The sequence below is a fragment of the Rheinheimera sp. EpRS3 genome (genome assembly GCF_001513785.1).
GTDB lineage: Bacteria > Pseudomonadota > Gammaproteobacteria > Enterobacterales > Alteromonadaceae > Alishewanella.
This window is the reverse complement of the sequence record NZ_LNQS01000001.1, coordinates 1,323,432-1,379,971: the sequence shown is the minus strand read 5'-3', so window position 1 is coordinate 1,379,971 and position 56,540 is coordinate 1,323,432. Positions and strand designations below refer to the sequence as shown.

Below are 56,540 nucleotides of genomic sequence, written 5' to 3'. Positions count from 1 at the left end.
GATTTCGATGCTACGTTCCGGCTAAGCAAGGCTGAAGAAGTAACCAATGCCCGCTGGTGGCAAGGTGAACCGGTATGGGTTACGGCTGAATCTCAGGGCGTAAAAGCAGCCACGTATTTTTATCCCGGCTCAGAGGCAGCAATAAAAAATGTGCGCCCAAGCTACTGGCAACGCTACGATGGCAATGTCAGCCACAACGAAAGAGTAGACTCAGTACTGCAATGGCTGGATTTACCCGCAACAGAGCGGCCACGTTTTTTAACGCTGTATTTTAGTGCTGTAGATGATGCAGGCCATAACCATGGCCCCAATTCGCCCGAAGTAGCGGCCGCTATAGCCGACGTTGATCAGGCAATTGGCCGCCTGCTGGCCGGTTTAACCCAGCGCGGCTTGTACAATAAGCTGAATATTATGCTGGTATCCGATCACGGCATGGTAGAAACACCGCCGCAACAAATTATCGTGCTGGATAAGCTGTTTAACAGCAGCGACGCCGCCCTGACATTGTGGACAGCAGAAATTGTTTCTATCTTCCCCGGCGAAGGCAAACTAAACAATATTTATCAGCAGTTAAGCCGCAACTTACCGCCCCAGGCAAAAGTGTATAAAAAGGCGGATTTGCCCGCGCGCTGGCACTATCAGAACAGCAAACGTATAGCACCGCTGCTGGTGATCCCCGAGCCAGGCTGGCGGTTAATTCAGCAAAAAGCAGAGGCTAACTACCAGCAAATGGCCGCCGAAGGCAAAACCGGCGGCAGCCATGGTTACGACAACGCCAGCGAATATATGCAGGCTATTTTTATTGGCCACGGGCCGGCATTTAAGGCCGGTAAAACTATTCCGGCCTTTAACAATATTGAGCTGTATAACCTGATGTGCCGCATATTAGGCCTAACCCCCGCCGCTAACGATGGCAACCCGGCCTGGCCTGACTCTGTGCTGGGCAGTAATACTAAAACTAAATAAGCGCTTTAACTACTGGCCGCACGGCGGCCAGTAGTTAAACTTTATCCAGTTTAAAAAACACGCCATCCCACAGTATATAGCCGGTATCGTTATCTGCTTTAATCAGCACAGCACCAGGTGCTACCCAGTCTGACGGGCAGCCAACGGTTAGTACTTCTGTGCTTTGAGCAGTGATACCAAGCTGCTGAAACCGCGCTCGGTACACCGAATAGAACTCAGCTTCAGCTATCGCCGTAAGCGTGAATTGCGGCTTTTCGCAGACGTTATCGGTAAAGCTCACTTTGGTATCGGTATAGCTTGCCTTAGTGCCAAACCAGGCTCTGGCGTCGTCCATACCCATGGCACTGATGCCGGGAAATTTTGCATCGGTTACCTGCCACTGCCCCAGGTACCATTTGTCGTTCTCTGCGGAGCAAGACAACAAGAATAACGTTAATAATAAGCCGATATATCGCATTAGTAGCCCCTTAAAATAGCTGGCAAATAAAATCAATGTTAGATGCAACAGTAGCCAAGCCGCTAGCCTTAATCAACGCCAATAGCGGCCTAATTGTCTTTCAGGCAAGTCAGTGTGGCAACGGGACCTTGATCAGACGGAAAGAGGCTGGCTCAGCAAGGTCAGCGCCAGACGGAAAAAATCCGGCTACTTGCCCCTCACTTATCCATGCCTGTTGCTCAAACAGGGTAAGGTTTAACGGTGTACTAAGATTGGTCAGTATATTATCCACCGTGGCAGATAGTGCGGTATCAAATCGGATTGCGCTAACTTTACCATTGCCACTGGCAATACCCGCCTCAGCAATGATTAATATTTTTTCATTCGCAAACATCATACCGTCCGGGTTCTCCAGCGGGCTGTCAAGTGCTATTGCAGACACCTTACCAATACCATCGCTTCCTGGCTGCACGTGGTAAAGTTTACCGCTGCTAAACATACCCACAACCAGTGAACCGTCACTGCGCACGGCAATGCCGGCCGGTCCGATTTCACCAGCAGCAGGTTTAAGCTCGTCAGCGGCTGCCACCCGGGTGAAAACCGGCTTATCGGAGTCAATGCTAACATGCCAGATCACTCCCGAAGCAGAATCTGTAAGGTAAGCGCCGCCTTTATGATCAATGGCAAAGTCATTGCCAAACCCGTTATCCGGCATATCCACCACCCAACGCAATTTGCCACTGGCAACATCTATAAAACCAAGGCGATGAGCGCGCGGTGTCGACTGCTTCCCCTGCCGGGGGCCGGCAAAATCAGGAGACGCAACCCACAGGCTGTGATGGTGTTGATCATAGCGAATTGCTGTTACGGAGTTCAGTTCAGCGTTATCAGCAAAAAAAGTGGCAATATTGCCACCTTTATCTACCCGGAGGATTTTACCTTCAGTTACAGAGCCAACAAACACTGTGCCATCTTGTTGGTGTGCAATACCGTTAGGGTATTTGAAATGCGCCGGCAACAAAACTTCATCTAGCGGTGCGGCAAATACCTGCAGCAGTAGCATAGTCAGCAGCAGTGCAGGCAGATAACAAGCTCTGATACGGTGCATTCTAAAAATGCATAACATAGCAATCTCCTTTATTTGGTAGTTATCAAACTAGGGCTTTGTCGCTATGCTGTAAATACGACTGGCTTACATACAGAAATGCACCATGCGCAATAATCCCGGTACAATACAACCTGATCGTTTTGGTTTACTTGAGGCTTTTAGCGTAGCGGCACAACGACTGTCTTTTGTCGATGCTGCAAAAGCTTTAAATATCCCCCCCTCGACATTGGGTAGACGAATTAAAAAGCTTGAACAAGAGCTGGGGGTACAACTGTTTGTCCGCACAACCAGGGAGATTGCACTTACTGCGGCAGGGAAAACCTATAACGAACACACCAGCAAGCTGTTACTTGCCTTACACGAAGCCGATCTTGCAGTAGATTTACTTAACCAAAAACCGTCCGGAGTGCTGAAAATAAACGCACCGGTGTCGTTTGGCAGAATATGCATCGCACCGCTGTTAAATCAGTTTATGCGTCAATATCCGCAGCTAAAGATTGAGTTGTCATTAACAGATCAGTACGTTGATCTGGTACGCGAACAGATCGATATTGCCATAAGGATCGGTACCTTAGATGACTCCACACTAAGAGCCCGGTTATTATGCCAGAACAAAAGGCAACTCGTTGCCTCCCCTGCCTACCTAAAAACAGCCGGAACGCCTTTAATACCGGCAGATTTAATCAACCATCGTTGCCTGCATTTTTCACCACTACGCACAGGCCATCAGTGGATATTGCTACAAGGCGGGCAACGCACAACAGTAACGGTTACCCCGCACTTTAGCTGTGATGATGCCGGTATTTTACTGGACGCAGCAAAACACGGTATGGGCATCGCTTTACTGGCCGATTTTCTGACACAACCAGCCCTTAAAAATGGGGAGCTTGTGCCAGTGTTAGCGGATTGGGCACTTCCTGCCTCCGCTATTTATGCAATCTATGCCGATACCCAATTTCTTGCGCAAAAAAGCCGGTTATTTATCGACTTCTTAGTAGATAACATGTCTGCTTCGGTCTAAGGTCGTCAGGACACTGATTATTAACACTTTATGTACCGACACAGTGCCCGGCTACAAATGCCCGGATAATATTTGATAAGCTGTTTTTAAGCCAGCCAGGGCCGAAATCGGTCATATCGTTATGTTCCGAGTCGGCAACCTGCACAATACAGCCATTAAACTGCTTCAACTCTTCTGCTGTATACAACACACCGTCATCGGCAGGGAAATCACTGCCACGAATTGACAATACGGACAAATTCAAGGCTGTTAGCGCCACGCTGCCAGTTTTCACTGCGCTCGGTATAAAGATCGCCACGCACTGCCAACGGCGTGTCCCCCGGCAACTCATGTTGTACCGCCACCACCAAATAGCCAGCTGTATTTAAGGTATTACTGATAAACGTATAATTGTCATAAGCCACACCATAACCGGAGCTTAGCAGCGCCACCGGACAAGAGCTTTCGCTGCTGCAAACCGACGTATCCTGCGGGTAACTGATGTGAATGGGAATATCCCGCTGTGTCTGCGCATCGCTAAGCACCTGATACTCTCCCTTACCGGCTTGGGTCGCTGAAACCTGAAGTAGCAACATGACGGCAAGTACTACTGCATACCACAACTGTATCGGTTTAATCGTCACTGCTTTTTAACACCATAAATCCAATCCAGCCCCTGAATTGCAACAGTCGAAAATGCTGTGGCATGGCTGGCTCCCGGCACAACAGAAAAACGCAATTTAATATTACCGCTGTCAATTGCCTGAATTTTATCTCTTAACCGGCTAGCCCCGATAACCATATCCTCGCCTTCGCCGTAAGCAGGTGTTTCGTATTCTCCGACAGAGATATACACTCTGGTAGCAGCCTCGGGTTTAACTACAGGCGCTGCCAAAATCATATTGTTGTCAAACCACACTGACGGGCTGCCAAGTATGTAGTTTGAGAAAAGCTCAGGCTCAGTGAACAACATATAAGCGCCAAATAAGCCACCTAAGGAGTTGCCGACAAAAGTCCGGTTGGTATTGCTACCACGGTAGTTTTGCTCAATAAACGGGAAAACCGTATCACGTATAAAGGCCATATGCCCTTTAGCATTACCGGTTTCCTGCTGCCAGTCTTTTGCTTTTGACGGCGTGTAATCACGAATTCTGCTGCTGGCGCCTTTTGAACCTTGCTCATATGACACCGCCACGATAATTGCCTGCTGCATTACGCCACTGTTCATCGGAAAACGCACCGCGCCGCTTACCAATGGAAAGCTGTAATGCGCATCTGTCAGGTAAATAACCGGGTAAGCCCTGTCAGTTTGGCTAGCATAGGATGCAGGCAACTGAATAAACACCGGGTAAATGCGGTTGCTGGGTTGCTCCTTAAGCTCAATAACGACACTTCGCGGTATTTCGTAAGCAGCAGAGGCGTTTCCCTCAAAACAAAAGAGCAGTAAAACCGCCAGCATTAACAATTTCATTTGATTAACCTAATGTGCAACAACAATTTTTGACGCAGCCTTGCGCGGCAAAATACATATTACTGATGATACTTACGGATCACCGCTACCTTACCATTTTCTATTTCCAGTACTTCCATCATGATCTGGCTGTAAGAAATGGCTTGTTTATGCTGCGGGTGAATACCTTTGGCGCTGTTGCTATAGCGGATAGCAACAGCAGACTGGTTAAACGTAAACACATCCAGCAGTTCAGCTTTATGCTCGGTATGCGCACCTAAATAAAACGTCATGCCCTTTCGCATCGCCTGCTTGCCATCGGGCTCACGCGAATCGTCGGTTACATAAGGTAAGTGAGAATGGCCGATATCATCAGTCAGCAATGCCAGATAGTTTTCCAGATCCTGCTTTGTTGCATCAGGTGCTTGCGTCGCCACCATTGCAGCAAAATACTGCCTGGCAAAAGCATCTAAATCCAGTTTTGTCTCTGTTGCAGATACAGATAACGACATAAAAACTGACAGCGTAACAAATAACAGTTTTTTCATAGCACATCCCCTTTGTGATTATTCACAGCACGAACTTATGCCTGCGGTACTTTTTGTAATGTCATATGCAGCAACGGATAAGGTTTGCCCTGACCATCGGTCGGCGAGCGGCCTGTTACAGCAAAACCCATTCGCTGATAAAACCCCAACGCCTTAAGGTTCTGCTCGTTCACATCTACTTTTGTCGCCCCCTGCACGGTAATAGCATGGGCCGCCAGCAAGGCGCCTATACCCTGCCCGCGCATCTCTGGTGCGATAAACAGCATTTCAATATTGCCATCATGCACACCACAAAACCCGACTATCTCACCGGTACTGGTTTTAGCGCAGGTTAAGTTCACAGCATCAAAATACTGTTCAAGAATAAGGGGTTTAAGTTGCTGCAGATATTCTTCAGATAAAAAATCGTGCGTAGCCCTAACAGACGTTTCCCAAATTTCGATAAGCGTTTGATACTCTGCTTTTCTTACACTTTCAATATTCATCAATAAACCTGATTAAAAATTTACCATTCAAGGCCGGAACCCGCGCCCCGAGATCCCGCTATCTTGCTCCAGCAAGATAAGCATTTCTTTTGCTACCAGTGCAGCTGATGGCAGAAACATGGTCGAGACAATGCGCTGGTCAATAATCACATCATGCTTATCGGCAATATTGTCTTTGTTGATTATAACTGCGTCATTTTTGCGCAGCTGTGCTTCAACCAAAAATGGCAACAATGCCCCCTGCTTCGCCCAGCTCTTTTCTTTCTCTGTCGAGTCAGGGAAACCTGCCACTCGTTTGCCCTGCACCAAAAACTCGCCGTTACGCAGCTTTACATTGGCAAAAGCGCCGGCGCCGTGTCCACTGCTGCCTATTACTCCGCCGTTTTGGTAAATAGCGGCCATAATATCCAACAGCGGCTGACTGGCCGCCACATCGAATAAGGTGCCATAGCCACCACCGATATAAACAGCTGCGTAGTCTGCAGCCTTAACCTGCGCCGGAGCCAATGAACTATTAGCCTTATCTAAAAACCCTTCATATTTTATCGTGTAGCTGCTGATCCCCAGCGGGTCCATCATAAAGGGGACAGCACCGCCGGCAGGAGAAGCAAAGTCAACACTGTAGCCATGCGAAACAAAGATATGATACGGCGGTGCGTATTCCCACAGGTTATTTCTGGCATCGTGCTTATCGGGGTCGCCCATATCCTCAAGATTTGAAGCAATGATCAAAATTTTCTTAGCATCAGCCGCAGCGGCCTGAAAGCCAAACGCAATAAGTACGAGCCCCAGCAGCAGAATCAGATTTTTCATATTCATTCCTTTGTATTTACAAAGGCTGCAAAAGCAGCCTTTGGTTGTTTGAGCAACATAACGTATTAGCGAAGCTTATAACTTATCCAGCTCTATATCGCCGCTTACTGTGCTTAGCTCTACGCTACCGTCACCGCTGCCCAGCGTAAATTGCAGGCTGCGCGCTGGGCCGTATTTGGCTTTATTGGCTTTGTCGTTACTCAGTTTGTTGTCAATACTGCCACCGGCTGAGGCTTTAATATCAAAGCGGGCGTTTACATTGCTGTCCAGTTTAAGCTCGATATCACCGCTTACGCTGCTGCCGCTGACGCGGGGGCTGGCAGAGCCTTTTAGCTTGGCATCAATTTCACCGTTTACCGTGCTTAGTTTCAGCTGTTTAGTGCCATTTAGTTCCAGTTCGGCATCACCGTTTACGGTGCTGACACTAACTTCGTCTGCGTTGCTTTTCACTTCAATTTTGCCGTTAACCACATCATAACTCAGGCGGCCGCTGGAACCTTCGTCGTCTATTTTGCCGTTAACTGAACTTAGCTCTACCGTGCCGCTGGCGCCTTTTACTTTAATTTCGCCATTTACCGTGCTCAGTTTTACACTGCTGCGTAAGTCAGAGGCTTTAATATCGCCATTTACCGTACTGATCTGGCTGCTGCCGTGAATACCGGTTACGGTAACATTGCCGTTTACGCCTTTAAATTCAACACTGCTGCCTACCGGCACATCAAAGCTTAATTCAGCATTGTTGCTTTTGTCGCGCCAGTTGTAGTTTACCTGGCGTGGCATGGTCATTTCAAAGCGGGTAAAGCCGTCTTTGCTGTCTAACGTGTAACCAGTGGCTTTTTCATCCAGCTTACCGCTGGCTTTAAACTGATTATTACTTACAGCATTAATGGTTATTTCACCGCTCATCACCTCAATATAAATTTTCTCGTTGGCGCTTACTGCACGGCTTTCATTTACTGCTTCGCGCGCATCGGCTAATGCCAGTTGGCTAAAGCCTAACAACATTAAACTGCCAAGGCCAAAGGCCCATGTTTTTGCCACTGTATTCATGTGTTATCTCCTAACTTATTACTAAAGGTTGTTGCAGTGTCGCCTGTTGCAGGTAAGACAGCTGCTGTTGATACAAGCTTTGCAACTGCGCTAACAGCTGCGGTTCATCCGGATAAAATGCTAATGCTTGCCGAACCTGGGCTATTGCCTGGTCCCACACGCGTATTTGTTGCTGCCAATTATCAAAGCCCTCGGCCACTGCCACCATCTGGCTCAGCTGGGTAGCTTTTTGCTGCTCATACACCTGCAGCAACATCAGCTCTGCGGTCGGCATCGCCGCTGTGGTGCCGGTGATACCGGGCAACAGTGCCTGCTGCCAGCCAAATACACTCAGCAGCCCCAGCATGGCGGCGACGCCCCAATACCAGCGTGTGGGTTTGGTTTTGTCTGCCGGTGTCTCGACGGCGTCAAGGCGTGCCGTTGTGTCAAGCTGCGCGGCCAGGTCAAGTTGTGCGGTTATGTCTGGCCATAAATCACGTTGTGGTGCTATCTGCTCTGCCAGCTTGCTGATAGCGTTATCAAGTTGCTGATCATTCATCTGCTAACCACTCCTGTAACAGTTGTCTGGCTCTGAAATACTGTGCTTTAGAGGTACCTTCGGCGATACCCAGCAAAGTCGCAATTTCCTGGTGCTGATAGCCTTCCAGCGCAAATAATACAAATACAGCTCTGGCCTGCGCTGGCAGGCGTTGTATTGCCTGCTCCAGCGGCGCATCTTCACTGGCGCATTCTACGGCTTGCTCTGTTAGCTCTGGTTGTTCGTCACTGCTGTCGGTTAAGCGCAGGTACTTTTCCTGGCGCCAGATATCAATAGCCGTGCGGGTGGCAATACTGTGTAGCCAGGTGGCGAAGCTGCTGTCACCGCGAAACCCTGCCAGTTGCTGCCACACTTTAATAAAAATTTCCTGGCTGGCATCTTCAGCTTTTTGCTTATTGGCCAGTAAGCGCCAGCAAATCGCGTATACCCGGCCGACATACTGCTGATACAGGTAGTAAAAGGCTTGTTTGTCGCCCTTTTGCGCAGCTGTGACTGCCTGCGCAATCTCCATTGCCATAAACGCCCTTAAATACCAAAGTTATTGTGTTAATTGTCAGGTTAGTCGGCAGGGTAAAGCGAAAGGTTTAAACGCAGCAAAATTTTTTACAGATGTTTTTTTACAGATAGGGTTTTGCAGACAGGTTTTTACAGAAAAAATAAAGCGGGAGCCAAGGCCCCCGCCACTAAATAGTGTTTAATAATCCAGGAAGGAAGGTGTAACGCTGTGCATTGTGCCCGGTGCAGGTGTCAGTTGTGTTACAGCTTGGCGATAGTTTTATTAAACCTTTTTAAGCAGCGGCCATTAAAACAACGATAGCAGACATAAAAAAACCGGCCCATAAAGACCGGCGAATTTGAAGCACTAGGAGGAACAGGTTTGCCTTAGCAGGCAGTGCGTAGTGTGCCTGCCAAGTGTTACAGCCAGATGATCTTGCACCACTATATCGGTTATTATCGACATCTTTATTCTGGCGGTTTAATTCCATGGTATCCCCTGCTCCACAGCGTCTGGCAAAATGGATTGCCCAAAGCGGCTATTGCTCGCGCCGGGCGGCCGAGCGGTTAATTACCCAGGGCGTAGTTAGCATAAATGGCGCTGTAGCACGCCATACAGATGGCGTTAGCACATTGGATCAGGTGAGTGTTCACGGCCAACCGTTACCGGCCCAACCGGCCATGCAGTATTTTTTGTACCATAAACCGGTTGGGGTTGATTGCAACAACCGCCCGGATGACCCGACCAGCCTGTATCAGGTGCTCAGGCTATTACCACAACGTTTATTTGCAGTGGGCCGGCTGGATAAAGACTCCAGCGGTTTATTGCTGTTAACCAATGACGGCGCCCTTAGCCAATGCCTGATGCACCCAGCCTTTTACCATGAAAAAGGCTACCAGGTAGACACGGATAAAAACATCACCGCCGATTTTATTGCCAATATGGCTGCGGGGGTAAGCTGGCAACTGGGTGAAACACTCTATCAATCACGCCCGTGCCAGATAACACAAACCGGCAATCAGCAGTTTTATATTGTGTTAACCCAGGGCCTGCACCGGCAAATACGCTATATGTGTAAAACACTCGGTTATCGGGTTACCGCGCTAAAACGTGACCGGTTGCATAATTTACAGCTGGCAAAGCTGCCTGAAGGGCAAATGCGGCCATTAAGCCGTGCCGAGTTACACCAGCTACAGCTGCTTAGCACGCTGCCACAGCCATAAACATAACAGCAGAGTTACGCCGTACATAAGTAACGCCCCCAGCACCACGCCATGCCAGCTGTGCCATTGCCAAAAGGGCTGTAAATACAAGCCACCGGTGCTGGCACCAACATAATAAAACACTAAATACAGTGCATTAGCACTGGCTTTAGCCCTACTGGCGCATTGGTTTACCCAGCTACTGGCCAGCGAATGGCATAAGAAAAAGCCAAAGGCATTAATAAAAAACCCGGCTACAATAAAGCCTAAACTGCTGCTCAATGTCAGTAAGGTGCCCAGCATTAAAATAAGTACACCCAGTGCCATACCCAGCGGCACCGGCATTTTCAGTGCTACTTTTCCGGAAATGGCCGAGCCGATAGTGCCGGTAAAATAGGTGATAAACAGCAAGCCAATCCAGAAGCTGGATAAGCTGTAAGGTGCATCTGACAGCACAAAAGCAATATAGGTATATTGGTTAAGGAAAATAAAAAAGTTAAGCCCGCCAATAAGATAGGTTAACAACAGTAATGGCTGGCGCAAATGAAACAGGTTATCGGCCAAAGCCTGCTTTAACGCAAACGGCTTGGCAACAAAGCGCTTTGCTGGCGGTAAATGGCGCCAGATCAGATAACAGCTAACAACACCCAGTGCAGCTACCGGCCAAAACACCCACTGCCAGTGGCCAATATCGGCCAGCGCTCCGGCCATTAAACGGCCGCTTATGCCGCCTAGCGAGTTAGCGCTGATGTAAAAGCCCACAGCAGCCACCAGCGCCGGTTTGCTGTATTCTTCGCCCATGTAAGCAATGGCCACAGCGGGCAAGCCGCCGAGAAAAACACCTTGCACGGCGCGCCAGAACACCAGAGCAGCAAAGCTCTCTACCTGGGTTAACGCCAGCGTGCTTAGCGTCATACCAATAAGGGTAAGCAGCAGCAGTTTTTTACGGCCCCAGGCATCAGATAGCGCAGCATAAACCAGTAACGACAAACCAAGACACAAAGTGCCGCTGGTGTAAGCCCAGGTGGTTTCAAGTGGCGTTAAGGCAAATTCGCGGCTTAGCACCGGTAACAGAGGTTGCAGCAAATGCAGATTAGCAAATACCACCACGGCGGCTAAACACAGCGCAAAGGTAGCACGGTAAAACGCCGGGCTTTTGTACTCGATCACAACACAGGGCCTGACTTATAAAAGTGCGGCTAGTATAAAGCTATTTGCCACAGCACACGAGCTGGCTTAAACCATTACAACCTGTATTACCCGCTTTCTGTCTGCCGTAATAATTGCAAAAAAGGTTAAAGTTTCGCCAGCGCCGGCCGTTAACCTGTTACGGGCTATACTGACACCAAATTACAGCCAAATTTTCAGGAGCAATATTATGTCAATTACTTCCGGCAATAGCGCCTCAGTAGTGGGCGCTGCCAAAGCAAATACTCCAAGCGTAAAAGCTGAAGATAACCGCGAGATTAAAAATCCGGCTGCGCTGGCTAAGCAGGCACAAAACGCTGCTATTTTACGCGCTAATGAGCAGGTATCGCTGCGCAGTAATAACGACTCGCTAAGTTTACTGTATAAAACCGCGCTGGAAGGCATAAACGCCGAACTGGAACCGATAATGGGCGAAAACGCCGCGCAGAAAATTTATGATTCCGGCATTGATACCTCACCCGAAGCCACAGCAGATCGTATTGTTGCCTTTGCTACCGGTTTTTACAGCCGCTACAAAGAGCTTAACCCTGGAAAATCAGAAGAAGAAACGCTGGACAGCTTTATGCAAATTATCGGTGGTGGTATCGAAAAAGGTTTTAGCGATGCCAAAGATATTCTTAAAGGCTTAAAAGTGTATGAAGGTGAAGTAGAAGGCGGTGTAGACAAAACCTATAGTTTAGTTATGCAGGGGCTAAACAGCTTTCGCGAAAAAATGCTTGAGCTGGCCGCTAACCCTGCCCAACCTGATGACAGCGCTGAAGTTTAACTGCAGCGCTGTAGTTAGCTGTCAGGGCTTTACTGCAGGCTCAGCGGCAACAATACGGGTTACCAGCAACTGGTCAATTTTATAGCTGTCGATGTCTACTACTTCAAACTTATAGCCACCGTGCAGCACAAAGTCGGTACGTTTGGGAATTTTGCGCAGCGTATACATCATAAAACCGGCTATGGTTTCATAGTTTTCCGGGCTGGGGAAAGCATCAATATCCAGCACCCGCATAACATCCTGCAGTGGCGTTAAGCCTTCTACCAACCAGGAATTGGCGTCTCGCGCTACTATTTGATCTTCCTCAGAATTTACCAGCTCGCCCATCACAATGCTCATCACATCTTTTAGCGTAATAATGCCCACCACCAGCGCGTACTCGTTCATAATAATGGCAAAATCTACCCCGGCTGATTTAAAGTGCTCCAGCACTTCATATAACGACAGCGTATCAGGAATAATAAGCGGCAGACGCACTATGCCTTCTTTTTTCAACGAAATGGGTTGGTCGTGCAACACCTGCATCAGAATATCGCGGGTATCAACATAACCCACTACCTTGTCCAGCACCTCATCACAAACAACAAATTTAGCATGCGGATGCTCGGCAATTTTCGCCTTAATGCTGTCTTGTGATTCATTGTTGGTGAAAAAGATCAGGCTTTCACGCGCCGTCATGGCCGAGGTTACGGTACGCGATTCCATATCAAACACGTTTTCCAGTAACTGGTGTTCATGCTCCTGCAATACGCCAGCCTGCGCACCGGCCTCCATCATGGCAATAATATCTTCCGGCGTGATGTCGTCTTTGCGCATAGTGGGCACATTAAACAGGCTGAAAAACAAATTAGCCAGGCTGTTAAACAGCCAAACCAGGGGTTTTAGCAGCATAATCAAAAACAGCATTGGGCTAACCACTTTAGTGGCAATTTTCTCCGGTGCGATCATCGCCAGCCGCTTGGGCATTAAATCGGCAAACAGGATAAACAGTGACGTTACAAAAAATACCGATAACGCAAAACCGGCGTTGGCCACCCAGGCGCCGCTAAAAAACAGTGCCAACAAAGCAGTAAAGTAAGGGGTAAACGCCGATTCACCCAAAATACCACCCAAAATAGCCACTGCGTTCAAACCAATTTGCACGATAGTAAAAAAGTTACCGGGGTGTTCCTGCAGCGCCAGCACTTTTTCGGCATGCACATTTCCCTCTGTTGCCATCAGCCGCAGGCGCATTTTTCTCGATGCAGCCAGTGCAATTTCAGATACCGAAAAAAATGCACTGCTGGCAACCAGCACTAGCATCAGCAACATATATTCCAGCGTCGACATATTCTCTCCTGTATAACAGCATCAGCCCAAAGCACTGACATATGGCGCTAGTATAGCGCTGTTGTATGACCAAACCTGCTAACTACCTGAAAATATTCAAACAGAATAGTAACTGCCCTGGCAAATAATGCTGAAAATGCAGTAATTCGCCCTGGTTATCATAAATTCATTTGATACATATCAAACGCTGCCTGTCGGTATGGTGTACATTTATTGAGCAAATCATTACTGTCGGAGCCAAGCTATGACAAATGTCTCAATGCCTAAAGTGCTCAGCATAGTGCTGGCAGGTGGTGCCGGTAAAAGGCTGCAACCACTGACACTAAAGCAGGCCAAACCGGCGTTACCCTTTATTCAGCACCGGCGTGTTATTGACTTTGTATTAAGTAACTTATGGCATTCGGGTTTGCGACAATTACTGGTGCTAACCCAATACAAACCCCGCAGCCTGCACCAGCATTTACAGCAATTCTGGCGACCGGTATTTAACCGTAACGGTTTTTTGCAATGGTATCAGGCGCCAGCGTCTGTTTGCCAGGGTACAGCAGGTGCTGTTGCCGCCCAGCTTAGTGTCATTCGCGATCTACGCCCTGATGTGATCGCCGTACTAAGTGCAGATCACGTTTATAAAATGGATTACCGCCAAATGCTGGCTTTTCATCAACAGCAACAGGTCGCCGTAACAGTTGCAGCCATAGCAGTGCCGGTGGCTCAGGCGCGGCAGTTTGGTATTTTTACCGTAAACGACAACCATCGTATCTGCGGTTTTATTGAAAAGCCACAGGGCGAAGTGCCGCAAATACCCGGCAGGCCCGGCTACGCGCTGGCGTCGATGGGTAACTATTTATTTAATGCCGATAGCCTGTATCAGCTGCTGGATAATACCGACCCGTCGCAACCGGTCGATTTTGGTCACGACCTGCTACCTACGCTGTTTCGCCAGCAACAAGCCTGCGTATATGATTTTAGCAATAACCAGTTACCGGGCGAGCAAAGCCTTCCGCACTACTGGCGCGATGTCGGTACTTTAGCCGCCTATTTTCACAGCCGGCTGGATGTGCTGCAACACCCCGACTGGCTGGAAGGACAAGCGCAGCAATGGCCGATACTGACAGCAAACACCCAGGAGCCCAAACTACGGCTTTGCACCCGGGCCATGCAGCGCTTAACATTGCAGCATCAACACCGGTTATATGCCTAGCAGTTAATGCTTATAACAGCGCAAATGCCAGCGCCAGGCTGCGACCACTTAACAGCAGGCTTACCAGCAACACCAAAGCACCCAGTGCATTTTGCCAGCGATTATTTTTATATTGCCCCAGCAAATGGTGGTTCATCGCCAGCAACAAACATAAACAAATCAGTGGCAGCAAAATACCGTTAGCCACCTGAGCAAACCAAATCACACTTACCGGCCGGATCCCCAGTGACGCCAGTAGCACACCACAAACAATAATAAACAGCCAGGTAAGGCGAAACAGCGGCAGTTTCAGGTTAAGCGGTTTACCTAAAATACCTGACAACGCATAAGCCGCGGCTAACGGCGCAGTAATAGCTGATGATAAACCGGCAGCCATCAGGCCCAGCGCCAGGCACCAGGTAGCAGCATTGCCAAACAGTGGCGTTAGGCTTTGTGCTAATTGCGCTACGTTTTCCAGCTGTTGCTCACGGCCAAAAAATGCCGCCGCTGCCGTTGATACTATGGCAATAGAAATAAGGCCACCAAGCGGAATAGCCAGCGCAATATCCTGGCGTGACGCCCTCAGTGCGGTATCAGTATCTATCTGTTGCTTCGGCCATTTCTGGGCAGCACCCGCTGCATGCAAAAACAGCGAATATGGCACTACCGTGGTACCAATCAGCGCTACCACGGTTAAGATGGCACCTTGCGGAATAACCGGTATAAAAGCGCCTTTAAACAGCGCCGCCAAATCCGGTTTAGTCAGCAGCATAGTGCCAATAAATGCCAGGCTCATCAGCAGCACCAACGCAATAAGACAACGCTCTATCAGCTTATACTGGCCAAACCACAGTACCACTGCCGCCACAGCACCCAGCAACAGCGCCCACAGGTTAATGCCGGTACTGCTGTGCCAGCGCTGGATCAGTGGCAGATGGCCAAACATTGCATCGGCTCCCAAGGCTGCACCGCTGATATTGCCGCCCTGATAGGCACTGTTGCCAATAACAATGGCAGCTACCACCAACAGCAACAGCAGCCAGCGCAATAGTGGCTGGCGTACCAGCTCACGCAGGTTTTCGCCCAGGCCGCGGCCGGTAACAATACCCAGCCGCGCGGCCATTTCCTGCAGCACCATAGTGGCAAACACAGAAAACAGCAGCGCCCACACTAAGGCATAACCATAATTCGCGCCGGCAAGTGATGCGGTAATAACGGTACCAGGGCCAATAAAGGCGGCAGTAACTAAGGTGGCAGGGCCAAACCAGGACCTTTTATGCGAAGGCGTTTTCTTTCCGGGTAAAGGGTTATCAGGCAAAGTGTCAGACATAGTTAGCAGGTGACAAAAATAACAATGGCGCTACCTTAGCATAAGGCAGCGCCATTTTGTTTAACTGTTCGCCATGTCAGTGCGGGTTCACAGCAAGCCTTCTTTAGTGTCCAGATGTTCCTGGCGGTGGTGTTCGGCAATTTCATCGGCCAGTTGCTGTTTACTGCGGGTTTCGCGGATGCGTAGCTCGGTCAGCCAGTAGAAAAACAACGGCACAAAAAACACTGCCAGGAAGGTTGCCGCCATCATACCGCCCATTACGCCGGTACCTACGCTATGACGTGCCCCGGCACCAGCACCACTGCTAAATGCCAGCGGCACAACGCCCAGAATAAACGCCAGTGACGTCATAATAATGGGCCTGAAACGTAAACGTGCAGCTTCCAGCGCAGCCGTGCCGGTACTCCAGCCCTGCTGCGTTTTCATCAACGCGTATTCAACAATTAAGATGGCATTTTTTGCCGCTAACCCGAGCAAGGTTACCAGGCCAATCTGGAAGTACACATCATTGGTTAACCCGGCTATCCAAACAGCAACCAGTGCACCAAAAATACCAAATGGCATGGCCAGCAGCACTGAAAGTGGTAATGACCATTTTTCATATAACGCCGCCAGAATTAAAAACACCATCACCACCGCCATGCCCAGTGCCAAGCCGGTAGTTCCACCGCTGCGTTTTTCCTGAAAGGCGCTGCCGGTCCAGTCGTAACTGATATCCGGTGGCAACATAGTGTTGGCAATACGTTCAATTTCGGCAATCGCCTGGCCAGAGCTGTAACCAGGGGCGGCATTGCCCAGCAGTTTTACCGCGGGCAGGTTATTGTAGCGCTCCATATTGTCCGGGCCCGAGCTGTACTGAATTTCGGCCAGTGCTGACATCGGGATCATCTCACCGCTTTGGCTTTTAACGTAAATATGGTTAATGTCGTCTGGTTTCATCCTGAACTGTGCATCGGCAGACATTAGCACCTGCCAGGCACGGCCATATTTATTAAAGTCATTTACGTAGTAAGTTCCCAGCGTACCAGCCAGGGTATTAAAGGCATCGTTTACCGGCACCCCCAGCGCTTTGGCGCGCTCGCGGTCCAGGTTTACCTTCAGCTGCGGCGTATTAGGCCGCCACAGTGTTTGCACACCGGCCAGCACCGGGCTTTGCCCGGCTGCGCCCTGCATAATACCCATAGCTTCTGCCAGTTTTTCCGGCCCGCCATCGCCACGGTTTTGCAGATAAAACTCAAAGCCACCGGTATTACCCAGGCCAAAAATAGGCGGTGGGTTAAATGCCAGCACTAATGCTTCATTAATACCGGCTGTTTTCATAAACAGCTCGTTTACCAGGTCGCTGGCGCTGATATCACGCTCGCTCCAGTCTTGCTGGGTTACAAATATAGTAGCCGCACTGTTTTTATAACCACCGCCGATAAAGTCAAAACCGGCAAAGCTGATTACATCTTTGTTAGCCGGGTTAGAGCGGATAGCAGCAATAACCTGCTCGGTCACTTTTTGCGTGCGCTCCAGCGAGGCACCGTCAGGTAAAAAGATTGCGGCTATATAAAAGCCCTGATCTTCATCCGGCACCAGTGAACCCGGTGTAGCCTTCCACATACCGGCAGTGATAAAAATCATGCCGCCTACCAGTACCAGTGCCAGTAAACCACGGCGCAGGAAGAACCCCACAGTTGAAACATATTTACCGGTAATACGCTGGAAAAAGTCATTAAACCAGAGGAAGAACTTCGCTGTTTGTTTATGCTCACGGCGCAAAATCATCACGCACAGCGCAGGTGTCATCACCAGTGCAACCACACCGGATAAACTTACCGCAATAGAAATGGTTACGGCAAACTGGCGGAACAGCTCGCCGGTTAAACCACCTAAAAAGGCAATCGGCACAAACACCGCGCACAATACCATTACTATAGCCACTACCGGGCCCGACACTTCCTGCATGGCTTTTATTGCGGCATCACGCGCCGATACATGCTCTTCGTGCATAATACGTTCAACGTTTTCCAGTACTACTATGGCATCATCAACCACTATGCCTATCGACAGCACCATACCAAACAGTGTCAGCGTATTTATCGAATAACCCAGCATATACAAACCGGCAAAAGTGCCCAGCAATGAAATAGGTACCGCCAGAATTGGAATTAACGTAGCACGCCAGTTTTGTAAAAACAGATACACCACCAGAAACACCAGCAGCATGGCTTCAGCCAGGGTTTTTACCACTTCACTGATAGACACTTCAACAAAACGGGTGGTGTCATAAGGCGTGGCCTGAGCCAGGCCGCTTGGAAAACGCTGCTTTAATTCAGCAATAGTGCGGTTTACTTCATCGGCTACATCCAGCGCATTAGCACCTGGCTGCAAAAATATACCCACCAGCGTAGATGACTGGCCGTTGTACTGGCCAACAAAGTCATAATCGCGTGAGCCCAGCTCTACCCTGGCAATATCTTTTATACGTAATGTACTGCCATCCGGGTTAGCGCGAATAATAACATTTTCAAACTCTTCAGCAGTAGAAAAACGCCCCTGCGCGGTAACGGTGTATACCAGTTCCTGCGCATCTGCAGTGGTTGGTGTGGCACCAATTTTACCGGCAGCAAACTGGGCATTTTGCTCACTTAACGCCGCCGCAACTTCCGGCACCGTGACTTTAAGCTGGCTCATCTGATCCGGCCGCAGCCAGATACGCATAGCGTAATCTTTGGCACCAAAAATCTGTACGTTAGTGGTACCGGGAATACGTTTTAACCGGTCCAGCACGTTTAACGTTACGTAGTTTGACGTCCATAAATCATCCCGGCTGCCATCAGGTGAATAAAACGCCAACACCTGTAAAAAGCTCGATGAGCCTTTTTCTACCGTTATGCCCTGGCGGCGCACTTCCTCAGGTAAACGTGCTTCTACTTTGCTAACGCGGTTATTCACATTTACCGCGGCCTGGTCAACATCAGTGCCAATTTCAAAGGTAATAAAAATGGTGGTAATGCCTGAACTGGTAGAGGTAGACGACATATACATCATGCCCTCTACACCAGTAATGGCGTTTTCCAGCGGCGCCGCTACCGTTTGCTCCAGTACCTCTGAAGAAGCACCAGGGTACACTGCCATTACCTGCACCACAGGCGGTGCAATTTCAGGGTATTGCGCTACCGGCAGGCTGCGCATAGCAGCCAGGCCTGCCAGACAGATAAAAATGCCTATCACCAATGCAAAGATAGGCCGGTCAATAAAATAACGAGAGAACATAAGCTGATCCTTGCCTGTTAACCTGCATCAGCCGCAGATGCAGCCAGCTGCACCGGCATACCGGGGAAGAAAATGCGGGCCATACCTTCGATGATCACCACATCGCCACTTTTCAGGCCGCTTTTAATTACCCAGCCATTGCCGTTATCCAGCTTTACCCACTCGCCAACTTCAACCGGCGCAGGCAAAGCCACTTTACCGCCCTGCTCACCATCGGCTAACAGGTAAACAAATTTACCGGTACCACTGTCCAGTACCGCTTTTTGTGGCACTACTATGGCGTTATGCCGTACCGCGCCCTCCAGTTGAATACGTACAAACTGGCCCGGGCGCAGCAAGGCGTCAGGGTTAGCAATTTCAGCTTTCATTTCACTGGTGCCGGTTTGGGTATTAATGCGTACATCAGAAAAATCTACCACGCCAGCCTGGTTATACACCGAGCCATCGGCCAGCAGCAGCTTAACCTGCCACTGTTCAGGTAAATCGACCTTGCCGTTTTGCGCTTCAGCGCGCAGTTTCAGCTGATCACGCTCAGCTACAGAGAAGCGCACATACATCGGATCTAACTGGGTAACGTGAGTTAACAGCAGCTCCGGGCCCGATACCAAGGTGCCCTCTGATACCAACTCTCTGCTAACCACGCCATTGATTGGCGAGCGCACTTCGGTATAGTTCAGCTGCAATTGTGATTGCTGCAAAATGGCCTCTGCCGTCTTTACATCGGCACCGGCAACATCTAATGCCGACAGCGCATCATCATAGCTTTGTTGCGACACGGCCCCGTCTTTGCGCAGTTTATCCAGCCGTTTAAGTGTGCGATCGGCCTGCGCCCGGCGTGCTTGTGCCGCCGCTAATTCGGCTTTATTACGGTTTACCGCCGCCTGAAAAGGCGCCGCATCCAGGCTGAATAATGTCTGTTCAGCTTTAACCGTCGCACCCTCGGTAAAATTACGTTTTTCTAAAATACCGGACACCCGGGCACGAATTTCTACCTCGCGTGAACCTGCCAGCAAAGCCGGGCTTTCGATCAGCAGCGGTACTGTTTTTAATTCTACGGTTTGCACATTTACCGTTGCTGGCGGCATACCACCCGCACCGGCATCTGACGCTGCAGAAGGCTCCGAGCAGGCACTCAGTAAGCCCAGTGAAAACACGACAGCTGTTAACTTAGCTGCACCGGAAGATAATGACGTTCTTGTCATACAAGCACCTTTAAGCTGGCCGCCTTTAACTGCGAGCAGTAATACAGGCTGCGGCAGGATCACGCGGGAATGTTATGTAATAAGCAGAGGAAATAAGATTAAACGCCAGTAAAATAGCATATTTTTTACCGAGCGGAATAGAATAAATATGAAGATTTGTAAAAAGGTGTTGCAGTATATATTTGACGAAATAACTATGCGAAACAGCGCCGTAATAAGGTAAAACCGGCCAGCACAAAAAAGCCCCGAAGAACGGGGCTTTTTTTATCAATAAGCGGGTGTATTAATTAACGGCGTGACATTCTGCGGCCAACACCTAAACCTAATAACGCCAGGCCAAAAATGGCCAGTGACGCAGGCTCTGGTACAGCAGCTGGCTGCAGTGCAGTTTGCACTAAAAATGTTGCCTGGCCACCGGTAAAATTAAAGACCGGCTCGCTGCTATAAGAAATATGCAGGCTGTCTGCAGTGTATGACAACACTGGCTGAATACCGTTTGTTACCAGGTTATTGCTCAGCAGAGAAAAACCGGTAATAAACTCTCCAGGCTGGCTAAAAGCAATATTGCTCATCCAGGCATCAAAGGTCTGGAAGTCCCAGCTGTCTTGCGAAGTTAATGTCAGCACACTGTTTAACGGATCAAAATCCATCCACACCACACCACCGCCCCAACCTGAAGGGTTAGCAACGAAATCATCAGAGTTTAACTCAGCACCGGCACCAATAGCCTGAGCCAGGCTCTGGTAGGTTTTAGCCCCTTGTGAACTGTGGTCAGGTAAGTGAGAATCGGCGCGGAAATCGGCACTGATCAGGCCAGCGTAGGAAAAGCATGACACAGACAATAACAACATTGAAACAATGGCTTTCTTCAACATAAACAGCATCCTTCTTATGTACTACTGAATTACTACTGCGATAGTAAAGCAAAGCTTGTGCCATCATTATAAATAATTAAAAATCAACAACATAAACCAAGATAGAATAACCTCTGGCTTATGTTGTAAATAAAGCTGACAAAATAAGCGATAAAACACTAGGAAAAACGATTAGCCGCCGCAGCTTGCCGGGCCTGTTGTTCCAGTTCTGTTTTTAATGCCGGTTGCAGTTTCAGCTGGTTAGCCAGCTCGGTTAAGTAACTGCGCTCCATAAAGTTTTCTTCATCCACTACCAGCACACTGGCCAGGTACATTTCTGCTGCCATTTCAGGCGTTGTAGCGCTGCGGGCTATTTCAGCTGGGTCCAGCGGTTTTTTCAGCTCGGCGTCAAACCAGTGTTGTAGCTCACCATCGTTGGTTAAACGAGCTATTTCGTTATCAATCAGTTCGCGCTCTTTATCATCTACATGGCCGTCTGCTTTGGCAGCACCAATAATGGCACGCAAGATAGCGTGGCTATGTTGCTCGGCCTGCGGTGGCGGTAAGCGATCAATCGTTTGCGGCTGTGCCTGCGACACACTATTGCCCTGCTGTTGCTGCCAGTTGCTGTAAGCCTTGTAAGCTACTACACCCAATGCTGCTAACCCACCGTACGTTAGCACTTTGCCACCCATTTTACGGCCGGCTTTACTGCCAAGCAGCAGCCCTAAAGCCCCACCGCCCAGCGCAGCACCGCCTTTACCTGATAACAAGCCACCTAAACCACCTGCTGCGTTTTGCGGGTTACTGCCTTTGCCAGACAATAATTCAGAGCCTTGCTTAAATAACTGATCTAATAAACCTTTTGTATTCATATTTCTGCTTCCTTTAATCTATACCAACTATCTGACTATCACTGCAGAAAAAGATTCCGCTTTGACACTAACTGTTACAACCTGATGTTTTGCCGCGGCAACACAATGTGCTTTACTTGTGGTCGAATCAGAACCATAACAAGGATACATCATGTTTAAACCACGTTACCTTGCACTTTTTTGTGCGCTGGCAACCGGCTCTGCCTTTGCCAATGATGGCACCCGCTTGCTGCGCCAGCCGGATATTTCAGCAGAGCATCTTACTTTTGTGTACGGCGGCGATATCTGGCTTAGCGATAAAAATGGCCAGAACCCACGCCCGTTAACCAGCCACCCTGCTAATGAATTTGCACCGAAGTTTTCTCCCGATGGTAACTGGATTGCCTTTTCTGCCAGCTATGACAATAACACCGATGTGTACGTTATGCCGGTTAGCGGCGGCGCAGCCAAGCGGCTGACCTTTCACCCGGGTGCAGATACCGTAAACGGCTGGAGCCCGGATGGTAAAAGCGTCATTTTTGCCTCTAACCGTGAAATTGCCAACAGCCGCAGCAACCAGCTGTATCAGGTAAGCACTGACGGTGGCTACCCGCAGCAGCTGATGCAAGCCGTGGCCTTTGAAGGCGATTTAAGCACTGATGGCAAAAAGCTGGCCTATCGGCCGAATAATATGGCTTACAGCGGCGCCAGTGGCTGGCGTTTGCACCGTGGCGGCAGCACCCCGCCGGTGTGGATTATCGATTTAGAAAAACAGCAACTGGAAAAAATCCCCCACCCTAACGCCAATGAATTTAACCCGTTCTGGCTGGGTAACACCGTGTATTTCCTGTCAGATCGCGATAATAAAGCGGTTAACCTGTTCCGTTACAGCGATAAACAGGTAACGCAACTGACCAATAATACCGACTGGGATTTACGCAGCGCTGCCGGCCACGGCGATACGATAGTGTATGAAGCCGGTGGCTTTTTGCACAAGCTTGATGTCAGCAGCGGCCAAAGCTCACCCCTGACGGTAAATATTAATACCCAGTCAGCCCAATTACGGCCACAGTGGAAAGACGCCAGCAAAACCCTTACCCGTGCCCGTTTGTCGGCTACCGGCCAACGTTTAGTGCTTAGTGCCCGCGGCGACGTGTTTACTGTGCCGGTAAAAGATGGCAGCAGCCGTAATCTTACGCAAAGCAGCGGCGTTAATGAATTTGACGGCCTGTGGAGCCCCGATGGCAGCAAAGTTGCTTATATTTCCGATGCCGGCAATAAGCACCAATTGGTGTTGCAAGCACAGGATGGCTTAAGCGCAGCAGAAACTTTTGCGTTGTCAGATAACGGCTACTTTAACCTGCTAAGCTTTTCGCCAGACGGTAACCTGATCGCTTACCACGACAACCATTTAAACCTGTATGCGTTTAACCTGAAAACCAAACGCAGCCAAAAGCTGGATATCTCGGCGCGGCGCGACGGTTTTAATGTGTCGTTCTCACCCGACAGCCGCTATTTAGCTTACACCGTATCGGGTGCAAACTATTTTAGCCAGATTAAACTGTTCGATTTTAACGCCAATAAAACCACACAAGTGACCGATGGCTTAAGCCATGCCGACGATCCGGTATTTACTCAGGATTATCTGTACTTTACCGCCTCGGTAAACACCGGCCCGTCTCAGGTTGGGCTGGATTTATCTACCCGTGAGCGCCCGGTACGTACAGCTATTTATGCCTACGTGCTGGCAAGCGATGGTAAATCGCCGTTATTGCCGAAAACCGGTGATGAACCGCTAAAAACTGCCGAAAGCAAAGACGACAAAAAAGATAAAGATAAAGACGATAAAAAAGCCGCAGTTAAAGCTGTAAAAATTGATATCGTCGGTATACAAAACCGCATTGTGGCGCTGCCGCTACCAGAGCGTAACTACGATAGCTTAAGCGTAGCCAGTGACGGCGCCCTGTTTTATATGGAACGCACACAACCGGGTGCCAGCAACGAATTACCCGGCAGCAACGGCCAAAATAACGGCACTTTATATCGCTTTGACTTTGAAGAGAAAAAAGCCGAGCAAGTTAAAGACAGCCTGGCCAGCTACAACCTGAGTGACGATGGCAAAAAGCTGTTGCTGGTCAGCCTGCCCAACACATTGCAGGTAGGTGATGCCAAAGCCAAACCGGACGCCAAAGCGGTTGGTCTGGCTGAAGTGCGCAGCTTTGTAGACCCGGCGCAAGAATGGCAGCAAATCTTTAATGACGCCTGGCGTATGCAAAAAGAGTACTTTTATGATGCCAAAATGCACGGCATAAACTGGCAGGCGGTATATGACAAATACCAACCTCTGCTCAAGCATGTGCAGCGGCGTGAAGATTTAAACGATGTACTGGTAGAAATGATTGCCGAGCTGCAGGTTGGCCATAACCGTATTGGTGGTGGCGATGTACACCAGGAAAGCCCGACCAAAGCCGGTTTACTGGGTGCCGACTTTGTTATTAGCAACGGTAAATATCAGTTTAAAACCGTGTACCAGGGTGACCGCTGGAGCCCGTTCTTAAAAGCCCCGCTAAATGTACCGGGCGCCAGTGCCAAAGCCGGTGATTACCTGCTGGCGGTCAACGGCAAAGAGCTTAACGCCTCCGACAATATCCACGCCTTTATGGATAACACCCTGGGTAAACAGGTGGTGCTAAGCATTGCTGACGATGCCCGCGGCAAAAACCGCCGCAACATTACCATAGAGCCGGTAGCCAACGACAGCCAGCTGCGTTTATGGCACTGGGTAGAACAAAACCGTCAACTGGTAGCAGAAAAAACTGATGGTAAAGTCGCCTACGTTTACCTGCCTAACACCGCAGATGGTGGTTTTTACTTCTTTAACCGCATGTTCTTCGCGCAAACCGATAAACCGGCAGTGATTATTGACGAGCGTAAAAACGGTGGCGGTCAGGCGGCAAACTATATTACCGAAATTCTTGGCCGGCAGTTTTTATCTGGCTGGAAAGATCGTGATGGTTTAGTGTTTACCACACCAGGCGGTGGTATTTACGGCCCGAAAACCATGCTGATCGATCAGGATGCCGGTTCAGGTGGCGACTTCCTACCCTGGGCATTTAAACGGCTTAACTTAGGTAAAACCATCGGCACCCGCACCTGGGGTGGCTTAATTGGTATTTCGGCTAACCCGAATATGATAGACGGTGGTTTTCACGTCGTACCGTTTTTCCGCTTCTACACGCCGGATGGCGAATGGCGGGTAGAAAACGAAGGTGTAGCGCCGGATATCGAGGTAGAACTGGATCCGATAGCAGTAAACAAAGGCCGTGATGTGCAGTTGGAACGTGCCATAGCGCATACGCTAAACGAGCTAAAAGCCAACCCGCCAAAAGATCACAGCAAAGCCCCGGCCATGCCGACTAAGCTGGGTTTATAATCTCCCGCATCTAACGTAAAAACCGCTGCCCGGCAGCGGTTTTTTTATGTGTAGTTTTTTATGTATAAGAATCAACGCTTACAAGTTTACCTCAGTTGACTATCCTTACTGCCGCGGCGATTAATACCTCCCGACTGCGCCTCCTGCTTTTCCAATGCTGATTGACAAGCAACACAAAGCTGTACGCCGGGAATTGCCTTACGGCGCGCTTGTGGAATAACCTGATCACATTCTTCACAGTTCAGCGCACTTTCACCATCAGTTAATTGGCTGCGTGCGCGCTGCACGGCTTCGTCAACGCTGGCGTCTATTTGCTCTTGGATGGCGCCATCGCGTGACCAACCACCTGCCATAACAAACTCCAATCTTTAAAGGATTAATGCAGTTAAGTTTGATTCACCGCACCCGAAATAAAAAGGCTAGCATTAGTTATAAAGTAAGTATGTGCGGTTGCCGACGAATTCAACACATCAATACGTTTGCCCAGCAGCTTTACGCAGCAAATTTTTTGCTGACTTGCGCTACACGCTGGCCTAAGTAATGCGCGGTAAGTAAATCGGTTTCGTGTAACAACCCGTCTGCTGATTGGGCGATAACGCCGGATTGTGCCCCCAGCCGGTTAAGCCCGGCGGTACTGTGGTTGCCGGGAATATCCAGCCCTGCCCATAACATGCCATGCTGATTGGCCAAAATCTGCAGATACTGCAGGGTATGCAGCTGATCGCCGCTAAAGTTGCTGCCTATGGTAAAGCCGGCGGCGATTTTATTGGCCCATAATTGCGTTTCCCAACGCTCGCTGGTGGCATCGACAAAGGCTTTAAACTGCGCCGATACAGAACCCATATAAGTGGGTGAACCAAATACTATTGCTTCGGCACTGTCTAATTGCTCAAGCAATAGGCTATTGCGAAACCGCCCTGCGCTAATATCGGCGCCGATAATTTCGGCCTGAATCACAGCAACGCCCTGCACTGAAACTGCACCACCAGCTACCGCTTTGGCCAATTGCCTGGTGCTGCCACTGGCTGAGTGAAATACCACTGCGACTTTTATCACTTAACTCTCCTTATCACTGCCATCCTTATCACTGCCTTCCTTATTAATGCCATCTTTATCAAAGCGTTATTGTCCAATTAGCTGGTTTAAAAAAGCCGCAGTTAAGCGGCTTTGCTTTGCATAATGTGCTGGTGTAATGTCAGAGCCGCTTGCTGCAGTTGCAAAAACAGCGCCGTGTGCTTTACCTGCTGGTACCGTGCATCAAACACCTGATGAAAGTTGGGTACTGACACTGTACCGGCAAGCTTAGCGCCCATAAACGGCGCAGCTTGCACCGCAGCTTGCAACACACTTTGTGCGCCACCCGGCCCCGGCGCCGCAGCTAAAAACAAGGCCGGTTTATGCTGAAAGATATGCCGTTGGCTGCGCGAGGCCCAGTCATACAAGTTTTTAAATGCCGCGGTAAAAGTGCCGTTATGTTCAGCAAAAGACACGATAATGCCGTCAGCCTCTGCTATTTGCTGCAAAAACGCCGTCACCTTTGCCGGAGCCCCCAGCTCGGCCTCGCGCTGTTCGCTATAAATGGGTAGCTCGTAATCGTCGATATTTAAGCTACTAACCTCTGCCTGCGGCAGCAACCGCGCCACACTTAGCGCCAACTGTTGGTTAATAGATTGCGGATTATTACTGGCAGCAAAAGCAAGAATTTTCATAATACCTCCTTGCGGGCTTTGTCCTGGTTTAAGTTGCGCTCGGCCGGTAGATCACTTAAATACTCAACAAACTCCACTTCAAACCCGGCCGGATCAACAAAGTAGACGTTTTTACGATAGGGGTCATCTGCGCCCGGTTTGGCAATGGCGAAACCTGCGCTATTCAGCCTAGCGATAACTGCATTTAGGTTGTTAGTAACATAGGCAAAATGGGCAAAACCAACACTATGCCCCGCCAGCTCACGGTTTTCGCCTTCGCCGTGATCGCTTAGCGCTAAATAATGATAATCGTCGCCAAAATGCAGCCATTTGCGCGGCTTGCCATACCATTCGCCCCGCCCCTCATCACGGATATGCCAGTGCGGAAAAGCAGCGCGGTAAAAATGCAGCATGGCGTCAATATCCGCCACTACCAGGTTAACGTGTTCTAAATACATAGTTTGTCTCCTTGCATTAAGTCGACCGGCAGGTTAAAACCTTAACCTAAGTTAAGGTAAAGCACTTTTTTGATATTCAATTAAAAAATATACCGGGGCACTCTATGATTGAAACAAGCAAGACGACAGAAGCAACCTGGAGTGTCGGGCGCGTAGCAAAGCGTTGTGGTGTTAAAGTCAGTACGCTGCATTTTTACGAGCAAAAAGGCCTGATTAAAAGCTGGCGCAACGACGGCAACCAGCGCCGTTACAAGCCAGAGGTGCTGCGGCGCATTTCGGTGATTAAAGCGGCGCAAAAAGTTGGCATTAGCCTGGAAGAGGTAAAGCAGGCATTTTTATCGCTACCTGATAGCCGCACGCCTACTATGGAAGACTGGCAGCTGTTATCAACCAACTGGCAGCAAATGCTGGATGCGCGTATTGCTTATTTGCAAAAACTGCGCGATTACATGACCGGCTGTATTGGCTGTGGCTGCCTGAGCATGACCAAATGCCCGTTGTATAATCCGCAAGACAGGCTGGGGGCGCAAGGCACCGGGCCGGTGATCCTGGAACAAGCAGATTAAAATAGCTCTGGCTAACAGGCTACTACTAGCCAAATAACGCCACCTGTTGTGTGGACGCTTTTGCACGGTACATAGCGGTATCGGCGCATTTAAGCAGCGTATCCGCTGTTTTGCTGTCTTGCGGTGCTATAGCAATACCTATGCTGATATGAATATGCAGCGTTTGGGTGTTTAAGATAAAAGCTTCAGCAACACATTCGACCAATTGCTTAGCCAGCTTTACCACATCATCCTGCTGCTTTATTTCAAGCAGTAAGCAGACAAACTCATCACCGCCCCAGCGGCTTACCATATCGCCATCACGTACAAAGGCCTGCAAGCGGTTGGCTACGGTTAACAACACCTGATCGCCAACGTCGTGGCCGTGAGCATCATTAATATTTTTAAATTTATCGACATCAATAAACAACACTGCCAATGACCAGCCGTGGCGTTTTGCCTGCACCAGGCCGTGCGCCAGCGCCTGATCAAATGATGTCCGGTTTGGCAAACCGGTAAGCTTGTCCGTTAGTGCACGTTGGCGTGCTTCTTTTTCTGTCACCTGGGCTTGAACTAAATCATCGCGCACGGCTGCCAGATCGGTTTTAACATCATCAAGCTCAGATTCAATACCTATACGCATGGCAATTTCATTCGACAGTTTGATATTAACCCGTTTTAAATCTTCAGCTGCTTTGGCAACGATATTCTCAGCGTCTTCATTCTTCTTCAGGGCTTGCTGGATCACGCTAACCGAGCTTTGGCCTTGCTTTAGTACATCGTTAACCGAGTTAAGCTCGTCTGCCGCTACGCTGATTTCTTTTTTTATCCCTTCATTTTCTTTTAGCACACCATACAGTGACACTCTTTTGCCGCTACGCTTTTTCCTCAGCACTTTCGATTTTGTTGACATAGGTACCTCTTGTGTAACGCTACACCGACAATCTCTGCCAGCAACGCCAAGTTAAATCTGCTGAATATACTGTATGCCAGATGCCCTTTCTGTGCGTTATCACACACAACACCAACCCTGGCGGAAAAATGCCTACCTAACAACCGGCACCACCAGCACCCTTTAAATAAATATACACTTGTGCACTGAACTTTATATTTTGGCATTCCACTAACAATATTTAACCATATAAAATTCATAAACTTAATTAAAATTAAACCACTGAAATAAGAACCAAACTGGCCAAACCAGATATTTTAGTGTACAAATGTACGCTGAAATAAACTATTAGCGTGATCCCGTAGTGAAGCCATTTTTATCCCGCCTTTGGCGTAACTTTTGTTTAATGCTGGGCAACCAGAGTTCATTAACGCTGTACTTTCTGCCGCTATTGCAGCGCTTAGCACCGGGGTTTTTACCCGGCCAATACCGTGCCCGCCTGCTGTGTCGGCAATGGCAAACGGCTGATATGCTGCAATTAACCTTTCAGGTATCCGGCCGCTGGCCAGGCTTTGTGCCAGGGCAGCATGTGTTATTAACACTGCAGCACAATGGCCGCTATATCAGCCGGCCTTTTAGTATTTGTTCGCCACTTAACCTGTGGCAAAGCCAGCAACGCATACAGCTGTGTTGCAAAATTAACCGCGCCGGTGAATTTACCCCGTTATTAAATCAGCTGAAAAATGGTGCTGTGGTAAATATCAGCAAAGCGCAGGGCGATTTTTACTGGCAACAAGCGGCCACGGCGGCAGTATTTGTGGCCGCCGGTTCTGGCATAACGCCCGTTGCTGCCATGCTGTTAAGCCAGCGCCACTGGTTAGCGCCGGTAAGCTTGTTTTATCGCTGTCGCGGTAGTGAAAACGCCGCCTTGCTTAGTGAGCTGACACAGCTGGCAGCACGCCAACCGCTATTTACCTTAACGTTATCTGACAGCCGCACCGAGCCTGCTGAAACATTGCAACAACAGCTGATGACTAACAGCAGCAACAAGCAGTTTTATCTATGTGGCCCGGCGGGTTTTATGCAGCAGATGCGCACGGCGCTTACTAATAGCGGCGTAAGTGCAGCGCAGATCCGGCAAGAGCAGTTTGGCTTAGCTATAGCAGCGCCTGCAGAACACACGGCGGCTGGCCTGCAGTTAAACGCCAGCTTTATCCGCGCTGGCATCAGCACTCAGGTTACGCTGAATACACAGCAGAGCTTATTGCAAAACGCTGAGCAGCATGGCTTGGCACCGCGTTTTGGCTGTCGTATGGGCGTGTGTTTTCAATGCGTGTGCGACAAAGTGTCCGGCCAGGTGCGCGATTTGCGCAGCGGCGCCCTAAGCGGCCATGGTGCCGAGCAAATTCAGCTGTGTGTAAGCCAGAGCGTAACCGACCTTGTGATTAAGCTGTAACAGGACTTTTGATGAAACTAACCACTGAACAATTTACCGCGCTTGAGCAAGAGCTGGATAGTGTAAAACAGCAGGTACAACAGCAATTAGGCGACGCCGATGCGCGCTATATCCGCCGTATATTGCTGGTACAACGCTTAAGCGCACTAAGCGGGCGTATTTTACTGGTGCTGGGCTTTATTACGCCCTGGCTCTGGCTGGCAGGTGTGTTGCTTTTAGCACTGGCGAAAATTCTCGACAATATGGAAATTGGCCACAATGTGCTGCATGGTCAATATGACTGGATGAATGACCCGGTGTTGCATTCCAAACGTTACGAGTGGGATATTGCCTGCGATGCTGGTTCCTGGCAGCGTACGCATAATTTTGAGCACCATACTTACACCAATATTATTGGCAAAGATCGCGACTTTGGTTACGGCCTGCTGCGTTTAAGTAATGATTTTCGCTGGCGGCTGCGTAATTTATGGCAAGGCGGCACTTACCTGCTGCTAAGCATGCTGTTTCAATGGGGCGTGTCTTACCATGAATTAGCCGCGCAGCGGGTATTTTTTGGCAAGAAGAAGGCTGATCGGCATTCACAGGTTAGCGATAGCGAGCTGAAAAAAGCCTTTTTTGGCAAGGGTTCGCGCCAGCTAATTAAAGACTATGTATTCTTCCCGCTTATCGCCGGGCCAATGTGGCTATGGGTGCTGTGTGGTAACTTGCTGGCCAATTTAATCCGCAATTTATGGACTTCAACGGTAATTTTCTGCGGCCACTTTACCAAAGAAGTGCATGTGTTTAGCGCGGCACAGTGCGAAGGCGAAAGCCGTGGCCAGTGGTATTACCGCCAGATGCTCGGTTCATCTAACTTTACCGGCCCTACCTGGCTGCATATTTTAACCGGCCATTTAAGCTGCCAGATAGAGCACCATTTATTCCCTGATATCCCGGCACGGCACTACCCTGCTATGGCAAAACAGGTGCAGGCCATAGCGGCAAAATATGCTATTCCATACAACACCGGAAGCTTTGTGCGCCAATACAGCACGGTGTTTTTACGTATTATGCGCTATTCACTGCCGGGCGGTGATAAAGCAGTAAAGGCATTGTAGTTCGGTGTGGCGGAAACCAGTTTGCCCACGCTAACACGCCGTAAACCCATCCATGGGGGCTCGATTCGGCCATCCTGGCCTGCAACGGTTAGCTTAGAGCAAATTGGTTCCCTCACCAGAAATCTGGCTACCCCCAACAAGCAGTTACTGCGCAGTGCGCTTATCGGTGCGGTCCAGCGTGCGGATAATATCGCGCCAGCTTAAAATACCCTGCGGCCGGTTCTGGCTGTCTACCACCGGAATACAGGACACGCCTTCGCTGTTAAACAGATGAATAGCGTCCATTATTTTCGCCTGTGGATGCAAAGTAACCGGCTGGCGCAACATAACCTGGTGCACTTTTTTATTTAACGTGGCCAAATCGCGCGGTGTTTCTGCAGCGGTGCCAATATGCGGGCTTAAGGCTTTAAATAAATCACGATCAGATAACACTCCCAGCAAAATACCGTGTTCTACCACCAGCACATGGTGAAACTTCACATGATCAAAAATATGTTTTACCACCGATAAGGTATCGTCAGGCGATACGCTAACCGGTTTGGTACTCATTAATTCAGCGACATTCAACATCAGGGTTAACCTTTACTGCGCAGAAAAAACGCTACTATCACCGAGGTAAGCACGCCCATAATGGCTGCGCCGATTGCACCTTGCAGCATATAGTTAGTTAAACTGAAGTACTCTAAAGCCTGCTCCGTCGTCATCATGCCTTCTGTCACAACATAGGCCTGCATATTGAGGAAATAGTTCGAGCTAACAACCATATACGTAAGCCACTGTGCTGCCGGGCTTAACAGCACTACCACCAGTGTTATTAACAACCCAGACTGCATGCCCTGTTTCCAGCTCATAATGCCGTTATAATCGCGCTGCTTTTTTTGCCTAAGCGCCAGCACATAAACCAGTATTGCCGGTATAGCGAATAAATTCGTGTAGGTGGCGTGCTGCGCAATATGCCGGCCATGCAGGCCTGTCAACTGCTCTACCCAGATCCATAGCAGCATTACAGCGGTAAAAATAATGCCCCAGCGTATTTCTGTCAGATATTTTTGCATAACCTATTGTTCTTGTTAGCTTAGACATAGCAAAACTATAGCGCTTTTAAATCGCTTTACCAGCTGTTTTCGCTGACATACCTATACTTAAAACCGGCAGCAGACAAAGGTACAGCTTATGCAACAGCAAATCCTTGATACTGCGCTACAACTGGCGGCAAAAACCGGTTGGGAGCAGTTAACCTTACAACAGATAGCCATCGCCATGCAGATACGCCTGGCGGATATTTATCAGCACTACCGCACCAAAGATGACCTGGTTGATGCCTGGTTTGACCGCGCAGATGTCGCCATGCTAAGTGCGCAGATAGCTACTGAATTGCCTGCCGCCACCAGGTTGCAACAGGCAATTCAGTACTGGCTGGCGCCGCTCTCGCCCCACCATAAAGTCACCGGGCAAATGCTGCTGTATAAGCTGGAACCCGGCCATATTCATCTGCAACTGGGCGGCATTTTACGCATTAGCCGCACGGTGCAATGGCTGCGCGAAGCGTCTGGCTTAACGGCCAGCGGCGTGGCAAGAGTTGGCCAGGAGCTGGCATTAAGCAGCCTGTTTGTGGCGGTATTTATTTATTGGCTAAATGACAGCTCGCCCGGGCAGCAGCGCAGCCTGAATATACTGCAGCGCAAACTGCAATGGGGCAACGCTGTGCGCCTTTGGCGCTAAATGCGGCATTAGTTATGCAGCTAGTTATGCCACTAACTGTCACACAGCTGCTGGTGCAGTGCTTTTAACGTTTTAATATCTTCGCTGTAGGCCATTGCATGTTCAGCCCGGGCCAGCGCTGCCGTAGAATGGCGTTGTGTATGCGGGCGAAACTCTGCCCGCTGCCCGGCCAATGCCAGCAGACTTTTTTGTAGGCGAATTTGCACTTCCAGCATAGCGGCGCCATCACGCGCTATCGGGGTGTAAAAATCATCAAATAAATCGGTGAGTGACAACGGTAACACCGATACCTGCGGATATTGTATCGTTGCTTTATCCATCGATGGGGCCTGCCAGTTACTTAACACCCGCATACCCCGGCCAATAATTTCGATGGCAGTACCGGGATCATTAATCGCCGGTGATAAGGCTTTAGAGGCAATTTCAGCCAGTACCAGCAAACCAAAGCGCGGGTCCTGATCAAAAGTGCGGTAGTTACTGATACAAAACGCATCCAGCGGCACCGAGCTGGTATCTGCCGGTGCCGGGCTCAGCCACAGCAGTGGCCGGCAGGGTTCAACAAATACGCCGGGGCGCACTGCCACATAGGCATGGCAGTTGTTTTCTGCTGCCCACTTATTAATGGCTTTAATATCAATAAGCTGTAAATAGCCGATGGTGTTTGTCAGCACCGGCTTGGCATCCTTTGGGATCTGCTGCAAGCTCTGTAGCGGCTGTGCTTGCAGCCAGGGATATTTATTATGCCGTTTTAACGCTGCATAAGCCTGATCTTCCACTTTACCGGCGGTTTCGCCTACCCGGCCCAGGCTGGATAAATGACTGATCCAAATCAGGATCATCACAACAATCAGCACAATCACTAAAATAGTAGCAAGAAACAGCACCACCCGGCCACGCTGATTATACACTTCGGTATTAAGCAGAATAATGCTGACAATGCTGAATAAAAACGAACCAACAAAAGTTGCCAGTGCATTTTGTGTGGTGCTGTCTTCCATTAACAAACGGGTCGCACGCGGCGATACATCTTTACTGGATGCACTATAGGCCGCCACCATAACGCTAAGTGAAAAGGTGGTAACAGTAAGCATACTGGTGGCCAGTATATTAAGGATATTTTCGGCAGCACCGGCACCGATAATGTCCGACAGCGTTTCTGGTATATAATCCTGAACCAGCACAGCAACTAAGGCTGAAAACAGTGCCAGCACAGCAAAAGCCACGGTACGTACCCACAACCTTCGACCCAGCTGCACTAATTGCCAGCCCAACTTCGACACCATTATTCAGCCCTTTTATTTATTTTATGTTTTTCAGCGGCAATGCGTTTTGCAAACCATACTTTTAACAAACCATCGGCGCACCTGCAGCAAACTGCCCGCAGGTGCCCTTGGCGTTATTACTGCTTTAAAGAAGCATCACGCACGGCGCGGAACTCTTTACCCTGATGCCAGTTTGGCCAGCTATTGCCGTTGGCCAGCTCGTGTCCTACCTGATAGTACAGGTGTAAATCCTGCTGCGCACCGCGTAAATCCCAGTTGGGGTCAAACTCATCATTTACTTTGTGGTAGTAATCGCGCACATAAATGCGCCGCTGCTCCAGGCCCCAGTCTTTGCCATGTTCAAAGCTGTCTACACCACCGCGGGCATACAGCATAGGCACGCCTTTTTTCGCCAGGTTAAAGTGATCTGAGCGGTAGTAAAAACCATCCTGCGGTGTCGGCTCTGGTGCGGTATAACGGTTTTGTGCTTTGGCGTATTTTTCCAGTATCGGCTCAAGCTCTGAGCTGCCATAGCCAAATACCATCACATCGCGCATCGGGCCGTATACGTTAATCACATCCATATTAATACCGGCCACGGTTTTATCTAAGGCAAATAACGGGTTATTCGCATACCAGGCCGAACCCAGCAGGCCACGTTCTTCTACCGTTACCGCTAAAAACGCGACTGAGCGCTTAGGTGGCGGGCCGGCTTTAAACTGCTCGGCCAGGGCCAGTAAGGCGGCAACGCCACCGGCATTGTCCTGGGCGCCGTTAAATACTTTATCGTCCGGGCGGCTGAAATCGAGGCCGAAATGATCCCAGTGCGCCATATAAATCACAGCTTCATCGGGCTTTTCACTGCCTTCGATATAGCCAATAACATTGCTGGAGCTAAGCTCACGCAAATTATTGCTAATACTAACCGCCGCTTTGGCGTTAAGTGGTACCGGCTTAAAATCTTTGCTCAGCGCCTGCTGACGCAGCTGTTTTAACGAGGTGCCATTGGCGGCAAATAATTTTTCCGCAGCATCAAGTGATAACCAACCTTCTACTTCGGTTTTATGCAGGTTCTTGTTGTCGTTAGCCAGCTCAAACCGTATTGGCGAGGTACCCGCCACCACGTTCCAGCCATAGCTAGCCGCGTCGGTTTCGTGCACTATCAGCGCCATAGCAGCCCCCTGGCGGGCGGCTTCTTCGTATTTGTACGTCCAGCGGCCGTAGTATGTCATGGCGTTGCCGGTAAACAGCTCTGGGTCTTGCGTGGCGTAGCCGGGGTCGTTTACCAGCATTACCACGGTTTTGCCTTTTACATCTAAACCGGCGTAGTCATTCCAGTTATATTCCGGTGCCACTATGCCATAACCAACAAACACCACTTCGCTGTCGGCGACGTCAATTTGCCCCAGCATACGGGTAGACCAGGCCATCATATCGGTTTTATAAGTCAGTGTGCTGCTGGTACCGCTGTTATCGGTTAGCGTTAATGCCGATACTTTAACCGGGTCTATCTGCACCACGGGCACGCTCTGGCGATAGCTGTCACCGCTGTACGGTGTTAAACCAATGCGGGTGAATTGTTGCTCCAGATACTGCACGGTGTTTTCTTCACCTTTAGTGGCCGGGGCGCGGCCTTGCATTTCATCTGAGGCAATTTTCTGAAAATAACCGGCGAAATTGGCGTTAAAACTGGTTTGTAGCAGGGGTTGCTCTTCCTGTGGCGGTGGCGGCGTATTCTGCTTTGAACACGACGCCACTAACAGGCTGGCGGTAACCGCAGTTACCAGCAAAGGGCCGAACTGAAGTGTCATCAGGTTTCCTTAAATAAGCTAAGATAAGCGCTTACCTTAGCCTATTGCCGGCCCGGACACGACAGCATTGAGACAAACAGCCTGGATCAGGGCTTAATTTTGTAAATTACATTAACTGATTTTTCTAACTGAATATGTTTTGGCACTATTAAGTTACTGCTGCTACTTTCTGCCATGTCGGCTTTACGCATAGCGCCATAGCTTACCGAGCCGGCGCCAAAACCAAAATCACCGGCCATAGCCCCCCAGCCTGATGCCTCACTGATAGCAAATACAGAACTGATTTTAACGCCTTGCGCCGCAGCTAAACTATTGGCCCGGCTGCGGGCATCAGCTCCGGCTTTTTCACTTAACTGCTGCTCGTATTGTTCGCGCTGGCTGCTGTCAAAACTGCCACTGATAGAGAAAATTTGCGGTTGTTTAAACAAATAATCCATTACCGCAACATAGTTGGTCAGTTGGTTTAGCGTTACCGTAATGGGCTGGCTGGCTTCGTAACCGGTTATGGCTCTGTCGTTGTAGTCTTTAAACAGCGCTTCTTTGTTAATCTGGGCGGCGTCAATGTCGGCTTCGGTAATGCCCTGCTTGGCCAGAAACTGCATCAAATCACGGCCCTGTTTGTACACCGCTTCAGTAGCGGCATCGGCTTTATCTGCGGTTTGACGGATCACAAACTGAATACGGGCTTTGTCCGGTGCAACTTCCAGTTTGGCGGCACCGGTAACATTAATAAACGGAAAATCCGGTAACGGGCTGGCCTGTACAGCACCGGTAAGTGTAAGTGCCAAAGCGGCAGTAATAGTGGCTAATTTCATATAAACCTCGTGTTTTGTTTAACGCGCATTACAGCAAAGCTTTGCTGTTTAAGTTGTTACTATTTGTACAGTTGTATTTGGCCTGAGTTTGCCTTTACACTCTGCTTTCTTTCGATTTTAAGGAAACACCATGTCTGTACGCCTGCTTCCCCTTAGCACGGCCCTGCTCTGCAGCAGCTATGCTTTTGTCGCTACCGATACTCTGGCCGCTACTGATGCCTATACCTACGCCAACTTTGATGCCGTAACAGTAAAGCACCTGCACCTGGATTTAGCCGTTAACTTTGAGCAAAAAGCCCTAACCGGCTTTGCCGATTTACAACTTAACTGGCTAAACAACAACGGCAACACGGTATATCTGGACACCCGCGATCTGGATATAGAGCGCATTTACGCTAAACGTGCCGACGGTAACTGGCAAAAAGTGCCTTTTAACCTGGGGCAGCGCGATGCAGTGCTGGGCAGCAAGCTTACAATCAGCCCGACCTTTCAGGCACAAACCCTGCGTATTTACTACAGCTCTACCGATAAAGCCTCTGGCCTGCAGTGGTTAACGCCAGAGCAAACCGCCGGTAAAACCACACCCTTTATGTTCAGCCAGAACCAGGCCATTCATGCCCGCAGTTGGATCCCCATTCAGGACACCCCGGCCGTACGCATGACCTACAGCGCCCGCATTCAAACCCGTGACGATGTTTTGGCTATTATGAGTGCCAATAATGAACCGGGCATGATTCGCGATGGCGATTACCAGTTTGTTATGCCGCAGGCTATTCCGGCTTACTTAATTGCCATAGCCGCCGGTGATTTAGAATTTAAAGCCATGAGTGAGCAAACCGGCATTTATGCCGAGCCTTATATTCTTAACGCCTCGGCCGAAGAATTTGCCAGCACCCAGGCAATGATCGATGCCACCGAACAGCTGTACGGTGACTACCGCTGGGGCCGTTACGACTTACTGATCTTACCGCCCAGCTTCCCGTTTGGCGGCATGGAAAACCCGGTACTGAGCTTTATTACCCCCACCGTGGTGGCCGGTGATGGCAGCCTGGTCAGTTTAATTGCCCATGAGCTGGCGCACTCCTGGTCCGGCAACCTGGTAACTAACGCGACCTGGCGCGATTTATGGCTCAATGAAGGTTTTACCTCCTATGTCGAAAACCGCATTATGGAGCAGGTGTTCGGCACCGATCGCGCCATTATGGAGCAGGCGTTATCAGTACAGGGCTTAAAAGAAGAGCTGGCAGAGCTACCCGCTAACGACAGCATTTTGCACCTTGACCTGCATGGCCGTGATCCGGACGATGCCTTTAGCGGCGTGCCTTACACCAAAGGTCAATTGTTTTTAATGTTTCTGGAGCAAAAATTCGGCCGCGACAAGTTTGACCCCTTTGTACGGCAGTACTTTGACGACCATGCGTTTCAAAGCCTGGACACCGCACGCTTTGTAACCTACTTAAATACCCACTTACTGCAAAAATACCCCGGCATAGTGTCGCTGGATGAGGCAAAAAGCTGGATTTACCAGCCTGGCTTGCCAGCGGGCACACCCGATCCGCAGTCAGATGCGTTTAATCAGGTACAGCAACACGCCAACAACTGGCTGGCCGGTAACAGCGAACTAAGCAGCCTGCCTACCGACAACTGGACAGTACACGAATGGCTATATTTTATTAATAATCTGCCGCTGACTATAACACCGGAGCAACTGGCCGAGCTGGACGCCACCTTTAGCCTGACGCAATCGACCAACAGCGAAATTGCCCATGCCTGGTATTTGCTGGCACTTAAAACCGGCTATCAGGAAATTGCCGCCCCGCTGGAGCAATATCTGATTGGTATTGGCCGGCGTAAGCTGATTATTCCGCTGTATAAACAGCTTGCCACTACGCCCGAAGGCCTGGCATTTGCCCGTGCCGTATACGAAAAAGCCCGCCCCGGTTACCACCCGCTGGCGCAGGGCTCGGTTGATGAAATACTAAAATAGCTACAACCGTAGCATAACAGCCCATAACAGTGGTGTTGCGTTTGCCGCAGCCCCACTGTTACGCTTTAACTGCATCTAACAACCAGTCGGCCTCAATGCAATCCGGCAAATGCGCGGCAATAAAGCCGGTTAACGACTGCGCGGCATAAGATAAGCGCTTGTCAGCATTACGCACCAGATACCAATGGCTGTTAAGCGGAAAACCGGCTACATCCAGCACCGCCAGCTTTTCCCGCCCTTCCAGCAAAGTATGGCCGGAAATAACCGACAACCCCAGCCCCGCCGCCACGCTAAGCCTTATCGCTTCGTTGCTTTCAATCTGCATACTGTGGCTAAGCTGTATGCCCTGGCTGCTAAGCCAGGCTTCAAACATCATCCGTGTGGCACTGCCGGGCTCGCGCAGCAAAAACCGCTCTTGTTTTAGCTTTGCAAAACTCAGCTGTGGCTGACCCACCGCCCAGTGATCTAAAGGTGCAATAAGCTGCAGCGGGTTTTTCACTATCGGCGTGGCCAGCACATGCTCGCCGCCCGGCGGGTGGCTGAACAGGTAAATATCGTCTTGTTGCTGCTCAAAACGGCTTAGAATTTGCGCCCGATTGCCAATATGCAGGGTCACCTCAATCTGTGGAAAACGCCGGTAAAACGGCGCCAGAATACGCGGCATTAAATACTGCGCGGTGTTCACCACCGCTATGCTTAAGCTGCCGCGCCGCCCGGCGTGCAGTTCACTGATTTCACTGCCTAAATCATCAAACCGGCTTAGCACATCACAGGCTGCCTGATACAACGCCTGGCCCGCCGCAGTGGGCTGCAAGGCGCCGGCGTGGCTGTGCAATAACGGCTCGTTTAACACCTCAGACAGTTTTTTCAACTGCAACGACACTGTTGGCTGGGTTAAATGCAGCGCGCGCGCCGCGGCGGAAACACTGCCCAGCTGCACTACCTTGATATACACCTGCAGCAGGCGAAAACTTAATTGCCGTACGTCCATTGCGCCCTCTTTCAATTACATCGACAAATAAAGCCATAGATAATTATCTATATAAAACACCGATATTATTAATTAGGCAATAGAAAAGTTTTTCGGCACACTGCGCCAGCTTTAATTTTCGGAGAGTGTCATGCCTGATGTTGTAATAGCGTTTTTTGCCCTGGGCCTGCTGGCCGGGCTGGTAAAATCAGATCTAAAAGTCCCGCTGCCGATCTACGAAACCCTGTCGATTTTGCTGATGCTAACTCTGGGCTTAAAAGGCGGTATGGCACTGCACGGTGTGCCGCTGATGCCGATATTGCCCGAGCTTGGCCTGATTGCCGCCACCGGCGTAGCGCTGCCGCTAATGCTGTATCCGCTGTTACGCAAACTGGTGCGCCTTAGCAGCGCCAATGCCGCCAGTGTTGCCGCGCATTATGGCTCGGTAAGCGCCGGTACCTTTGCTGTAGCAATGGCGCTGGCGATGCAACACAACTTGCCTATACAGCCGCAAACCACACTGTATCTGGTGCTGCTTGAGCTACCGGCCATTGTTACCATGCTGTGGTTGTATCGTTATGTTAACGGCAGTAAGGCGGGCTCTTTGGCGATACTGCATGAAGCCTTAACCAGCCGCGGCGTGTTATTGCTCGGCGGTGGTTTACTGATTGGCTGGCTGTACGGCCATGACGGATTATCGGCGATTACACCGGTATTGCTGGGCGGCTTTAACACCCTGCTGGCGCTGTTTTTACTGGAAATGGGCCTGTGCACCGCCAAAGTATGCTCGCCATTGCCGGTTAAACAATGGCGGCTAATGCTGTTTGCACTGCTTGCCCCCTTTGTGTTGGCCTGGCTGGGTATTGGCCTGGGCCTGCTGTTGGGGTTAAGCAGTGGCAGTATGCTGATATTCGCGGCACTGGTAGCCAGTGCCTCTTACATTGCCGCCCCGGCTGCCATCCGCGCCGCCATACCTGATGCCGATATCGGCCTGGCCCTGCTGGCGGCTCTGGGCATTACTTTCCCACTAAATGTACTGATTGGGCTGCCGCTGTATTTAAGCTGGATTACGGCGCTAACCGGTTAACGCGGGCTGGCTGATTAAAGCGGGCCGGTTAAAGCTGCTTTTTTAAAGCGCTAAGCGGCGCAGCCGCAGCGCGTTAGTAACCACAAACACACTGGATAACGCCATAGCGCCGGCGGCCAGCATCGGCGATAACAGCAGGCCAAAGGCCGGGTACAGCGCTCCGGCCGCTACCGGCAACAGCAGCGCGTTATAGCCAAAGGCCCAGAATAAATTCTGGCGGATATTGCGCAAGGTGGCTTTGCTAAGCGCTATGGCATTAACTACACCCATAATATCGGCACGCATTAACACCACATCGGCCGCTTCTATCGCGATATCGGTGCCGTTACCCACCGCCAGGCCAATATCGGCCTCTGCCAGCGCCGGTGCATCATTAATACCATCACCGACAAAAGCCACAGCACCGAACTCAACACGTAGCTGTTTTACGGCATCAACCTTGCCCTGCGGCAACACTTCGGCCACCACGGTATCAATTTGCAATTGTTTGGCAATCGCTTCGGCGGTATGGCGATTGTCGCCGCTGATCATCGCCACTTTTAAACCCAGTTGGTGCATCGCCGCTATCGCCTCTGCTGAGCCGGGTTTTAACGTATCGGCCACCGCCAGCATTGCCGCAAGCTTGTTATCAACCGCCAGATACAACACCGTTTTACCGCTTTTGGCCAGCGTATCGGCCTGAGCCGCCTGCGCGGTTACCTCCAGCTTAAGCTGCTGCATAAAACGGTCGGCGCCAATGGCAACCTGTTGGCCGTTAACCGTGCCGCTTACCCCCATGCCGCTGTGCACTTTAAAGTCGCTTACCGGCGGCAATGTCAGTTGCTGAGCCGCCGCGGCAGCCACTAAAGCTTCAGCCAGCGGATGCTCAGATTGTTGCTCCAGTGCCGCGGCCAGCGCCAGCATAGCCTGCGCATTCAGGCCGGGTTGCAGTATTAAGGTGTCGGTCAGTTGCGGCTTACCTTCGGTTAAGGTGCCGGTTTTATCCAGCGCAATAACCTTACAATCGCGCAGCGTTTGCAGTGCACTGCCCTGGCGAAACAAGATGCCCAGCTGCGCAGCGCGACCGGTGCCCACCATTATCGAGGTGGGTGTGGCCAGGCCCATAGCACAGGGGCAGGCAATAATCAGCACCGCAACGGCATTGACCAGCGCCAGACTAAGGGCCGGCTGTGGCCCCCACAGCCACCAGGCGGCAAAGGTAGCAGCCGCCAGCAACATCACCAGTGGCACAAAAATCGCCGTTACTTTATCTACCAGCGACTGAATGGGTAATTTGTCGCTTTGCGCTTGCTGCACCAGAGCAATAATTTGTGCAAGCACGGTATCGCCGGCGGCTTTGCTTACGCGCACCTGCAGCACGCCCTGCTTATTTACCGTACCGGCATATACCGCATCGCCGCGCTGCTTGGCTTTGGCCAGCGGCTCGCCGCTTAACATCGACTCATCGATATAGGACTCGCCCTGCTCTACTTTGGCATCCAGCGCAATACGCTCACCGGCGCGCACTAATAACAGGTCACCGGGTTTAATTTGCGCCAGCGCAACTTTATGCTGGCTGCCGTCTATTAACAGCGTTGCTGTAGCCGGCTGCAAACTGAGCAACTGCTGTATCGCCGCCCCGGTTTGGCCTTTAGCGCGCGCTTCCAGATAACGCCCCAGCAGAATCAGCGTAACTATTACCGCTGCGGCTTCAAAATACACCTGCGCCGTGCCGTCCGGCAGCAGCTGCGGCATAAAGGTGGCCACCAGCGAAAAGCCCCAGGCCGATAAGGTGCCCAGCGCCACTAAAGAATTCATCTCTGGCTTGCCTTTTAACAGCAACGGAATACCGGTTTGAATAAAGCGCCGCCCCGGCCCCAGCAACACCAGCGTGGTCAGCACCGCCTGAAGTTGCCAGTTCAGGCTTTGGCCCAGGGTGGCCATTAACCAGTGATGAAACGCCGGAATAAGATGAGCACCCATTTCCAGCATAAATACCGGTAAAGTTAACGCCGCCGCCAGCCACAGATCGCGCAGCAACAGGGCCTGCTCTGCCTGCTTTTGTGCCGTTTTATCCTGCTGCGCAGCCTGTTTATCCGCCTCTGGCTCCAGCGCTGTGGCTTTATAACCGGCGCTCTGTAACGCTGCCACTAAAGCCGCCACAGCGGCGCTGCCCTCTACCTGTGCCTGCTCGGTGGCCAGGTTAACACTGGCAGAGTGCACGCCCGGCACCGCCAGTAAGGCTTTTTCTACCTTGCCAACACAAGAGCCGCAGTGCATATCACTGATATTAAGCGTTATTTTTGACAGTACTTTCGACATTGCTTTCGACATTAGTTTGTCTCCGCTGCTGGTTTAACTACGCGTTGGCTTAGCCAGGTGCTGTAAAATGGCACAGTGCGCGCCACCGTCTGCCGCACACTGCGCTATCATCTGCTGCAAGGTTTGTTTCATGGCGTGCAGCTCTTGCAGTTTCAGCTCTACCTCGGCTAAGTGCTGCTGCGCCACCTGCTTTACTACAGTGTTAGAGCGCTGCGGGTTTTGCCACAGCGCCAGCAGGCCGGCAATATCGGCCAGCGAAAAGCCCAATACACGGGCGCGGCGGATAAACTTAAGTATTTCAATATCTTTTGGCTGGTATTGCCGGTAACCAGCATCACTGCGCTGCGTCGGCTGCAACAGCCCGCTGTGCTCATAATGGCGGATCATTTTTGCGCTAAGGCCACTTGCCGCGGCTGCCTGACCAATATTCATTTCTGTCTCCTGCTGCATCACACTAAGAGCAGTATGAACCTTACCATCATGGCAAGGTCAAGCAGCAATAGCGAATAAACGCACTGATCCATAATGCGCGCCAGCCGTAACCGCAGCAACAGTATTTAGCCAACAGCGCAATTAAGCACTTAGCAGTGCAAAAGAGGCAAGAGATGCAAAAACTGTTTTTTGATGGCAGCTGTGCTTTATGCCGGCGCGAAATTAACTGGCTGGCCCCGAAACTGCGGCCGCATTTGGAGCTTATCGATATCAGCGCGGAGGGCTTTAGCGGCTTTGCCGGGGTAAATAAAGCGGCCATGATGCAGCAAATTCATTTGTGGCGGGAGGATCATTTTTTAATTGGCATAGACGCCAGCCTGCACTACTGGCAATTGGCTGGACATAGCTGGCTGGTCGCGTTTTTACGCCTGCCGCCTTGTTACTGGCTGGCCAGCAAAGCCTATGCTTACTGGGCCGCCAAACGCAGTAACTGCTCAAGCGGCGATTGCACACTATAACCATGCGCCGGCGCACCTTAACCAAACAAAGCGCGGCAACCGATGCGCAGATCTTACGCCTGCACAGTGCCATGGCCGATAAGTTGTTGGCCGAGCCCGAACGGCTGGCGCAAGTACTAAACACGCTGGAACAACGTTATCAGGCCGGTTTACTGCGCCATAGTGGCTATATTCACTGGTTCAGTATTTTAGATTGTCTTAACCAGCCGGAACTGTTTAAGGCGGCACTGCTGGATAACGGCGAGCGGATGAATAAACTACGCCGTCGCACAGTGTTAGTGGGTATTTTAACCGAAGACGAGCGCCAGGCTATTTTAATGGAGAACTTATAATGTCACGCTTATCCGTGTTGGGTTATGCCGGCTTAATGCCTTTTATTGCCCTGCCGCTATTGTACCTGCAACCTTTTTATCTCAGTGCGGCACAAACGCTTGAGCTCTACAGCTTGTACAGTGCACTGATTTTAGGTTTTATGGCCGGCGTGTTGTGGCCTGTACTGCATAGCAACACTACAACCACAGCAAAAGCCGACCGTTTAGCCATAGCGGCGGTAATCTTTCCGGTGCTGAGTTTTATCGCCTTATTTACCGCGGTTGAATACTTCTTACTTGCTCAGGCCTGTTTGTTTGTACTGCTGCGGTTAACCGAATACCGTCTCGGCATTAACCGCCAGTACAGCATAGGCTATCGCGCTTTGCGCAATCAGCTGACGCTGGTAGTCAGCGCCAGCCATCTGTCGTTTTATTGGTTAATCCATTAACTATGGGCAATGTCGCCTAATCAATACGCCAGGCTAAAACGCTGGTTTATATGCTGCGGCTGCTCAACTTCATCCAGCATAGCTACAGCATAATCGCCGTTAGAGATACGGCTTTTGCCTGCGCTGTCGGCAAGTAAATTATCTGAGCCCAGCCGGAAGTTGCCGGTTTTATCGCCCGGAAAAATCTCTGCCGCCGGTGATAAAAAGCTCCAGCTGAGCGCATTTTGCCCGCGCAACTGCTGCAGTACCTCTGCCGCACCTTCGGCAGTAGCGCGATATTCCGGCGGGAAATCCGGGCTATCCAGTAAGCGGCTGCCATCGGGGAGCAGTAAGGTTGCTGCACCACCGACTACCAGCAAACGGCCGACCTTGCCTGCCGTTGCCGCGGTAAATACCGAATTAAACGCCTGTAAATAGTAGCCCTTTACGTCTTGCTGCGCGTGGCCGCTAAAGGCGCTGATCACTATGGCTTTGCCATTAAGCAGTTTGGTTAACGCAGGCGTATCGTTAATATCCAGCCCTACCACCGTTAAGCCCGCTTTGGCCGCTATGCGCTCCGGCCGGTTTACCACTGCCGTTACAGTGTGGCCACGGCTTAGTGCCTCGGCAGTAATGGCCGAGCCGATAAAACCTGATGCCCCTAAAATAACTAATTCCATCCTATTTTCCTCACAAGGTTGCTGTCTTAACAATTAATGTGCAGGCATTATCGCGGCTCGATTAACACAGAAAAATAGCTTAATATTAAAATAACTGTTTAATAAATTAAAACAATCATGCCAAATCAAGCGGATCTAAATAGCCTGCAACTGGTGCAGCGTTTACAGAAGGCCGGCAGCTTTACCGCGGCGGCCGAGCAACTGGGCTGCAGCAAAACCACCATTAGCCTGCAGTTAAAAGCGCTGGAGCAGCAACTGGGGGTAGCGCTGTTTCGCCGCACCACACGCCAGCTCAGCTTAACCCGCGCCGGCGAGCAACTGCTGCGCGACTGTCTGCCACTGCTGGACGAGCTGCAACAAGCGTTGCAACAATTGCAAAGCAGCGACAAGGTATTGCAGGGCAAGCTGGTATTAAGCGCACCGGAAGATTACACCAACCGCATCCTGGCCCCTGCCGTAGTGGCCTTTATGGCACTGCATCCAGCCTTAGAGGTGGAGTTTCGCAGCAGCGATCAGGTTAAAGATTTAATCAAAGAAGGTATCGATTTAAGCATTCGCGCCGGTTGGTTAAAAGACTCCGGCCAGCATGCCCGTAAGCTCGGCAACTTTGAGCAATGGCTACTGGCCGCCCCGGCCTATCTGGCACAAGCCGGCATACCACTACTACCGGCCGATTTAGCCAGCCAGCGCTTTATCGCCTTTACGCCGCTTAGCCAACCGCAGCAGTGGACTTTTAGCCAAACTGACCCACAAACCGGGGCCAAACAGCAAATAAGCCAGTATTTGCCGGCAGCGCTTAAAACCAGCTCTACCCAAACCATTACAGCACTTATGCTGGCCGGTGCAGGCATGGGCATACTGCCCGACTACAGCGCCCGCGACCTGGTAAGCAGCGGCCAGTTAATCCGCCTACTACCGGACTGGAGCTTAGCGCAAGCCGGTATTTACGCGGTATACCCGCCAGGCCGCTTTCGTCCGGCACGGGTAACCGCCTTTGTCGATTTTTTGCAGCAGTATCAGCAACAGCTTTAGCAAATGAATTGTAATCCGCAGGGCAAAGTGCCGCCCCGCTAAAGGTCCGGTTTGTGAAAAACCAGTTGTTAATATATAGCTTGTTATTGCACCGAAACAGAACGATTTGTTAATTCTGAATCTTTGGTGCTAGACTGGGGAAAAATTAATGGATTGAATATGAAAGACTCAGTTTGGAGAGGGAAGATTGCAGACAACCAATCACGGGAGCACGACCTTGAACTTCTGGTTGGTTTAGATCTTGTAAAATCTATGCAAATGCAATCGGAGTGGGTAGCGCAGTTTGTAAACGTCTTTGATGCCTATAGGCTGCAATTTCCGTTGAAATCAGATAGCGAGATGCTTAACGACTGTAATTTTGGAGACTCCCATTGGCAGTGGCATCATAAAGCAAAAGTTCTTAAATCTAATAGCTATCTTTGGTTTACTATTGAAAATAATGGCAGTATTGAATGTGCGATGATTGTGTTGCATCCCGAACTACGTAGAGTTTCCCCCAGTCAAATACACTACGTAGATTTTCTAGCGGTAGCCCCATGTAATAGGAAAACTCCTGTTAGCACACCAAAGTTCAAGGGCTTGGGCACGTTGATGTTGAGAGAAGCTGGGAAATATATCAATCAAAAACTAGCATACGAAGAAGGCTTCGCTTTACACTCACTTCCACAAGCACTACCGTATTATCATCAGATAGGCATGCGCGATTTTGGTTTAGATCCTAACAAGCAAAATCTACATTATCTTGAAATGGAAAAAGATCGAGCAGGAGTTTTCTACAATGAATAGTCCAGAATCAGATGATTTCGACATATACCTCATTGACTCCAATAACAATATTGCTGATGAAAATAATTCTCTTGTTTCTTTATACAAACAAGTAAAAGAAAACTGGGAACATCTTCCAATAAAAGAGCTTCTGAATAGAGGTGTTATAGTCTCAGATGAATTAGCAGATGTCGTTGCATTCATATCAGCTTCGGGTAGCACGCAGAGATTATTTAGAAAATCAGAAAAAAGCAGCCAGTTATATGGATCAATCTGGGCTGGAATAATAAATAATAGAGCACATAAAATTGAATCCTCTCAAAAGATCCAATCATTCGATTTAAACCTTGTCGATGATTTGTTTTTGGAAAGAGTTAAAAACCTAAGTTTAGTCCCTAAGGAAATAGTAAATTTACCTTCGTTATTTCTTGAAGTTGGAATCATACTTATCTATGAACCGACTATTAAATCTTCACTCATTGACGGTGTTGTTGGAAAAACCATAACGGATAGACCGTACATTGGAATGAGCTTGAGACACAATAGATTAGATAACTTTTGGTTTACATTGTTTCACGAGCTAGGCCATATATGTCAACACCTAGAAATGTTGGATACTCCAATCTTAGATTCAGAAGACTTTGAAGCTACTTCCGATATAGAAATTGAAGCAGATATGTATGCCAAAAACAATCTGATTCCAAGGCATTTATGGAATAGGAGTCCTTTAAAATTTGGCCATCATTATAAATTAAAATCAATTATTGATTTAGCTACAATGGTAGGAGTGCACCCATCTATAGTTGCAGGAAGAATAAGACGGGAAAGACGAGATTACAAATTACACAGTGGATTAGTGACCGAGTTCAATACTAGAACTATAATTTGGGGTGAAGAATGAAATATGTGCCTTTTTTAAAAGCTAAGCAAAATGAAATTAGAGCTTTATCTTTACTCTCTAAAGAAAGAATAAAAGAAATAATACCTTTTTTCGACATACCAAGACCAAATAAAATATCTCAATCCGAAATAGTTAATAATGTCTTATCCGCCAGAAAAAGTATGGGAATGGCTCAAGAATTTCACCCATTTTGGTTCTACCTAGATGTATTTGATATTCCTTCAGGCATAAATGTTGGCGGGGTTCCATTCTATCAATTTGTTCTTAATGAGTTTTCCGATTACTCTGTTATCCCTGTAATTGGTCTTGACCGAGAGCCTGAGCATTTGCAGTCAGTTTTAAACACTCTCGGAGATAAAGCCTATTTGGCTATCAGGCTAGTGGATGAAGACCTACTAAGTTTTAATATAACTAAAAATAAATTAGAAAAATTATTTTCCCAGTTTAATGGGGACATTTCTTTTGATTTGATACTAGACTGTCGGATTGTTAATGAACAAAATTATGAAGCAATGGCTAATAATTGTTCATCTTTTCTTAATAGATGCGATGAGCTTGATAGTGTGCAGGACATAATAGTCACTTCTTCATCTATTACTTCTCCAATTTCAGAACTAATAGATCCACAGTCCAGCTGCACATTTACCCGCTATGAAAATAGCCTTTGGGATAAACTAGATTTTATCTCACAAAAAGACGTGATCTACGGTGATTATACAGTGGTTTCTCCGGAATATTCAGATGTAAATATTCCAGTTGAAATCATGAGGAATGTGCAATGCCCTAAAATTATTTATACTCAACTTGATGTAGCTTTTGGAGTAAGGGGCGGAGCACTGAAAACTCACGGCGACTACCAATTCTATGATCTGGCCAAGGAGGTACTAAATTGTGGCCTCTACAGAGGTAAACATTTTTCCAACGGAGATGATTATATCGAAAGAGTTGCCAATCGAACTTTAACTAAAAAAGTTAAGGGGGGCGTCATAGTTACTACTTGTGGCAGCCCTTCAAAGTGGATCGAAACTACAGTTAACTGTCATATTTCATTTATTATAGACAATATTTAGTTATTTCGAAGGGTTGGTATTTAGTTTCGAATCTATCGGCTAATATTTCAAAAAAACTTTTTTGAACCAACCTACTACATGTATCGTCAACTATTTTCTTTGCTATTTGTGCTCTAGAATTACTTCTAGGTGACTTGCCACTTGATAACCTTGAGTCGACTTCGAGTAGTTCACTTTTCCATAAGGTTAGAAGAGCTTTTTCTGCATTCCAATTTCGGTTGATTTTGGCGTTCCGATAGTTAACTATTTTTACACTGTTTGTTCTCTTGGCTAACAAAATCCCCCAATAGTCTGGAATTAGAGACTCAGCTTTCAATAAATATTTTTCGGTCGTTACAAGCGTATTTTTTTTAAATGTAAAATCATAAAAAGAAATCTGTCGTGAAAGTCTAGACAGAGTATCTTTATCGCTTTTAATTTCGAAACAGTGAGCATATTTATCCAATGCCACTATGTCTGCAATTGCATTGCCATTATGAACGGAGAGTTCATCAACAACAACTTGAGGGGGAGTTGGCTTGCTTAGCAAATACTTCTTTAAAGCTTCCCTAATATCTTTGTCAGATAAGTTATTATTTGGGCTCATTTTCATCAATTCACAAAAGAAGCATCTAATTGAAATAAATTCAGACTTGTTTAGCTAAAAATTGCTCATTTGCAGCAATTTCTAATACCAAACTTAGTCTATCGTTGCTAGCGCCAAGTTGCAATTACAAACTGTCAGGGAGGGCTGGTTTGAGTATAGTCGGCGGGGAGCTCTGTAAAGGTTGTGTAACAAACTCTTTTAATCGTCCCCTCTCCGCTCCCGATCTAACTCGAAATAGTTCATCATTAACGAATTAGAAGCCAACTCTGCTATTCGCTCATACCCGCCGTTTAAATTCGCAGCGACGATATCAAACAAACATCGCTGCTGGTATACCAAACTGCTTTGATATGGCACGGCGTTAGCGGGCGCTTGCCGCTTAAAATTTGCGATACCAGCGATTTACCGCCTATCTCCTGCTGAAAATCACTTTGCGTAAAACCGTACTGGGGCTATCAGCAGCCGTAAAGGGCATTAGTCTCGTACTTTAAGCTCCATCACCACGCCATCGTTTTCGTCTTCTTCAGTAACAACAAAACCAAAACGGGCGTAAAAGTCGCGCATGGCATGATGGCCTGGCATATACAAAATAGAGATAATTTTGCACTCGGGAATTTGGCTTATTTCCGCTATTGCCAACCGGGTTGCTTCAGTACCTATACCCTGCCCCTGTAGTTTTAAATCGACCATAAACTGGGCAATATAAAATTCATCCGGCAAACCTTCTTCCAGCTCTTGATAATACTGTAAAAACCCCACCACCTCCTCGCCCCGGTAAATGGCACGATTTACGTAATGATCGTAAAAGTGTGATTCCACTATCGACTCTGCATTTTGCGCAACATAGTCTTCTTGCTACTGGCTTATTTGCAGATGAATAACATCTAACCAATTATCCTTTGTTACTTCGCGCAAACTAATTTCCACTTTATTCCCTTATTTTTAACAGTCGCAGAGATTAATTGTGCCTTAGTGTGAATTTTCAACGTCAGGCGGAAAATTTATCAGGCATTGTAAATCTGACAATTGCTGAAGGCTGTATGATTAAAAGGCACAATAAAATTGAGTGTATGCTTTTTCACTTAGATGCAATACCAGCGATTTGCAACCCGTGCCACTACTGAAAACCACTTTGCACATTGCCGTGTGTGTATCTGTGTGTATAATTATTCCAAGGTTGGGAGGCGCAATGAAATCGACGGATCTGATAAAGGAGCTTTCAGCAGCCGGTTGTGAGCTAAAACGCCAGGGTAAAGGCAGCCACCAGATTTGGTACTCCCCCATTACCGGAAAAACTTTTGCTGTGCCTCACCCTAAAGGTTCACTGCCAATAGGTACAGTTAAATCCATTAAGAAATCGGCAGGTATTTAGCTTGTTACAGCTGCGAGGTGATGTATGTATTTTTCAGTCGGTATAGAAGAGCCCAAGAACGGTGAAGCTTTCGGCCTGGTGGTGCCAGCGCTGTGTACTGATAATTTCAGTTGCTATAGCGCTGCAGATTGTCAGGAAGACATAGCGCCGATGGTTACAGAAGCCATTACCATGCTGCTGGAACAGATGCAGGAACAAGGTTTGCCGGTACAGGATATTAAAGATGCCGGTGTACTGGCCTATCAGAAATTAACCGACTACGCCTTTTGCAACGCCTGGCTGTTGGTACATGTCGATATGTCGGCATTTGAAGGCAAGCCAAAGCGGATTAACATCAGCATACCTGACACCTTAATCAGCCGCATAGACAACAAAGTTAAAACCTCGCCAGACAAATACCGTGATCGCAGCCATTTTCTGGCCACGGCCGCACGCCATGAGTTGGAAACAGCAGGGCAATAGCCCTGTTTTTCCCATATTGGACAGAGATTCAGCAACATGGCAGCAACAAGCAGGCTTGCTACTGTGCCCCACTTCGGCGCATATCCGGCAGCCATATTGCCATCATGCCCAGTAGCGGCAACCAGGCGCACAGCTTAAAAATGTAAGCATGCCAGTATGGGGTCGGAGCTAATAAACGGGAGAGTATTGGGTCGGAGCTAATAAACCAATAACCGCTTAATCACAATGTCCGCTAGTAGCCATTTTTTATAGTCATTGTCGGGTTTTCGCTCTACCTGCTATTTTGAATCAGCTTAGCCACACGCCTTCAGGTTTCGGGTTAAGCCAATCTCTTTTTGCTGCTCGCGAGCGACATTGCTACCCAGGTCTGCGGCTTTTTTCAGCCAGGCCAGCCCTTCCATTCTGCTATTTTGGCAATACAGTATTTTGCCAAGAAGTGCGGCCGCTTCGATATGGCCCTGCTTGGCTGCTTGTTCTAAAAAGGGAATTGCCAGTTTGCTATTGCTCCTTGCCAGTCTTTTAAAGACTTTATAAGACGCCTCAGCATTTTGAAATTTAACAGACATAACCTTGAGAATATCCAGAGCTTTATCTTCATCAACTTCAATCTGAATACTACCTGTGTAATACCCGGTGTTTGGAAAATCGTTATTAAAATCATGGATATTATAGTGGAACTCAGCGTTCTCAACGGCATACAGCAGATTGTCTAACTCATCGAATGACAAGGCTTCAAGGTCAGCTAACTGTGTGCGATAACGTTGCACAATATCGCTTTGGGTAACGATGTTATTGGCTGCAGCTACCAGCTCATCCGCCCTTTCTATCTTTGCAGCAGCAAGCTGTTTTGAGAACGCTATTGCTTGTTGTTTAAACGCTTCAGCTCTGACATGTTGCGCAACGGAAGAATAGATGGCTAATTCTTTTTCAACTGCAGGACGATGCCCCAGTAACGCCGCTTTATGCCGCCAAAATCTGGCATCGTTTTCATATTTATCGCTGCCGGCAAACTGCTCAGCATCCGGTCCTGGCCGATAGGCTTCATCAACAATTGACCACCAAAGAATTTGAAACTGTGCTTCGCCCGATTCTGCTTTGGTCCGTATGAGCATTGCTTCTTTTGTTGGCGAGTAATAGGTTCCAAACTTGTGATCTGATGCCGGATCATTACCTGCCAACCAATTCCTAATCGAGCCAGCTTTGCCCAAGGTACATTTTTCAGTAACAGATAAGTAATTATTCTGTTCGATACTTTTTAAACAAGCATTATCGGGCAGCATAAAATATAAGTATGACAGAGCAGGCAAAGAAAAAAGCACTAGCAAAGGCAGTGCGGCTTTTCTGAAGCCAGATGTTTCTTTAAGCTGAAAAGGCTTAATTGAATGTTCACTGATGGCTTGCCATTCGGGTTTTGTCAGAGACTTTTTACTGGTTACAAATGCCACTCCAAATGGTATTGGCGCAGCCAGAAACCAAATCACTTTAGCCTGGAGCAAAAGCCCTAAAGCAATGTATGCAAACCCGACAACCAACATCACCGGAATTCGGGCAGCTGAGGAATATAAACGCCCCACATATCTGGCAAACAGCCCCGCGATAGCCGGAAACACAAAGCTGGCAACAATGAGGCTCAGAATAAAATGTTGCCCCAGCAGGATCAAGAATAATGTTGCCGGTACTAGTCCAATAACAGCTGCCAAAAGGGCAAATATTGGTTTTTCTTGCTGAACAAGTTTGGTGTACGCTTGTTCCATTTCGGCTCTTTCATACCGCATGGGGATACCTTGTTTAACACAACATTTAAAGCCCGACTACGGCATCTGCTTGCTGCGGCTCGCTTTCACTGCAGTAATCGCCTGTTGCCGGAATTGCCAGTTCCGATTATCCGATCCTAATGTTACTGCTGCCGGACTAAGTCTTACTTAGCAAGTTTCATCGGCGGCATTGTCATCCAGTTATCGTAGTATTTTACCTGCGTTGCCTTAAAACATTCGTCAACCTGCTCTTTCTCAGCATGCAGGGTTTTACACTGGGCATAGTGTGAATCTGCACCAGTTTCATATAATCTTTTGGCGAGATACATACTCATCATAGCGTCGTAGTCACATCTGTTATTAGCAGCCTTATCTTGTTTCAGCTCGTCAGCTAAGGCCGAGATGCAGCGCTGTTTAAGCTTATCCTGATGCTCCGCAGTAGATATAAATGGTTTACTACTGCATGCAACCAAGGTTAAAGCGGTAGTTACAATAATGATTAGTCTCATATTTCCCTCAAAATAATTCATGGCCTGTTTTCAAGGGAAAACTGCTTAGAAAACATCCTTTTTATCAAAGGTTGTTTGAAATATATCCAAGATACATAGCTAAGCGAATGCAACCACTGCCATCATGCACTTTTCATAGAAAAGTTTTTAGATCAGTGGCTTTGCGTCCTGCCCTTTCGGTACAGTTTGCCCTTTAATTGTCTTAGCCTGTGAAGAAGCACTTAACAAAGTGTGAACTCAAGCTGAACACGTTGACGCTATACAAATAATTACAAATTGACAAGTTATTTTTTAACGACTCCAGTTACCGTATTGCAAGGCAAAATGACAGTTGCATAAGCAACGGCATCACTGGCTGCGCCGCATATCCGGCAGCCATATTGCCAGCATGCCCAGTAGCGGCAACCAGGCGCATAGTTTAAAGATATAGGTAATGCTGGTGGCGTCGGCCACGATACCCAGCACCGCAGCGGCAATGCCGCTAAAGCCAAACATCATGCCGTAAAAAATGCCTGAGATCATACCAATGTTGCCCGGTACCAGCTCTTGCGCAAACACGATAATGGCAGAAAACGCCGACGACATTACCAAGCCTATCAGCACTGTCAGTACCGCTACACCAAACAGATTGCTGTAGGGCAACAACAAGGTTAGCGGCGCTGCGCCTAAAATAGATACCCAGATCACCGGCTTGCGGCCAATTCTGTCGCCCACCGGGCCGCCTATTACGGTGCCAACAGCCACAGACGCCAAAAACAGAAATAAGAACAACTGCGAGTCAGCAACCGATACGGCAAATTTTTCAATCAGATAAAAGGTATAAAAGTTGCTCAGGCAAGTCATATACACATACTTAGAAAACACCAGCAGTGCCAATACCAGCAATGCCTGTTTGGTTTGCCGCGGCGACAAACCGTTATCTGCAACTACGCTGCTGCGCTTGTGCGCCGTGGCATGTGAGGCAATAACCCAGCGGCTAACCCGCTGCAGTACAATGATGCCCAAAATGGCAAACAAACAAAACCAGCCTATGCTGCCCTGGCCGCGCGGAATGATAATAATGGCTGCAAGTAATGGCCCCAGCGCCGAACCGGCATTGCCGCCCACCTGAAACACCGCCTGCGCCAAACCGTAGCGGCCACCTGAGGCCATACGAGCCACCCTCGAGGCTTCAGGGTGAAAGGTAGAGGAACCCAGGCCAATCATCGCTGATGCCAGCAGCAACATGCTAAAGCTGTTTACCATACTCAGCATTGCCAAACCCAACAGCGTAAATACCATGCCAAGCGGCAATAAGCCCGGTTTAGGGTGTTTGTCGGTATAAAAGCCTACAGCGGGCTGTAGCAGTGACGCGGTGATTTGAAAAATCAGCGTGATCAGGCCAATCTGGGTAAAACTAAGCAGATACTGCTGTTTTAACATCGGATAAATAGCCGGTAATACCGCCTGGATCAGATCGTTTAGCAAATGCACAAAACTAACCGCCCCAACCACCGGCAGGGCCAGTGCAGCAGGTGCTGCAGCTAAAGACGCTGTAGCCTTGGTAACGCCTGTCATAATTCTCCGGCGACTGGTCAATGTAAAAGGCGGCCAGTATATACTATCGGAACATTAGCAGCACAAAGCCAGCGCCGGTTTGCCGCTTAGCTGCGACCTGTGCCGCAGTGCTAAACCTGATAACACAGCAATAGCCGCTGTGATAACGCCTTTTTTGGCAAGCCAGCTTAGCTATTGCCTCTTTTTCTGAACTGCGCCGCTTTATAACGGTTGCCGCATAACGCCATACTGCACCAACGCCGCTTATGCGCTTTAGTGCGGTCATAAAACCACAAAATACAATCCGGATGTTCACACTGTTTTACCAACTCAACATTCGCTTCAACCAACAGCTGAGCCACAGCTTCGGCTACCGGCCCCAGCAGCGACGCTATAGTTGCGCCGCTGGCAATCCGGCTTAACACCAGCTTGCCGTTATTATCGGGCGCTAAATGCAGCATACTGTGGTACGCATGCAAATACTCATTTAAACCACTGATATCCTGCAACTTTCCTGCTTTAAACGCGCTAATCAAGCCTTTGGCAAGGCTGCGTAGTGCTTTGGCCTGCGCCAGCAATTCAC

60 protein-coding genes and 1 riboswitch (2 of these 61 cut by a window edge) are annotated in these 56,540 nt (G+C 49.1%); of the genes, 21 read left to right on the top strand and 39 right to left on the bottom strand.

The window, feature by feature from the left end:
- On the top strand, positions 1–966 hold the 3' portion of the coding sequence (locus AR688_RS06230; RefSeq protein WP_068230571.1) for an alkaline phosphatase family protein. The gene continues 291 nt to the left of window position 1, outside the view; the window shows 966 of its 1,257 coding nt (coding positions 292–1,257); the start codon falls outside the window, past its left edge; it ends in the stop codon at positions 964–966.
- 34 nt (positions 967–1,000) lie between these two features.
- On the opposite strand, the gene AR688_RS06225 is transcribed toward AR688_RS06230, so the two are convergent.
- Both AR688_RS06225 and AR688_RS06220 read right to left on the bottom strand, forming a co-directional pair.
- Complete coding sequence (locus tag AR688_RS06225; RefSeq protein WP_068230570.1) at positions 1,001–1,423, bottom strand: hypothetical protein; 423 nt, start codon at positions 1,421–1,423, stop codon at positions 1,001–1,003.
- A gap of 109 nt (positions 1,424–1,532) precedes the next feature.
- On the bottom strand, positions 1,533–2,528 hold the full coding sequence (locus AR688_RS06220; RefSeq protein WP_156420216.1) for a gluconolaconase: 996 nt from the start codon (positions 2,526–2,528) through the stop codon (positions 1,533–1,535).
- An 85-nt stretch (positions 2,529–2,613) separates the two neighbouring features.
- Between AR688_RS06220 and AR688_RS06215 the strand changes: the two genes are divergently transcribed.
- Positions 2,614–3,531 (top strand): LysR family transcriptional regulator, encoded by a 918-nt coding sequence (locus AR688_RS06215; protein WP_068230568.1) that lies wholly within the window; start codon positions 2,614–2,616, stop codon positions 3,529–3,531.
- Positions 3,532–3,559: 28 nt separating this feature from the next.
- Here AR688_RS06215 and AR688_RS06210 read toward each other — a convergent pair whose 3' ends face one another.
- The 10 genes from AR688_RS06210 to AR688_RS06165 form a co-directional block, all read right to left on the bottom strand.
- On the bottom strand, positions 3,560–3,769 hold the full coding sequence (locus AR688_RS06210) for a hypothetical protein (RefSeq protein WP_156420215.1): 210 nt from the start codon (positions 3,767–3,769) through the stop codon (positions 3,560–3,562).
- Positions 3,741–4,154, bottom strand: a complete 414-nt coding sequence (locus AR688_RS06205) for a hypothetical protein (protein ID WP_068230562.1) — start codon at positions 4,152–4,154, stop codon at positions 3,741–3,743. The genes AR688_RS06210 and AR688_RS06205 overlap by 29 nt, the downstream gene beginning before the upstream one ends.
- Positions 4,151–4,981, bottom strand: a complete 831-nt coding sequence (locus tag AR688_RS06200; protein WP_068230561.1) for an alpha/beta hydrolase — start codon at positions 4,979–4,981, stop codon at positions 4,151–4,153. The genes AR688_RS06205 and AR688_RS06200 overlap by 4 nt, the downstream gene beginning before the upstream one ends.
- Before the next feature lie 59 nt (positions 4,982–5,040).
- On the bottom strand, positions 5,041–5,508 hold the full coding sequence (locus AR688_RS06195) for a nuclear transport factor 2 family protein (protein ID WP_068230560.1): 468 nt from the start codon (positions 5,506–5,508) through the stop codon (positions 5,041–5,043).
- 35 nt (positions 5,509–5,543) lie between these two features.
- Positions 5,544–5,993: an acetyltransferase gene (locus tag AR688_RS06190; RefSeq protein WP_068230558.1), complete on the bottom strand. Its 450-nt coding sequence runs from the start codon at positions 5,991–5,993 to the stop codon at positions 5,544–5,546.
- 27 nt (positions 5,994–6,020) lie between these two features.
- Positions 6,021–6,806 carry a type 1 glutamine amidotransferase domain-containing protein gene (locus AR688_RS06185; protein WP_068230556.1) on the bottom strand — a complete coding sequence of 262 codons (786 nt, stop codon included), beginning with the start codon at positions 6,804–6,806 and terminating at the stop codon, positions 6,021–6,023.
- A gap of 75 nt (positions 6,807–6,881) precedes the next feature.
- Positions 6,882–7,856 (bottom strand): DUF4097 family beta strand repeat-containing protein, encoded by a 975-nt coding sequence (locus AR688_RS06180; RefSeq protein WP_068230554.1) that lies wholly within the window; start codon positions 7,854–7,856, stop codon positions 6,882–6,884.
- A 10-nt stretch (positions 7,857–7,866) separates the two neighbouring features.
- A complete protein-coding gene (locus tag AR688_RS06175) occupies positions 7,867–8,394 on the bottom strand; it encodes a hypothetical protein (RefSeq protein ID WP_068230551.1) in 528 nt (175 codons plus the stop codon).
- A complete protein-coding gene (locus AR688_RS06170; RefSeq protein ID WP_068230548.1) occupies positions 8,387–8,911 on the bottom strand; it encodes an RNA polymerase sigma factor in 525 nt (174 codons plus the stop codon). The genes AR688_RS06175 and AR688_RS06170 overlap by 8 nt, the downstream gene beginning before the upstream one ends.
- A 271-nt stretch (positions 8,912–9,182) precedes the next feature.
- Entirely contained in the window at positions 9,183–9,380 is a 198-nt protein-coding gene (locus AR688_RS06165; RefSeq protein WP_068230545.1) for a hypothetical protein, read from the bottom strand.
- Between AR688_RS06165 and AR688_RS06160 the strand changes: the two genes are divergently transcribed.
- On the top strand, positions 9,379–10,113 hold the full coding sequence (locus AR688_RS06160) for a pseudouridine synthase (RefSeq protein ID WP_068230542.1): 735 nt from the start codon (positions 9,379–9,381) through the stop codon (positions 10,111–10,113). The genes AR688_RS06165 and AR688_RS06160 overlap by 2 nt on opposite strands.
- Here the strand turns inward: AR688_RS06160 and AR688_RS06155 are convergent.
- On the bottom strand, positions 10,081–11,262 hold the full coding sequence (locus AR688_RS06155) for an MFS transporter (RefSeq protein WP_068230540.1): 1,182 nt from the start codon (positions 11,260–11,262) through the stop codon (positions 10,081–10,083). The genes AR688_RS06160 and AR688_RS06155 overlap by 33 nt on opposite strands.
- Positions 11,263–11,470: 208 nt before the next feature.
- On the opposite strand from AR688_RS06155, the gene AR688_RS06150 reads away from it, so the two are divergent.
- A complete protein-coding gene (locus AR688_RS06150; protein ID WP_068230536.1) occupies positions 11,471–12,067 on the top strand; it encodes a DUF5610 domain-containing protein in 597 nt (198 codons plus the stop codon).
- Between the two features lie 21 nt (positions 12,068–12,088).
- Here the strand turns inward: AR688_RS06150 and AR688_RS06145 are convergent, their stop codons facing one another.
- Entirely contained in the window at positions 12,089–13,396 is a 1,308-nt protein-coding gene (locus tag AR688_RS06145; protein ID WP_068230534.1) for a hemolysin family protein, read from the bottom strand.
- A 244-nt stretch (positions 13,397–13,640) separates the two neighbouring features.
- Between AR688_RS06145 and AR688_RS06140 the strand changes: the two genes are divergently transcribed.
- Positions 13,641–14,597, top strand: coding sequence for a sugar phosphate nucleotidyltransferase (locus AR688_RS06140; protein ID WP_082694688.1), 957 nt, complete (start codon positions 13,641–13,643; stop codon positions 14,595–14,597).
- Between the two features lie 10 nt (positions 14,598–14,607).
- On the opposite strand, the gene AR688_RS06135 is transcribed toward AR688_RS06140, so the two are convergent.
- From AR688_RS06135 to AR688_RS06115, 5 genes are all read right to left on the bottom strand, one after another.
- The gene (locus AR688_RS06135) at positions 14,608–15,906 is read right to left on the bottom strand and encodes an Nramp family divalent metal transporter (RefSeq protein ID WP_068230528.1); all 1,299 of its coding nucleotides are present in this window, start codon (positions 15,904–15,906) and stop codon (positions 14,608–14,610) included.
- Positions 15,907–15,993: 87 nt separating this feature from the next.
- Positions 15,994–19,167 carry an efflux RND transporter permease subunit gene (locus AR688_RS06130; protein ID WP_068230523.1) on the bottom strand — a complete coding sequence of 1,058 codons (3,174 nt, stop codon included), beginning with the start codon at positions 19,165–19,167 and terminating at the stop codon, positions 15,994–15,996.
- A 17-nt stretch (positions 19,168–19,184) separates the two neighbouring features.
- Entirely contained in the window at positions 19,185–20,369 is a 1,185-nt protein-coding gene (locus AR688_RS06125) for an efflux RND transporter periplasmic adaptor subunit (RefSeq protein ID WP_068231272.1), read from the bottom strand.
- Between the two features lie 287 nt (positions 20,370–20,656).
- Positions 20,657–21,244 carry a PEP-CTERM sorting domain-containing protein gene (locus AR688_RS06120; protein WP_068230521.1) on the bottom strand — a complete coding sequence of 196 codons (588 nt, stop codon included), beginning with the start codon at positions 21,242–21,244 and terminating at the stop codon, positions 20,657–20,659.
- Between the two features lie 158 nt (positions 21,245–21,402).
- On the bottom strand, positions 21,403–22,098 hold the full coding sequence (locus AR688_RS06115; RefSeq protein WP_068230519.1) for a tellurite resistance TerB family protein: 696 nt from the start codon (positions 22,096–22,098) through the stop codon (positions 21,403–21,405).
- A 151-nt stretch (positions 22,099–22,249) separates the two neighbouring features.
- Between AR688_RS06115 and AR688_RS06110 the strand changes: the two genes are divergently transcribed.
- Positions 22,250–25,510, top strand: coding sequence for a S41 family peptidase (locus tag AR688_RS06110; protein ID WP_068230516.1), 3,261 nt, complete (start codon positions 22,250–22,252; stop codon positions 25,508–25,510).
- Positions 25,511–25,596: 86 nt separating this feature from the next.
- Here the strand turns inward: AR688_RS06110 and AR688_RS06105 are convergent, their stop codons facing one another.
- The 4 genes from AR688_RS06105 to AR688_RS06090 form a co-directional block, all read right to left on the bottom strand.
- Positions 25,597–25,863 (bottom strand): DksA/TraR family C4-type zinc finger protein, encoded by a 267-nt coding sequence (locus tag AR688_RS06105; RefSeq protein WP_068230513.1) that lies wholly within the window; start codon positions 25,861–25,863, stop codon positions 25,597–25,599.
- A 139-nt stretch (positions 25,864–26,002) separates the two neighbouring features.
- On the bottom strand, positions 26,003–26,566 hold the full coding sequence (locus AR688_RS06100; protein WP_068230510.1) for a flavodoxin family protein: 564 nt from the start codon (positions 26,564–26,566) through the stop codon (positions 26,003–26,005).
- 101 nt (positions 26,567–26,667) lie between these two features.
- The gene (locus tag AR688_RS06095; protein WP_068230508.1) at positions 26,668–27,219 is read right to left on the bottom strand and encodes an NADPH-dependent FMN reductase; all 552 of its coding nucleotides are present in this window, start codon (positions 27,217–27,219) and stop codon (positions 26,668–26,670) included.
- Entirely contained in the window at positions 27,216–27,656 is a 441-nt protein-coding gene (locus AR688_RS06090) for a VOC family protein (protein ID WP_068230505.1), read from the bottom strand. Before AR688_RS06090 ends, AR688_RS06095 begins: the two co-directional genes overlap by 4 nt.
- 104 nt (positions 27,657–27,760) lie before the next feature.
- Here AR688_RS06090 and soxR point away from each other — a divergent pair, with 104 nt between their 5' ends.
- Positions 27,761–28,222 (top strand): redox-sensitive transcriptional activator SoxR, encoded by a 462-nt coding sequence (gene soxR / locus AR688_RS06085; RefSeq protein WP_068230502.1) that lies wholly within the window; start codon positions 27,761–27,763, stop codon positions 28,220–28,222.
- A 25-nt stretch (positions 28,223–28,247) separates the two neighbouring features.
- Here soxR and AR688_RS06080 read toward each other — a convergent pair whose 3' ends face one another.
- On the bottom strand, positions 28,248–29,114 hold the full coding sequence (locus AR688_RS06080; RefSeq protein WP_068230500.1) for a GGDEF domain-containing protein: 867 nt from the start codon (positions 29,112–29,114) through the stop codon (positions 28,248–28,250).
- Positions 29,115–29,457: 343 nt separating this feature from the next.
- On the opposite strand from AR688_RS06080, the gene AR688_RS06075 reads away from it, so the two are divergent.
- Both AR688_RS06075 and AR688_RS06070 read left to right on the top strand, forming a co-directional pair.
- The gene (locus tag AR688_RS06075; protein WP_156420214.1) at positions 29,458–30,549 is read left to right on the top strand and encodes a flavin reductase family protein; all 1,092 of its coding nucleotides are present in this window, start codon (positions 29,458–29,460) and stop codon (positions 30,547–30,549) included.
- An 11-nt stretch (positions 30,550–30,560) separates the two neighbouring features.
- On the top strand, positions 30,561–31,646 hold the full coding sequence (locus AR688_RS06070; RefSeq protein ID WP_068230495.1) for a fatty acid desaturase family protein: 1,086 nt from the start codon (positions 30,561–30,563) through the stop codon (positions 31,644–31,646).
- Between the two features lie 144 nt (positions 31,647–31,790).
- Here AR688_RS06070 and AR688_RS06065 read toward each other — a convergent pair whose 3' ends face one another.
- Both AR688_RS06065 and AR688_RS06060 read right to left on the bottom strand, forming a co-directional pair.
- Positions 31,791–32,216: a CBS domain-containing protein gene (locus AR688_RS06065; RefSeq protein WP_068230493.1), complete on the bottom strand. Its 426-nt coding sequence runs from the start codon at positions 32,214–32,216 to the stop codon at positions 31,791–31,793.
- A gap of 5 nt (positions 32,217–32,221) precedes the next feature.
- A complete protein-coding gene (locus AR688_RS06060) occupies positions 32,222–32,701 on the bottom strand; it encodes a DUF4199 domain-containing protein (RefSeq protein ID WP_068230488.1) in 480 nt (159 codons plus the stop codon).
- Between the two features lie 118 nt (positions 32,702–32,819).
- On the opposite strand from AR688_RS06060, the gene AR688_RS06055 reads away from it, so the two are divergent.
- Positions 32,820–33,368 carry a TetR/AcrR family transcriptional regulator gene (locus AR688_RS06055; protein ID WP_068230485.1) on the top strand — a complete coding sequence of 183 codons (549 nt, stop codon included), beginning with the start codon at positions 32,820–32,822 and terminating at the stop codon, positions 33,366–33,368.
- A 32-nt stretch (positions 33,369–33,400) separates the two neighbouring features.
- On the opposite strand, the gene AR688_RS06050 is transcribed toward AR688_RS06055, so the two are convergent.
- From AR688_RS06050 to AR688_RS06040, 3 genes are all read right to left on the bottom strand, one after another.
- Entirely contained in the window at positions 33,401–34,651 is a 1,251-nt protein-coding gene (locus tag AR688_RS06050; RefSeq protein ID WP_068230483.1) for a DUF2254 domain-containing protein, read from the bottom strand.
- 116 nt (positions 34,652–34,767) lie between these two features.
- Complete coding sequence (locus AR688_RS06045) at positions 34,768–36,441, bottom strand: M28 family metallopeptidase (protein ID WP_197412127.1); 1,674 nt, start codon at positions 36,439–36,441, stop codon at positions 34,768–34,770.
- Positions 36,442–36,527: 86 nt separating this feature from the next.
- Entirely contained in the window at positions 36,528–37,256 is a 729-nt protein-coding gene (locus AR688_RS06040; RefSeq protein ID WP_068230477.1) for an SIMPL domain-containing protein, read from the bottom strand.
- Between the two features lie 130 nt (positions 37,257–37,386).
- On the opposite strand from AR688_RS06040, the gene AR688_RS06035 reads away from it, so the two are divergent.
- Positions 37,387–39,243 (top strand): M1 family metallopeptidase, encoded by a 1,857-nt coding sequence (locus AR688_RS06035; protein WP_068230474.1) that lies wholly within the window; start codon positions 37,387–37,389, stop codon positions 39,241–39,243.
- A gap of 58 nt (positions 39,244–39,301) precedes the next feature.
- Here the strand turns inward: AR688_RS06035 and AR688_RS06030 are convergent, their stop codons facing one another.
- Positions 39,302–40,234 carry a LysR family transcriptional regulator gene (locus AR688_RS06030; protein ID WP_068230472.1) on the bottom strand — a complete coding sequence of 311 codons (933 nt, stop codon included), beginning with the start codon at positions 40,232–40,234 and terminating at the stop codon, positions 39,302–39,304.
- Between the two features lie 130 nt (positions 40,235–40,364).
- Between AR688_RS06030 and AR688_RS06025 the strand changes: the two genes are divergently transcribed.
- The gene (locus tag AR688_RS06025; protein WP_068230469.1) at positions 40,365–41,300 is read left to right on the top strand and encodes a sodium-dependent bicarbonate transport family permease; all 936 of its coding nucleotides are present in this window, start codon (positions 40,365–40,367) and stop codon (positions 41,298–41,300) included.
- 42 nt (positions 41,301–41,342) lie between these two features.
- Here AR688_RS06025 and AR688_RS06020 read toward each other — a convergent pair whose 3' ends face one another.
- A complete protein-coding gene (locus AR688_RS06020; protein WP_082694686.1) occupies positions 41,343–43,613 on the bottom strand; it encodes a heavy metal translocating P-type ATPase in 2,271 nt (756 codons plus the stop codon).
- A 21-nt stretch (positions 43,614–43,634) separates the two neighbouring features.
- Positions 43,635–44,033 carry a Cu(I)-responsive transcriptional regulator gene (gene cueR, locus AR688_RS06015; protein ID WP_068230464.1) on the bottom strand — a complete coding sequence of 133 codons (399 nt, stop codon included), beginning with the start codon at positions 44,031–44,033 and terminating at the stop codon, positions 43,635–43,637.
- Positions 44,034–44,206: 173 nt separating this feature from the next.
- On the opposite strand from cueR, the gene AR688_RS06010 reads away from it, so the two are divergent.
- The 3 genes from AR688_RS06010 to AR688_RS06000 are packed head-to-tail and all read left to right on the top strand — an operon-like array spanning position 44,207 to position 45,311.
- Positions 44,207–44,551 (top strand): thiol-disulfide oxidoreductase DCC family protein, encoded by a 345-nt coding sequence (locus AR688_RS06010; RefSeq protein ID WP_068230461.1) that lies wholly within the window; start codon positions 44,207–44,209, stop codon positions 44,549–44,551.
- A 2-nt stretch (positions 44,552–44,553) separates the two neighbouring features.
- Positions 44,554–44,883 carry a hypothetical protein gene (locus tag AR688_RS06005; RefSeq protein ID WP_068230458.1) on the top strand — a complete coding sequence of 110 codons (330 nt, stop codon included), beginning with the start codon at positions 44,554–44,556 and terminating at the stop codon, positions 44,881–44,883.
- Complete coding sequence (locus tag AR688_RS06000) at positions 44,883–45,311, top strand: DUF3429 domain-containing protein (protein WP_068230456.1); 429 nt, start codon at positions 44,883–44,885, stop codon at positions 45,309–45,311. Before AR688_RS06005 ends, AR688_RS06000 begins: the two co-directional genes overlap by 1 nt.
- A 20-nt stretch (positions 45,312–45,331) precedes the next feature.
- Here the strand turns inward: AR688_RS06000 and AR688_RS05995 are convergent, their stop codons facing one another.
- Positions 45,332–45,970 (bottom strand): NAD(P)-dependent oxidoreductase, encoded by a 639-nt coding sequence (locus AR688_RS05995; protein WP_068230453.1) that lies wholly within the window; start codon positions 45,968–45,970, stop codon positions 45,332–45,334.
- Between the two features lie 117 nt (positions 45,971–46,087).
- On the opposite strand from AR688_RS05995, the gene AR688_RS05990 reads away from it, so the two are divergent.
- The 4 genes from AR688_RS05990 (at position 46,088) to AR688_RS05975 (ending at position 49,738) form a co-directional block, all read left to right on the top strand.
- Positions 46,088–47,002 carry a LysR family transcriptional regulator gene (locus AR688_RS05990; RefSeq protein ID WP_068230450.1) on the top strand — a complete coding sequence of 305 codons (915 nt, stop codon included), beginning with the start codon at positions 46,088–46,090 and terminating at the stop codon, positions 47,000–47,002.
- Positions 47,003–47,161: 159 nt separating this feature from the next.
- Positions 47,162–47,788, top strand: a complete 627-nt coding sequence (locus AR688_RS05985) for a GNAT family N-acetyltransferase (protein WP_068230447.1) — start codon at positions 47,162–47,164, stop codon at positions 47,786–47,788.
- Positions 47,781–48,668, top strand: a complete 888-nt coding sequence (locus tag AR688_RS05980) for an ImmA/IrrE family metallo-endopeptidase (protein ID WP_068230444.1) — start codon at positions 47,781–47,783, stop codon at positions 48,666–48,668. The genes AR688_RS05985 and AR688_RS05980 overlap by 8 nt, the downstream gene beginning before the upstream one ends.
- The gene (locus AR688_RS05975) at positions 48,665–49,738 is read left to right on the top strand and encodes a beta family protein (protein ID WP_068230441.1); all 1,074 of its coding nucleotides are present in this window, start codon (positions 48,665–48,667) and stop codon (positions 49,736–49,738) included. Before AR688_RS05980 ends, AR688_RS05975 begins: the two co-directional genes overlap by 4 nt.
- Here AR688_RS05975 and AR688_RS05970 read toward each other — a convergent pair.
- On the bottom strand, positions 49,722–50,324 hold the full coding sequence (locus tag AR688_RS05970) for a sce7726 family protein (protein ID WP_197412123.1): 603 nt from the start codon (positions 50,322–50,324) through the stop codon (positions 49,722–49,724). The genes AR688_RS05975 and AR688_RS05970 overlap by 17 nt on opposite strands.
- A gap of 474 nt (positions 50,325–50,798) precedes the next feature.
- The gene (locus AR688_RS05965) at positions 50,799–51,143 is read right to left on the bottom strand and encodes a GNAT family N-acetyltransferase (protein WP_068230435.1); all 345 of its coding nucleotides are present in this window, start codon (positions 51,141–51,143) and stop codon (positions 50,799–50,801) included.
- Positions 51,144–51,513: 370 nt separating this feature from the next.
- On the opposite strand from AR688_RS05965, the gene AR688_RS19860 reads away from it, so the two are divergent.
- Both AR688_RS19860 and AR688_RS05960 read left to right on the top strand, forming a co-directional pair.
- Positions 51,514–51,696 (top strand): type II toxin-antitoxin system HicA family toxin, encoded by a 183-nt coding sequence (locus AR688_RS19860; protein ID WP_082694684.1) that lies wholly within the window; start codon positions 51,514–51,516, stop codon positions 51,694–51,696.
- Between the two features lie 24 nt (positions 51,697–51,720).
- Positions 51,721–52,158 (top strand): type II toxin-antitoxin system HicB family antitoxin, encoded by a 438-nt coding sequence (locus AR688_RS05960; RefSeq protein ID WP_068230432.1) that lies wholly within the window; start codon positions 51,721–51,723, stop codon positions 52,156–52,158.
- A 293-nt stretch (positions 52,159–52,451) separates the two neighbouring features.
- Here AR688_RS05960 and AR688_RS05955 read toward each other — a convergent pair whose 3' ends face one another.
- From AR688_RS05955 to AR688_RS05940, 4 genes are all read right to left on the bottom strand, one after another.
- Positions 52,452–53,912 (bottom strand): hypothetical protein, encoded by a 1,461-nt coding sequence (locus AR688_RS05955; protein ID WP_156420213.1) that lies wholly within the window; start codon positions 53,910–53,912, stop codon positions 52,452–52,454.
- A gap of 164 nt (positions 53,913–54,076) precedes the next feature.
- Complete coding sequence (locus AR688_RS05950) at positions 54,077–54,442, bottom strand: hypothetical protein (protein ID WP_068230427.1); 366 nt, start codon at positions 54,440–54,442, stop codon at positions 54,077–54,079.
- Positions 54,443–54,526: 84 nt separating this feature from the next.
- Positions 54,527–54,622, bottom strand: a riboswitch (cyclic di-GMP riboswitch).
- A gap of 147 nt (positions 54,623–54,769) precedes the next feature.
- Entirely contained in the window at positions 54,770–55,978 is a 1,209-nt protein-coding gene (locus tag AR688_RS05945; protein ID WP_068230424.1) for an MFS transporter, read from the bottom strand.
- Positions 55,979–56,145: 167 nt separating this feature from the next.
- On the bottom strand, positions 56,146–56,540 hold the 3' portion of the coding sequence (locus tag AR688_RS05940) for a CGNR zinc finger domain-containing protein (RefSeq protein ID WP_068230421.1). 202 nt of this gene lie beyond the right edge of the window; 395 of the gene's 597 nt are visible here — the last part of the coding sequence; the start codon falls outside the window, past its right edge; the stop codon is at positions 56,146–56,148.

Bases quoted from the DNA above. Each gene is read 5' to 3' on its own strand.
- AR688_RS06225 (WP_068230570.1), bottom strand. From the start codon at position 1,423: ATGCGATATATCGGCTTATTATTAACGTTATTCTTGTTGTCTTGCTCC.
- AR688_RS06220 (WP_156420216.1), bottom strand. From the start codon at position 2,528: ATGTTATGCATTTTTAGAATGCACCGTATCAGAGCTTGTTATCTGCCT.
- AR688_RS06215 (WP_068230568.1), top strand. From the start codon at position 2,614: ATGCGCAATAATCCCGGTACAATACAACCTGATCGTTTTGGTTTACTT.
- AR688_RS06200 (WP_068230561.1), bottom strand. From the start codon at position 4,981: ATGAAATTGTTAATGCTGGCGGTTTTACTGCTCTTTTGTTTTGAGGGA.
- AR688_RS06195 (WP_068230560.1), bottom strand. From the start codon at position 5,508: ATGAAAAAACTGTTATTTGTTACGCTGTCAGTTTTTATGTCGTTATCT.
- AR688_RS06190 (WP_068230558.1), bottom strand. From the start codon at position 5,993: ATGAATATTGAAAGTGTAAGAAAAGCAGAGTATCAAACGCTTATCGAA.
- AR688_RS06185 (WP_068230556.1), bottom strand. From the start codon at position 6,806: ATGAAAAATCTGATTCTGCTGCTGGGGCTCGTACTTATTGCGTTTGGC.
- AR688_RS06180 (WP_068230554.1), bottom strand. From the start codon at position 7,856: ATGAATACAGTGGCAAAAACATGGGCCTTTGGCCTTGGCAGTTTAATG.
- AR688_RS06175 (WP_068230551.1), bottom strand. From the start codon at position 8,394: ATGAATGATCAGCAACTTGATAACGCTATCAGCAAGCTGGCAGAGCAG.
- AR688_RS06170 (WP_068230548.1), bottom strand. From the start codon at position 8,911: ATGGCAATGGAGATTGCGCAGGCAGTCACAGCTGCGCAAAAGGGCGAC.
- AR688_RS06160 (WP_068230542.1), top strand. From the start codon at position 9,379: ATGGTATCCCCTGCTCCACAGCGTCTGGCAAAATGGATTGCCCAAAGC.
- AR688_RS06165 (WP_068230545.1), bottom strand. From the start codon at position 9,380: ATGGAATTAAACCGCCAGAATAAAGATGTCGATAATAACCGATATAGT.
- AR688_RS06150 (WP_068230536.1), top strand. From the start codon at position 11,471: ATGTCAATTACTTCCGGCAATAGCGCCTCAGTAGTGGGCGCTGCCAAA.
- AR688_RS06145 (WP_068230534.1), bottom strand. From the start codon at position 13,396: ATGTCGACGCTGGAATATATGTTGCTGATGCTAGTGCTGGTTGCCAGC.
- AR688_RS06140 (WP_082694688.1), top strand. From the start codon at position 13,641: ATGACAAATGTCTCAATGCCTAAAGTGCTCAGCATAGTGCTGGCAGGT.
- AR688_RS06135 (WP_068230528.1), bottom strand. From the start codon at position 15,906: ATGTCTGACACTTTGCCTGATAACCCTTTACCCGGAAAGAAAACGCCT.
- AR688_RS06130 (WP_068230523.1), bottom strand. From the start codon at position 19,167: ATGTTCTCTCGTTATTTTATTGACCGGCCTATCTTTGCATTGGTGATA.
- AR688_RS06125 (WP_068231272.1), bottom strand. From the start codon at position 20,369: ATGACAAGAACGTCATTATCTTCCGGTGCAGCTAAGTTAACAGCTGTC.
- AR688_RS06120 (WP_068230521.1), bottom strand. From the start codon at position 21,244: ATGTTGAAGAAAGCCATTGTTTCAATGTTGTTATTGTCTGTGTCATGC.
- AR688_RS06115 (WP_068230519.1), bottom strand. From the start codon at position 22,098: ATGAATACAAAAGGTTTATTAGATCAGTTATTTAAGCAAGGCTCTGAA.
- AR688_RS06110 (WP_068230516.1), top strand. From the start codon at position 22,250: ATGTTTAAACCACGTTACCTTGCACTTTTTTGTGCGCTGGCAACCGGC.
- AR688_RS06105 (WP_068230513.1), bottom strand. From the start codon at position 25,863: ATGGCAGGTGGTTGGTCACGCGATGGCGCCATCCAAGAGCAAATAGAC.
- AR688_RS06095 (WP_068230508.1), bottom strand. From the start codon at position 27,219: ATGAAAATTCTTGCTTTTGCTGCCAGTAATAATCCGCAATCTATTAAC.
- AR688_RS06090 (WP_068230505.1), bottom strand. From the start codon at position 27,656: ATGTATTTAGAACACGTTAACCTGGTAGTGGCGGATATTGACGCCATG.
- soxR (WP_068230502.1), top strand. From the start codon at position 27,761: ATGATTGAAACAAGCAAGACGACAGAAGCAACCTGGAGTGTCGGGCGC.
- AR688_RS06080 (WP_068230500.1), bottom strand. From the start codon at position 29,114: ATGTCAACAAAATCGAAAGTGCTGAGGAAAAAGCGTAGCGGCAAAAGA.
- AR688_RS06070 (WP_068230495.1), top strand. From the start codon at position 30,561: ATGAAACTAACCACTGAACAATTTACCGCGCTTGAGCAAGAGCTGGAT.
- AR688_RS06065 (WP_068230493.1), bottom strand. From the start codon at position 32,216: ATGTTGAATGTCGCTGAATTAATGAGTACCAAACCGGTTAGCGTATCG.
- AR688_RS06060 (WP_068230488.1), bottom strand. From the start codon at position 32,701: ATGCAAAAATATCTGACAGAAATACGCTGGGGCATTATTTTTACCGCT.
- AR688_RS06055 (WP_068230485.1), top strand. From the start codon at position 32,820: ATGCAACAGCAAATCCTTGATACTGCGCTACAACTGGCGGCAAAAACC.
- AR688_RS06050 (WP_068230483.1), bottom strand. From the start codon at position 34,651: ATGGTGTCGAAGTTGGGCTGGCAATTAGTGCAGCTGGGTCGAAGGTTG.
- AR688_RS06045 (WP_197412127.1), bottom strand. From the start codon at position 36,441: ATGACACTTCAGTTCGGCCCTTTGCTGGTAACTGCGGTTACCGCCAGC.
- AR688_RS06040 (WP_068230477.1), bottom strand. From the start codon at position 37,256: ATGAAATTAGCCACTATTACTGCCGCTTTGGCACTTACACTTACCGGT.
- AR688_RS06035 (WP_068230474.1), top strand. From the start codon at position 37,387: ATGTCTGTACGCCTGCTTCCCCTTAGCACGGCCCTGCTCTGCAGCAGC.
- AR688_RS06030 (WP_068230472.1), bottom strand. From the start codon at position 40,234: ATGGACGTACGGCAATTAAGTTTTCGCCTGCTGCAGGTGTATATCAAG.
- AR688_RS06025 (WP_068230469.1), top strand. From the start codon at position 40,365: ATGCCTGATGTTGTAATAGCGTTTTTTGCCCTGGGCCTGCTGGCCGGG.
- AR688_RS06020 (WP_082694686.1), bottom strand. From the start codon at position 43,613: ATGTCGAAAGCAATGTCGAAAGTACTGTCAAAAATAACGCTTAATATC.
- cueR (WP_068230464.1), bottom strand. From the start codon at position 44,033: ATGAATATTGGTCAGGCAGCCGCGGCAAGTGGCCTTAGCGCAAAAATG.
- AR688_RS06010 (WP_068230461.1), top strand. From the start codon at position 44,207: ATGCAAAAACTGTTTTTTGATGGCAGCTGTGCTTTATGCCGGCGCGAA.
- AR688_RS06005 (WP_068230458.1), top strand. From the start codon at position 44,554: ATGCGCCGGCGCACCTTAACCAAACAAAGCGCGGCAACCGATGCGCAG.
- AR688_RS06000 (WP_068230456.1), top strand. From the start codon at position 44,883: ATGTCACGCTTATCCGTGTTGGGTTATGCCGGCTTAATGCCTTTTATT.
- AR688_RS05995 (WP_068230453.1), bottom strand. From the start codon at position 45,970: ATGGAATTAGTTATTTTAGGGGCATCAGGTTTTATCGGCTCGGCCATT.
- AR688_RS05990 (WP_068230450.1), top strand. From the start codon at position 46,088: ATGCCAAATCAAGCGGATCTAAATAGCCTGCAACTGGTGCAGCGTTTA.
- AR688_RS05985 (WP_068230447.1), top strand. From the start codon at position 47,162: ATGAAAGACTCAGTTTGGAGAGGGAAGATTGCAGACAACCAATCACGG.
- AR688_RS05980 (WP_068230444.1), top strand. From the start codon at position 47,781: ATGAATAGTCCAGAATCAGATGATTTCGACATATACCTCATTGACTCC.
- AR688_RS05975 (WP_068230441.1), top strand. From the start codon at position 48,665: ATGAAATATGTGCCTTTTTTAAAAGCTAAGCAAAATGAAATTAGAGCT.
- AR688_RS05970 (WP_197412123.1), bottom strand. From the start codon at position 50,324: ATGAGCCCAAATAATAACTTATCTGACAAAGATATTAGGGAAGCTTTA.
- AR688_RS19860 (WP_082694684.1), top strand. From the start codon at position 51,514: ATGAAATCGACGGATCTGATAAAGGAGCTTTCAGCAGCCGGTTGTGAG.
- AR688_RS05960 (WP_068230432.1), top strand. From the start codon at position 51,721: ATGTATTTTTCAGTCGGTATAGAAGAGCCCAAGAACGGTGAAGCTTTC.
- AR688_RS05955 (WP_156420213.1), bottom strand. From the start codon at position 53,912: ATGGAACAAGCGTACACCAAACTTGTTCAGCAAGAAAAACCAATATTT.
- AR688_RS05950 (WP_068230427.1), bottom strand. From the start codon at position 54,442: ATGAATTATTTTGAGGGAAATATGAGACTAATCATTATTGTAACTACC.
- AR688_RS05945 (WP_068230424.1), bottom strand. From the start codon at position 55,978: ATGACAGGCGTTACCAAGGCTACAGCGTCTTTAGCTGCAGCACCTGCT.